Source organism: Janthinobacterium sp. SUN026, from assembly GCF_030397625.1.
Classification (GTDB): domain Bacteria; phylum Pseudomonadota; class Gammaproteobacteria; order Burkholderiales; family Burkholderiaceae_D; genus Janthinobacterium; species Janthinobacterium kumbetense.
The window spans coordinates 57,672-113,896 of the sequence record NZ_JAPQNU010000010.1 but is presented as its reverse complement, the minus strand read 5'-3'; the positions used below and the strand labels follow the sequence as shown (position 1 = coordinate 113,896).

General features: G+C 63.0%; 54 protein-coding genes, 4 tRNA genes, 1 other RNA gene and 1 riboswitch (2 of these 60 cut by a window edge). Of the genes, 26 read left to right on the top strand and 33 right to left on the bottom strand.

Annotated features, from left to right (window positions below; genetic code table 11):
- Positions 1-1,287, bottom strand: the 5' portion of a protein-coding gene (locus OX459_RS27805; protein WP_289907470.1) for a cache domain-containing protein. The gene continues 84 nt to the left of window position 1, outside the view; only the first 1,287 of its 1,371 coding nucleotides appear in the window; it begins with the start codon at positions 1,285-1,287; the stop codon falls past the left edge of the window.
- Positions 1,288-1,528: 241 nt separating this feature from the next.
- Between OX459_RS27805 and OX459_RS27800 the strand changes: the two genes are divergently transcribed.
- The 4 genes from OX459_RS27800 (at position 1,529) to OX459_RS27785 (ending at position 9,124) form a co-directional block, all read left to right on the top strand.
- Complete coding sequence (locus tag OX459_RS27800) at positions 1,529-3,589, top strand: carbon starvation CstA family protein (RefSeq protein WP_251350882.1); 2,061 nt, start codon at positions 1,529-1,531, stop codon at positions 3,587-3,589.
- The gene (locus OX459_RS27795; RefSeq protein ID WP_010396213.1) at positions 3,589-3,789 is read left to right on the top strand and encodes a YbdD/YjiX family protein; all 201 of its coding nucleotides are present in this window, start codon (positions 3,589-3,591) and stop codon (positions 3,787-3,789) included. Before OX459_RS27800 ends, OX459_RS27795 begins: the two co-directional genes overlap by 1 nt.
- Before the next feature lie 315 nt (positions 3,790-4,104).
- Positions 4,105-6,963 carry a response regulator gene (locus OX459_RS27790; protein ID WP_289907469.1) on the top strand — a complete coding sequence of 953 codons (2,859 nt, stop codon included), beginning with the start codon at positions 4,105-4,107 and terminating at the stop codon, positions 6,961-6,963.
- A 1-nt stretch (position 6,964) separates the two neighbouring features.
- Positions 6,965-9,124: an EAL domain-containing protein gene (locus OX459_RS27785; RefSeq protein ID WP_099664956.1), complete on the top strand. Its 2,160-nt coding sequence runs from the start codon at positions 6,965-6,967 to the stop codon at positions 9,122-9,124.
- On the opposite strand, the gene OX459_RS27780 is transcribed toward OX459_RS27785, so the two are convergent.
- The 5 genes from OX459_RS27780 to dnaX are packed head-to-tail and all read right to left on the bottom strand — an operon-like array spanning position 9,093 to position 14,818.
- Positions 9,093-10,235, bottom strand: a complete 1,143-nt coding sequence (locus tag OX459_RS27780; RefSeq protein ID WP_289907468.1) for an esterase-like activity of phytase family protein — start codon at positions 10,233-10,235, stop codon at positions 9,093-9,095. The genes OX459_RS27785 and OX459_RS27780 overlap by 32 nt on opposite strands.
- 33 nt (positions 10,236-10,268) lie before the next feature.
- Entirely contained in the window at positions 10,269-11,489 is a 1,221-nt protein-coding gene (locus tag OX459_RS27775; RefSeq protein ID WP_289907467.1) for a CaiB/BaiF CoA-transferase family protein, read from the bottom strand.
- 7 nt (positions 11,490-11,496) lie between these two features.
- Positions 11,497-12,087 carry a recombination mediator RecR gene (gene recR, locus OX459_RS27770; RefSeq protein ID WP_034786598.1) on the bottom strand — a complete coding sequence of 197 codons (591 nt, stop codon included), beginning with the start codon at positions 12,085-12,087 and terminating at the stop codon, positions 11,497-11,499.
- Positions 12,088-12,134: 47 nt separating this feature from the next.
- A complete protein-coding gene (locus tag OX459_RS27765; protein WP_034759121.1) occupies positions 12,135-12,461 on the bottom strand; it encodes a YbaB/EbfC family nucleoid-associated protein in 327 nt (108 codons plus the stop codon).
- Between the two features lie 41 nt (positions 12,462-12,502).
- Positions 12,503-14,818, bottom strand: coding sequence for a DNA polymerase III subunit gamma/tau (gene dnaX, locus OX459_RS27760; RefSeq protein ID WP_289907466.1), 2,316 nt, complete (start codon positions 14,816-14,818; stop codon positions 12,503-12,505).
- Positions 14,819-14,874: 56 nt separating this feature from the next.
- Between dnaX and OX459_RS27755 the strand changes: the two genes are divergently transcribed.
- Positions 14,875-15,027, top strand: coding sequence for a hypothetical protein (locus OX459_RS27755; RefSeq protein ID WP_161789605.1), 153 nt, complete (start codon positions 14,875-14,877; stop codon positions 15,025-15,027).
- Between the two features lie 28 nt (positions 15,028-15,055).
- On the opposite strand, the gene ffs is transcribed toward OX459_RS27755, so the two are convergent.
- Positions 15,056-15,154, bottom strand: an RNA gene (gene ffs, locus OX459_RS27750) — signal recognition particle sRNA small type.
- Between the two features lie 82 nt (positions 15,155-15,236).
- On the bottom strand, positions 15,237-16,721 hold the full coding sequence (gene ubiD, locus OX459_RS27745; protein WP_071650179.1) for a 4-hydroxy-3-polyprenylbenzoate decarboxylase: 1,485 nt from the start codon (positions 16,719-16,721) through the stop codon (positions 15,237-15,239).
- A gap of 587 nt (positions 16,722-17,308) precedes the next feature.
- Between ubiD and OX459_RS27740 the strand changes: the two genes are divergently transcribed.
- Complete coding sequence (locus tag OX459_RS27740; protein ID WP_289907465.1) at positions 17,309-18,118, top strand: lytic transglycosylase domain-containing protein; 810 nt, start codon at positions 17,309-17,311, stop codon at positions 18,116-18,118.
- A gap of 121 nt (positions 18,119-18,239) precedes the next feature.
- Here OX459_RS27740 and nusB read toward each other — a convergent pair whose 3' ends face one another.
- The 3 genes from nusB to ribBA form a co-directional block, all read right to left on the bottom strand.
- Positions 18,240-18,710, bottom strand: a complete 471-nt coding sequence (nusB, locus tag OX459_RS27735) for a transcription antitermination factor NusB (protein WP_034759129.1) — start codon at positions 18,708-18,710, stop codon at positions 18,240-18,242.
- A 188-nt stretch (positions 18,711-18,898) separates the two neighbouring features.
- The gene (gene ribH, locus OX459_RS27730; RefSeq protein ID WP_034759563.1) at positions 18,899-19,381 is read right to left on the bottom strand and encodes a 6,7-dimethyl-8-ribityllumazine synthase; all 483 of its coding nucleotides are present in this window, start codon (positions 19,379-19,381) and stop codon (positions 18,899-18,901) included.
- 176 nt (positions 19,382-19,557) lie between these two features.
- Positions 19,558-20,676, bottom strand: a complete 1,119-nt coding sequence (gene ribBA, locus OX459_RS27725) for a bifunctional 3,4-dihydroxy-2-butanone-4-phosphate synthase/GTP cyclohydrolase II (protein ID WP_289907464.1) — start codon at positions 20,674-20,676, stop codon at positions 19,558-19,560.
- 369 nt (positions 20,677-21,045) lie between these two features.
- On the opposite strand from ribBA, the gene OX459_RS27720 reads away from it, so the two are divergent.
- The gene (locus tag OX459_RS27720) at positions 21,046-21,471 is read left to right on the top strand and encodes an OsmC family protein (RefSeq protein WP_099664963.1); all 426 of its coding nucleotides are present in this window, start codon (positions 21,046-21,048) and stop codon (positions 21,469-21,471) included.
- Here OX459_RS27720 and OX459_RS27715 read toward each other — a convergent pair.
- The 12 genes from OX459_RS27715 to glyA form a co-directional block, all read right to left on the bottom strand.
- Positions 21,468-22,751, bottom strand: coding sequence for a hypothetical protein (locus OX459_RS27715; RefSeq protein WP_289907463.1), 1,284 nt, complete (start codon positions 22,749-22,751; stop codon positions 21,468-21,470). The two genes, OX459_RS27720 and OX459_RS27715, sit on opposite strands and share 4 nt — an antisense overlap.
- Before the next feature lie 133 nt (positions 22,752-22,884).
- Positions 22,885-23,229: a hypothetical protein gene (locus OX459_RS27710; protein WP_289907462.1), complete on the bottom strand. Its 345-nt coding sequence runs from the start codon at positions 23,227-23,229 to the stop codon at positions 22,885-22,887.
- Positions 23,230-23,284: 55 nt separating this feature from the next.
- A complete protein-coding gene (locus OX459_RS27705) occupies positions 23,285-23,920 on the bottom strand; it encodes a riboflavin synthase (protein ID WP_289907461.1) in 636 nt (211 codons plus the stop codon).
- A 30-nt stretch (positions 23,921-23,950) separates the two neighbouring features.
- Positions 23,951-25,051: a bifunctional diaminohydroxyphosphoribosylaminopyrimidine deaminase/5-amino-6-(5-phosphoribosylamino)uracil reductase RibD gene (gene ribD / locus OX459_RS27700; RefSeq protein ID WP_289907460.1), complete on the bottom strand. Its 1,101-nt coding sequence runs from the start codon at positions 25,049-25,051 to the stop codon at positions 23,951-23,953.
- Between the two features lie 35 nt (positions 25,052-25,086).
- Positions 25,087-25,683, bottom strand: coding sequence for a GspH/FimT family protein (locus OX459_RS27695; RefSeq protein WP_289907457.1), 597 nt, complete (start codon positions 25,681-25,683; stop codon positions 25,087-25,089).
- A 57-nt stretch (positions 25,684-25,740) separates the two neighbouring features.
- Entirely contained in the window at positions 25,741-26,244 is a 504-nt protein-coding gene (locus OX459_RS27690; protein ID WP_289907455.1) for a type IV pilin protein, read from the bottom strand.
- 58 nt (positions 26,245-26,302) lie between these two features.
- Positions 26,303-30,082, bottom strand: coding sequence for a PilC/PilY family type IV pilus protein (locus tag OX459_RS27685; protein WP_289907453.1), 3,780 nt, complete (start codon positions 30,080-30,082; stop codon positions 26,303-26,305).
- A 155-nt stretch (positions 30,083-30,237) separates the two neighbouring features.
- Complete coding sequence (locus tag OX459_RS27680) at positions 30,238-30,822, bottom strand: PilX N-terminal domain-containing pilus assembly protein (protein ID WP_289907452.1); 585 nt, start codon at positions 30,820-30,822, stop codon at positions 30,238-30,240.
- 84 nt (positions 30,823-30,906) lie between these two features.
- Positions 30,907-31,866: a PilW family protein gene (locus OX459_RS27675; protein WP_289907451.1), complete on the bottom strand. Its 960-nt coding sequence runs from the start codon at positions 31,864-31,866 to the stop codon at positions 30,907-30,909.
- Positions 31,863-32,453 (bottom strand): type IV pilus modification protein PilV, encoded by a 591-nt coding sequence (pilV, locus tag OX459_RS27670; RefSeq protein WP_289907450.1) that lies wholly within the window; start codon positions 32,451-32,453, stop codon positions 31,863-31,865. Before pilV ends, OX459_RS27675 begins: the two co-directional genes overlap by 4 nt.
- A gap of 221 nt (positions 32,454-32,674) precedes the next feature.
- A complete protein-coding gene (gene nrdR, locus OX459_RS27665) occupies positions 32,675-33,136 on the bottom strand; it encodes a transcriptional regulator NrdR (protein ID WP_077401309.1) in 462 nt (153 codons plus the stop codon).
- Positions 33,137-33,280: 144 nt separating this feature from the next.
- Positions 33,281-34,528, bottom strand: a complete 1,248-nt coding sequence (gene glyA, locus OX459_RS27660; RefSeq protein ID WP_034786580.1) for a serine hydroxymethyltransferase — start codon at positions 34,526-34,528, stop codon at positions 33,281-33,283.
- A 111-nt stretch (positions 34,529-34,639) separates the two neighbouring features.
- Positions 34,640-34,764: riboswitch (ZMP/ZTP riboswitch) on the bottom strand.
- 314 nt (positions 34,765-35,078) lie between these two features.
- On the opposite strand from glyA, the gene ybgC reads away from it, so the two are divergent.
- The 9 genes from ybgC to OX459_RS27615 all read left to right on the top strand — a co-directional run bounded on the left by ybgC (position 35,079) and on the right by OX459_RS27615 (position 40,772).
- The gene (ybgC, locus tag OX459_RS27655; protein ID WP_289907480.1) at positions 35,079-35,480 is read left to right on the top strand and encodes a tol-pal system-associated acyl-CoA thioesterase; all 402 of its coding nucleotides are present in this window, start codon (positions 35,079-35,081) and stop codon (positions 35,478-35,480) included.
- 47 nt (positions 35,481-35,527) lie between these two features.
- Entirely contained in the window at positions 35,528-36,217 is a 690-nt protein-coding gene (gene tolQ, locus OX459_RS27650; protein WP_034759183.1) for a protein TolQ, read from the top strand.
- A gap of 15 nt (positions 36,218-36,232) precedes the next feature.
- Positions 36,233-36,673 (top strand): ExbD/TolR family protein, encoded by a 441-nt coding sequence (locus OX459_RS27645; RefSeq protein WP_223278896.1) that lies wholly within the window; start codon positions 36,233-36,235, stop codon positions 36,671-36,673.
- Positions 36,674-36,721: 48 nt separating this feature from the next.
- On the top strand, positions 36,722-37,732 hold the full coding sequence (gene tolA / locus OX459_RS27640; protein WP_289907449.1) for a cell envelope integrity protein TolA: 1,011 nt from the start codon (positions 36,722-36,724) through the stop codon (positions 37,730-37,732).
- Entirely contained in the window at positions 37,729-39,006 is a 1,278-nt protein-coding gene (gene tolB, locus OX459_RS27635) for a Tol-Pal system beta propeller repeat protein TolB (protein ID WP_099664973.1), read from the top strand. Before tolA ends, tolB begins: the two co-directional genes overlap by 4 nt.
- A gap of 43 nt (positions 39,007-39,049) precedes the next feature.
- A complete protein-coding gene (pal, locus tag OX459_RS27630) occupies positions 39,050-39,571 on the top strand; it encodes a peptidoglycan-associated lipoprotein Pal (protein WP_034786578.1) in 522 nt (173 codons plus the stop codon).
- Between the two features lie 134 nt (positions 39,572-39,705).
- Positions 39,706-40,464, top strand: coding sequence for a tol-pal system protein YbgF (gene ybgF / locus OX459_RS27625; RefSeq protein ID WP_099664974.1), 759 nt, complete (start codon positions 39,706-39,708; stop codon positions 40,462-40,464).
- A 67-nt stretch (positions 40,465-40,531) separates the two neighbouring features.
- Positions 40,532-40,607, top strand: a tRNA-Lys gene (locus tag OX459_RS27620).
- An 89-nt stretch (positions 40,608-40,696) separates the two neighbouring features.
- Positions 40,697-40,772: transfer RNA gene (locus OX459_RS27615), tRNA-Lys, on the top strand.
- Between the two features lie 45 nt (positions 40,773-40,817).
- Here the strand turns inward: OX459_RS27615 and OX459_RS27610 are convergent.
- From OX459_RS27610 to OX459_RS27595, 4 genes are all read right to left on the bottom strand, one after another.
- Positions 40,818-41,117: a BrnA antitoxin family protein gene (locus tag OX459_RS27610; protein WP_289907448.1), complete on the bottom strand. Its 300-nt coding sequence runs from the start codon at positions 41,115-41,117 to the stop codon at positions 40,818-40,820.
- Positions 41,077-41,349: a BrnT family toxin gene (locus OX459_RS27605; RefSeq protein WP_289907447.1), complete on the bottom strand. Its 273-nt coding sequence runs from the start codon at positions 41,347-41,349 to the stop codon at positions 41,077-41,079. The genes OX459_RS27610 and OX459_RS27605 overlap by 41 nt, the downstream gene beginning before the upstream one ends.
- 80 nt (positions 41,350-41,429) lie before the next feature.
- Positions 41,430-42,560, bottom strand: a complete 1,131-nt coding sequence (locus tag OX459_RS27600; RefSeq protein WP_289907443.1) for an acyltransferase — start codon at positions 42,558-42,560, stop codon at positions 41,430-41,432.
- A gap of 122 nt (positions 42,561-42,682) precedes the next feature.
- Complete coding sequence (locus OX459_RS27595; protein WP_289907442.1) at positions 42,683-43,024, bottom strand: helix-turn-helix domain-containing protein; 342 nt, start codon at positions 43,022-43,024, stop codon at positions 42,683-42,685.
- A 106-nt stretch (positions 43,025-43,130) separates the two neighbouring features.
- Here OX459_RS27595 and OX459_RS27590 point away from each other — a divergent pair, with 106 nt between their 5' ends.
- Entirely contained in the window at positions 43,131-44,219 is a 1,089-nt protein-coding gene (locus tag OX459_RS27590; RefSeq protein WP_289907441.1) for an NADH:flavin oxidoreductase/NADH oxidase, read from the top strand.
- Here OX459_RS27590 and OX459_RS27585 read toward each other — a convergent pair.
- Both OX459_RS27585 and OX459_RS27580 read right to left on the bottom strand, forming a co-directional pair.
- Positions 44,213-45,700 (bottom strand): MDR family MFS transporter, encoded by a 1,488-nt coding sequence (locus OX459_RS27585; protein ID WP_289907440.1) that lies wholly within the window; start codon positions 45,698-45,700, stop codon positions 44,213-44,215. The genes OX459_RS27590 and OX459_RS27585 overlap by 7 nt on opposite strands.
- The gene (locus tag OX459_RS27580; protein WP_289907439.1) at positions 45,697-46,155 is read right to left on the bottom strand and encodes a MarR family transcriptional regulator; all 459 of its coding nucleotides are present in this window, start codon (positions 46,153-46,155) and stop codon (positions 45,697-45,699) included. Before OX459_RS27580 ends, OX459_RS27585 begins: the two co-directional genes overlap by 4 nt.
- 130 nt (positions 46,156-46,285) lie before the next feature.
- Between OX459_RS27580 and OX459_RS27575 the strand changes: the two genes are divergently transcribed.
- The 3 genes from OX459_RS27575 (at position 46,286) to OX459_RS27565 (ending at position 47,505) form a co-directional block, all read left to right on the top strand.
- Positions 46,286-46,361, top strand: a tRNA-Lys gene (locus OX459_RS27575).
- Positions 46,362-46,433: 72 nt separating this feature from the next.
- Positions 46,434-46,509 (top strand) — tRNA-Lys (locus OX459_RS27570).
- Between the two features lie 462 nt (positions 46,510-46,971).
- On the top strand, positions 46,972-47,505 hold the full coding sequence (locus tag OX459_RS27565; RefSeq protein WP_289907438.1) for a hypothetical protein: 534 nt from the start codon (positions 46,972-46,974) through the stop codon (positions 47,503-47,505).
- 240 nt (positions 47,506-47,745) lie between these two features.
- Here OX459_RS27565 and OX459_RS27560 read toward each other — a convergent pair whose 3' ends face one another.
- Positions 47,746-48,525 (bottom strand): helix-turn-helix transcriptional regulator, encoded by a 780-nt coding sequence (locus OX459_RS27560; RefSeq protein WP_289907435.1) that lies wholly within the window; start codon positions 48,523-48,525, stop codon positions 47,746-47,748.
- A 65-nt stretch (positions 48,526-48,590) separates the two neighbouring features.
- Here OX459_RS27560 and OX459_RS27555 point away from each other — a divergent pair, with 65 nt between their 5' ends.
- Both OX459_RS27555 and OX459_RS27550 read left to right on the top strand, forming a co-directional pair.
- Entirely contained in the window at positions 48,591-48,848 is a 258-nt protein-coding gene (locus tag OX459_RS27555) for a hypothetical protein (protein ID WP_289907434.1), read from the top strand.
- 67 nt (positions 48,849-48,915) lie between these two features.
- Positions 48,916-49,524, top strand: a complete 609-nt coding sequence (locus OX459_RS27550) for a YigZ family protein (RefSeq protein ID WP_289907432.1) — start codon at positions 48,916-48,918, stop codon at positions 49,522-49,524.
- A gap of 259 nt (positions 49,525-49,783) precedes the next feature.
- Here the strand turns inward: OX459_RS27550 and OX459_RS27545 are convergent, their stop codons facing one another.
- The 3 genes from OX459_RS27545 to OX459_RS27535 are packed head-to-tail and all read right to left on the bottom strand — an operon-like array spanning position 49,784 to position 51,203.
- Entirely contained in the window at positions 49,784-50,389 is a 606-nt protein-coding gene (locus OX459_RS27545) for a hypothetical protein (RefSeq protein WP_289907431.1), read from the bottom strand.
- A gap of 33 nt (positions 50,390-50,422) precedes the next feature.
- Positions 50,423-50,812 (bottom strand): hypothetical protein, encoded by a 390-nt coding sequence (locus OX459_RS27540; protein ID WP_289899322.1) that lies wholly within the window; start codon positions 50,810-50,812, stop codon positions 50,423-50,425.
- A gap of 13 nt (positions 50,813-50,825) precedes the next feature.
- Positions 50,826-51,203: a nuclear transport factor 2 family protein gene (locus OX459_RS27535; RefSeq protein ID WP_289907429.1), complete on the bottom strand. Its 378-nt coding sequence runs from the start codon at positions 51,201-51,203 to the stop codon at positions 50,826-50,828.
- A gap of 262 nt (positions 51,204-51,465) precedes the next feature.
- Between OX459_RS27535 and OX459_RS27530 the strand changes: the two genes are divergently transcribed.
- The 4 genes from OX459_RS27530 to OX459_RS27515 form a co-directional block, all read left to right on the top strand.
- Positions 51,466-52,866 (top strand): cation:dicarboxylase symporter family transporter, encoded by a 1,401-nt coding sequence (locus OX459_RS27530; RefSeq protein ID WP_289907428.1) that lies wholly within the window; start codon positions 51,466-51,468, stop codon positions 52,864-52,866.
- Between the two features lie 79 nt (positions 52,867-52,945).
- Positions 52,946-53,164 (top strand): histidine phosphatase family protein, encoded by a 219-nt coding sequence (locus tag OX459_RS27525; RefSeq protein WP_289907427.1) that lies wholly within the window; start codon positions 52,946-52,948, stop codon positions 53,162-53,164.
- Positions 53,165-53,484: 320 nt separating this feature from the next.
- Entirely contained in the window at positions 53,485-55,998 is a 2,514-nt protein-coding gene (locus tag OX459_RS27520; RefSeq protein WP_289907426.1) for a TonB-dependent receptor, read from the top strand.
- Positions 55,999-56,018: 20 nt separating this feature from the next.
- Positions 56,019-56,225: the 5' portion of an S-adenosyl-l-methionine hydroxide adenosyltransferase family protein gene (locus OX459_RS27515; protein WP_289907425.1), read on the top strand. 717 nt of this gene lie beyond the right edge of the window; only the first 207 of its 924 coding nucleotides appear in the window; the start codon lies at positions 56,019-56,021; its stop codon lies off the right edge, out of view.

Sequence of the window (56,225 nt, the reverse complement as noted above, 5' to 3'; positions counted from 1 at the left end):
TTCCATGCGCTCCGTCATGTTGCGCAGGCCGATGCCGCGCTGCGGATGCAGGGCGATGCCGTCGAAGTCGAAGCCGCCGCCATTATCCTGGATGCGCAATTCCACCGCCTTGCCCGCCTCGTGCAGGCTCACTTCCACGCCGCTGGCGTGCGCATGGCGCTCGCAATTGGTCAGCGCTTCCTGGGCGATGCGGAACAACACGGTATTGACCATGTCGGGCAAGCCCTCGCCCGCCGCCGCCGGACTGGCCGTGAAACTGGCTTGCGCGCTGCTGCTGTCGTTAAATTCATGCACCAGGTGGTCGAGCGCGGCGGCCAGGCCCAGGTCATCTAAAATGGCCGGGCGCAGGTTGTGCGAAATGCGCCGCACCTCGCCCAGCACCTTGTTCAGCTGCTCGGCGGCCCGCTCGAAGGTGGCGGGCGCCTTGTCTTTCTGTTCGGCATTGCCGGCCAGGCGCGCGATGCCTGCCTCGATCTGCAGTTTGATGGACACCAGCCACTGGCTGATGCCGTCATGCAAGTCACGCGACAGCCGTGCCCGCTCCTCTTCCTGCGACTCGACCACGCGCTGCGCCAGCACTTTCAGCTTGGCGTCGGCCACGCGCAATTCGCGCAAGTTCAGCACCAGGCCGCAGGCGGCCACCAGCAGGGAACCGAGGATGGCGATGGCGGCGATCAATTCCATGGTCGAGCGGATATTGCGCGACTGCTGGGCATCGACCTTGGCCAGCGCCTGGTCCACGTCATCCATATAGATGCCCGTGCCCATCATCCAGCCCCATTCCGGCATCAGGATCACATAGCCGAGCTTGGGCGCGGACTTGTTGCTCGACGGCTTGATCCAGTTGTAGCGCTCGAAACCGCCGCCGCCCTTCGCCCGCTGCATCAGGCGCTGGATGGTCAGATTACCCTCGGCGTCGCGCAACTGCCACAGATTCTGCCCCACCAGTTCGGGCTGGCGCGGATGCATCAGCGACTTGCCCTGCAAATCATAGATGAAGAAATAGCCATCGTCGCCATAGCTGAGGGCGGACAGGATGCGCTTGGCTTCCTCTTGCGTGGCGGCATCCTTGCGCCCCGACTGGTACAGGGAAGCGATGGAATGGCTGGCCAGGGTCACGTAATGCTTGAGTTCGGCTTCCTTGCTGGCCAGGTACGCCTGCTGGATGGTGGCGCGCTGCTGCTCGGCCAGGGTGATGGCCTGGTGCCGCACAGCAAATGCGATGGCGCACAGGGCGAGGATCAGCGGCGTGATGGCCAGGAAGATGACTTTCTGTCTGAGTTTCATGGCCTGGCGCTCCGGCGGCGTCGATGCTGGTGGGAATGCGTGATTTTACGTCGCGGCGGCGCGATCGGTCTGCGTAGTAATACTGAGCGTTACTGCGTAGTCGTGCGCTTGCGGCAATTATACGATTCCTGAATACTCGCCATAAGCTGCAGACACACCAATTCATACCAAACTGGCAACGACCAGGCTCGGCAGCACACATCATCGCACGGCACAGCGCCCGTCAATCTCTGGAGGAAGCATGAACCGCATTTTCAAACAGCTCGGCTGGGCAGCGCTTGCGCTGGCAGGCGCCGGGTCCCTGGGCGTCGTCGCCCTGCAACGCGGCGAACCGATCAGCGCGATCTGGATCGTCATCGCCGCCGTCTGCGTCTACCTGATCGCCTACCGTTTCTACAGCCTGTTCATCGCCGACAAGGTGCTGGGCCTCGATGCCCGCCGCATGACGCCCGCCTTCAAGCACAACGATGGCCTCGACCACGTGCCGACGAATAAATATGTGCTGTTCGGCCACCATTTCGCGGCGATCGCCGGCGCCGGCCCCCTGGTCGGCCCCGTGCTGGCCGCGCAGATGGGCTATCTTCCCGGCATGCTGTGGATCTTGGCCGGCGTCGTGTTTGCGGGCGCCGTGCAGGATTTCATCGTGCTGTTCATTTCCATGCGCCGCGACGGCCGCTCCCTGGGCGACCTGATCAAGGCTGAACTGGGTGAAATTCCCGGCATGATTGCGCTCCTGGGCTGCTTCATGATCATGGTCATCATCCTGGCCGTGCTGGCCTTGATCGTCGTCAAGGCGCTGACGGGCTCCCCATGGGGCAGCTTCACCGTGATGGCGACGATTCCCATCGCCCTGTTCATGGGCGTGTATTCGCGCTTCATCCGCGTGGGCCGCATCGGAGAGATTTCCATCATCGGCTTCGTGCTGCTGATGCTGGCCATCATCGGCGGCCAGTACGTACAGGAACACGCGGTGCTGGGCCCGATGTTCACGTTCACGGGCACGGAACTGACGTGGATGCTGATCGGCTACGGCTTCATCGCTTCCGTGCTACCCGTGTGGCTGCTGCTGGCGCCGCGCGACTACCTGTCGACTTTCCTGAAAATCGGCACGATTCTCGGCCTGGCCATCGGCATCATCGTCGTCGCGCCTTACCTGAAAATGCCGGCCATGACCAAGTTCATCGATGGCTCCGGCCCCGTCTGGTCGGGCAATCTGTTCCCCTTCCTGTTCATCACCATCGCCTGCGGCGCCGTCTCCGGCTTCCACGCCCTGATTTCCTCGGGCACCACGCCGAAGATGATTGAAAACGAAAGCCACGCCCGCTTCATCGGCTATGGCGCCATGCTGATGGAATCGTTCGTTGCCATCATGGCCCTGGTGGCCGCCTCGACCATCGAGCCGGGCATCTATTTCGCCATGAACAGCCCGGCCGCCCTGATCGGCACCACGGCAGAATCGGCCGCACAGGCGATCTCGCAGTGGGGCTTCTATGTCACGCCTGACATGCTGACGCAGACGGCCAAGGACGTTGGCGAGCACAGCATCATCTCGCGCGCCGGCGGCGCACCGACCCTGGCCGTCGGCATGGCGCAGATCCTGTCCGGCGCCATCGGCGGCAAGGCCATGATGGCCTTCTGGTACCACTTCGCCATCCTGTTCGAAGCGCTGTTCATCCTGACGGCCGTCGATGCGGGCACGCGTGCCGGCCGCTTCATGCTGCAAGACTTGCTGGGCAGCTTCGTGCCTAGCCTGAAAAAGACGGAAAACGTCATCGCCAACCTGCTGGCCACGGGCCTGTGCGTGGCGGCCTGGGGCTACTTCCTGTACCAGGGCGTGGTCGACCCATTGGGCGGCATCAACACCCTGTGGCCGCTGTTCGGCATCGCCAACCAGATGCTGGCGGCCATCGCGCTGATCCTCGGCACTTGCGTGCTGTTCAAGATGAAACGGGGACAGTATGCGTGGGTGACGATCACGCCGACCATCTGGCTGCTGCTGTGCACCCTGACGGCGGGCTGGCAAAAGATTTTCGACGCCAACCCGCGCGTCGGCTTCCTCGCGCACGCCAGGAAATACTCGGCGGCCCTGGACGAAGGCACCCTGCTGGCGCCGGCCAAGTCGGTGGCGCAGATGCAACAGATCATCTTCAACGATTACCTGGACGCCGGCCTGGCCGCCTTCTTCGTCATCGTCGTCGTCAGCGTGCTGTTCTTCGGCATCCGCACGATTCTGAAGGCGCGCGCCGACAGCCGCCCAAGCACCAAGGAAACGCCGTTCCAGGCCATGCCCACGGTGCAATGATGATCGACGAAATCATCAAGGCGGGTCGGTATCTGGGGCAAAGCATGCGGCTCATGTGCGGCTTGCCCGAGTACGACACCTACGTGGCGCACCGGGAAGTGACCCATCCCGGCGAGCCGATGATGACGTATGAAGAGTTTTTCCGCGAACGGCAGGAAGCGCGTTACGGCGGCGCCGGCAAGCGTGGCGGTTGCTGTTAGCGGACACCTGACCCAGCCTACTGCGCGTCGGCATAGGCGGCTTGCGATGCTCACCGCCTCGGCGGCCCCGTACAAAGTACGGTTGCGCTTCTCGGCCACCTCTCCCTTCCGCTCGCTACGGCTGAGTCAGGTGTTGTTGCTCAGCAATAATTTGAGGGCGGTCTTGTGAGACTGCCCTTTTCATTTCCTCTCTTATAAGTTCCCCTCCCCTTTCTTCCATTAGACCCACATCAATATCAGGGTGTGTCTTCGCGTCTATATTTTTCCAATAGGAATTAAATAACAGTCAACGGGCGACCGGGGAAGCAGCGACGCATGTTCAATTTCCAACGCTCCAGCATCAGCCAGAAGCTGACCATGATCTCGGTACTGTCGTCGGGCTGCGCGCTGCTGCTGGTGTTCGTGGCGTTTGCGCTGACGTCCGTGCTCAGCCACAAAAATGATGAAGGCAAGCAACTGCTGTCGCTGGCGGGCGTGATCGGCGCGGCCGGCGCCGTGCCTTTGCTGGCGGGAAAATCGGCGCAGGGGCAGGCGGAACAGGTGCTGGCGGCCTTGTCCGCGCGCAACGAGGTGGCCCAGGCGGCCCTGTTCGACAAGGGCGGGCGCCTGTTCGCCCTGTACCGCGCGCCGCAGCATGCGGACGGCCTGCCGGCGCCGGAAGACATGGACCCGGCCTTGCTGGCCGACATGGCCGTGCAGCCCGTCACGCAAGGCTCGGGCACGACCCTGGCGCCCGCCATGCGCCTGTACCGCCCCGTCTACCGGCCCGGCGAGCCGCAACAGATCATCGGCGCCGTGCTGATCGAGGCGGACCTGAACCACATGTGGCGCGACATCGGCCGCCACGTGAGCGCCATCGGCGGCGCCACCGTGCTGTCCTTCCTGGTCGCCGTGTTCCTCGCGCGGCGCTTCAAGAGCGTGATCGCCGAACCGATCACCAAGCTGATCGATACAGCGCAGAAAGTGTCGAGCAGCCAGACCTACAGCCACCGCATCGCGCACCAGCGCAGCGACGAGCTGGGCGTGCTGATCGACAGTTTCAACGACATGCTGGCGCAGATCGACAGCCGCGACAGCACCCTGGCCAATTACCGCGACCAGCTGGAGCGCCAGGTGGGCGTGCGCACGGCGCAGCTGGAAAAGGCCAAGGATGCGGCCGAGGCGGCCAGCCAGGCGAAGAGCGCCTTCCTCGCCACCATGAGCCATGAAATCCGCACGCCGATGAATGGCGTGCTGGGCATGACGGAACTGCTGCTGGCCAGCCCTTTGAGCCCGCAGCAGCGCCACTACACGAGCATGGTGCAGCGCTCGGGACAGAATTTGCTGGTGATCATCAACGACATCCTCGACTTTTCCAAGATCGAGGCGGGCAAGCTGAGCGTCGAATACATCCGCTTCAATTTCCGCGAATTGCTCGACGATATAGAACACGTGTTCGCGCCGCAGGCGGAAGCGAAAAACATCAGCCTGGAATTCGACATCGCCTACGACATCCCGATCGCCATCTGCGGCGACCCGAACCGTTTGCGCCAGATCATCGTCAACCTGCTGGGCAACGCCATCAAGTTCACGGAAACGGGCAAGGTCACCGTGAAAGTGACCGTGTGCAGCGAAGACGCACCCAGCGTGGGCTTGCGCTTCGAGGTGCACGACACGGGCATCGGCGTCTCGAACGAGGCGCAGACGCGCATCTTCGAATCGTTTTCGCAGGCGGACGGCTCGACCACGCGCAAGCACGGCGGCACGGGCCTGGGGCTGACGATCTCGAAACAGCTGGTGGAGCTGATGGGCGGCACTATCGGCGTTGATAATGCTTTAACGCAAGGCTCGATCTTCTGGTTCGAAGTAAATTTCGATAAGCGGCGGGTCGACAGCGACGACCCGTCCTTCAACCTGAAAACCACGCGAGGGTTACGCGCCTTGATCGTCGACCACACACCCGCCACGCGCGCCGTGCTGGAGCGGCAACTGGCCAGCTGGCACATCGTCAGCGACAGCGCCGGCACGGCCAGCGATTGCCTGGGCAAGCTGCGCGCGGCCGCCCAGGCGGGCACGCCGTATGCCGTGGCCCTGCTCGACATGGAATTGCCGCGCACCAGCGGCCTGGCCCTGGCCGCCAACATCAAGAGCGACCCGCTGCTGGCCGACCTCAAGCTTTTGCTGCTGAGCACGGAACAGGCGGCGGCCGACCCCGTGCAGCGGCGCGAAGCGGGCGTGGCCTACCAGCTGATCAAGCCGGCCCGCGAATGCGACCTGTTCGACTGCATCGTCACGCCGCCGCGCGCCAGCGACAGCCTGCGCATCCATCCGCCGCACACGGCGCGCCAGGTGGGCCGGCGCCAGCGCCGCCGCGTGCTGCTGGCCGAGGACAATCCCGTCAACGTGGAAGTGGCGCTGGCCATGCTCGACAGCCTGGGCCTCGATGTCGTCTGCGCGCGCAACGGCGAAGAAGCCTTGCAGGCGGCGCAAGCCGAGGATTTCGATCTGATCCTGATGGATTGCCAGATGCCCGTGATGGATGGCTTTGCCGCCACGGCGGAAATCCGCCGCCATGAACAGCACTGCGGCCACGCGCGCGTGCTGCCCATCGTCGCCATCACGGCCAATGCGCTGCAGGGCGACCGCGAAGCGTGCCTGGCGGCCGGCATGGACGATTACCTGAGTAAACCTTTTACGCAGCAAGACCTGGGCCACACGATTGCCCGCTGGATCACCCTGCCGCGCGCGGCCACCGTGCACCACAGCGAAGCGCCGCAGGAGGCGCCTGCCGAGCCGCCGCCCGTGGCGACGCCGCCGGCGCCTGCATCCCCGGCATCGGCCCCGCCGCTGAACCGGCAGGCGCTGGAAAATATCCGCGCGCTGTCCGGCACGGATGGCGATGCGCTGCTCGAACGGGTCATCCTCGCGTTTACCGGCGAGACGCCGCGCCAGCTGGGCGCCATGCGCGAAGCCATCGCGAAAGCGGATGCGGAAGCGCTGCGCAAGGTGGCGCACAGCCTCAAGTCGGGCAGCGCCAACGTGGGCGCCGACGGCCTGGCGCAGCTGTGCAAGGAAATGGAAAAACTGGGCCGCGCCGGCAGCACCGAGGGCGCGGCTCCCCTTCTGCAGCAGATGCAGCAAGCCTTCCTGGCCGTACGCGAATCGCTGAACGCCATCCTCGTGAAGGAACACTGACATGACAGCGCCCCTCTCCCCTCCCCGCGGCCTGGTGCTGGTGGCCGACGACGATCCCGTGATGCGCCTGCTGATGCGGCAAATGCTCACGCAGGTGGGCCTGGACGTGATCGAGGCCGAGGACGGCGTGCAGGCGCTGGCCAGCTACAAGCACAGCGGGCCGGACCTGGTCATGCTCGATGTCGACATGCCGGCCATGGACGGCTTTGCCGTGTGCCGCGAAATCCGCCACCAGGAAGTGGGCGGCACGGTGCCCATCATCATGGTCACGGGCGGCGACGAGCTGGAAGCCGTCACGCGCGCCTACGAGGTGGGCGCCACCGACTTCATTTCCAAGCCCATCAACTGGCCCATCCTCGGCCACCGCGTGCTGTACGTGCTGCGCGCCAGCGACGCCATCGCCCGCCTGCGCATCGCCGACGCCCACAACCGCGCCGTGCTGGCCGCCATCCCCGACACCTTCTTTCGCCTGAACCGCGAAGGCTTTTATCTCGACTACGAACAGGGCCACGACGCCAGCGCGGGATTTTCCCTCAGCGACTGCGTGGGCAGCCATATCCGCGACGTGCTGCCGCCCGAGATCGCCGCGCGCCTGCTCGACAAGGCGCACGCCGTGCTGGCCACGCAGCATATCGGCTCGGTCGACTACACGCTCACGCACGAAGACAGCACGCGCCATTTCGAGGCGCGCCTGGTGGCGACGGGGGCCGACGAGGTGCTGGGCCTGGTGCGCGACATCAGCGAACGCAAGCGCACGGAAGAACAGATCCGCCGCCTCGCGTATTGCGACAGCCTGACGGGCATCCCCAACCGGCAAGCGTTCCTGGAAACCCTGGAGCGCGAACTGCTGCGCTCGAAAGAGCACGACAAGAAATTCGCCGTGCTGTTCATGGACCTGGACGCCTTCAAGCGCATCAACGACACCCTGGGCCACGACGTGGGCGACCATTTGCTCAAGGTGGTGTCCGAGCGCCTGCGCGAAACCATCCGCCCCAGCGACCTGGTGCTGCGCGCCGAACACGAGTTTGAAACCACCTTTGGCGGCAGCAACCTGGCGCGCCTAGGCGGCGATGAATTCACGATCCTGATTCCCGACCTGGAACGGGTGGAAGACGCGCTGAACGTGGCGCACCGCGTCAAGGAAGCCATGCGCCGGCCCTTCATGATCGAAGGACACGAGATTTTCGTCACGGCCAGCATCGGCATTTCGCTGTATCCGGAAGATGGCGAGGATTGCAACTCGCTGCTCAAATATGCGGACACGGCCATGTACCACGCGAAGAACTGCGGCAAGAACAACGCCAAGCTGTACAGCTCTTCGCTGACGATGGAAATCATGAGCCACGTCAAGATGGAAGTAGGCTTGAGGAAAGCCTTGCAAAACAACGAGCTGTACCTGCTGTACCAGCCGCAGATCGACGTGCCCAGCACGCAGATCGTCGGCGTGGAAGCGCTGGTGCGCTGGCGCCATCCCGAACGGGGCATCATCTCGCCCACGGAATTCATCCCGCTGGCCGAAGAGACGGGGTTGATCGTGCCCATCGGCGAATGGGTGCTGCGCACGGCGTGCAACCAGGCCAAGGCGTGGCAAAGCGACGGCGGGCGCGCCATCCGCATGGCCGTCAACCTGTCGGCCAAGCAATTCAAGGATGAAAACCTGATGCAGATCGTGCTGTCGGTCCTGGCCGACACGGGCCTCGATGCGCGCCTGCTGGAGCTGGAATTGACGGAGGGAACGTTGATGGACGATGCACGCGCCACCATGGTGACCCTGGAGCAATTGCGCGGCATCGGTGTGTACCTGTCCATCGACGACTTCGGCACGGGCTATTCGTCGATGAATTACCTGAAACGCTTCGACGTGCGGGCCTTGAAAATCGACAAGAGTTTTATCGCCGGCTTGCCGCAGGATACGGAAAACGCGGCCATCACGCGCGCCATCATCGCCATGGCGCATGGCTTGAAAATGGTGGTGGTGGCCGAGGGCGTGGAAACGGACGAACAGCTGCTGATGCTGGAAGAATACGGCTGCGACATGGCGCAGGGATATTTTTTAGGCCACCCGTCGCCGCACGACACGATCACGGCCATGCTGGCCAGGCAGAGGGGCCAGCTGGCCAGCGTGGAAACTAGAGCACTTCGAAGGCAAGGATTTGCGTGACTTGCTGCGCGTTGAAATTATCGTCGGAAATCATCACCAGGCTGCGGCGGCCGTTTTCCAGGCGCGGGCCCCAGCTGATGCCTTCGATATTGTCGACCCGCGGCAAACCGATCTTTTCCAGGTCCAGCAGCAATCGCTTGCGCGCCGGCACATAGCTTGCGCCCGCCAGGGCCGGGATGGCCTGGATATCGGTGGCGCCCTGCGTATCCATTTCGTAGATGCGCACGTGATTCGTGTAGATGCCGTCGGCGTGTTCCACGCCGGCCCGCTCCACCACCAGCACCTGGTGATCGTTGACGGCGAGGATTTCCGACACGCCATTGTCCGCTTCCTTCCCCGGCGCGGGCCGCGACGCCACCGGCTCGATCGGATACGCGTACTGACCCAGCACGGTGCCCGCGCGGTCCAGGCGCGTGATGCGCACCACGGAGCCGTTATCGGGCGTGGCCAGCGGGCCATCCTGGTACAGCGCCGCTTCCATGCCCAGCCACAGGCTCTTGCCATCGCTGGCAAACGACAGCGCTTCAAAGCTCATGTTGTTGCGCGATCCCGTTTCATCCTTCGCCACCTTGAACATGGCGGGCGTGGGCAAGGTGGCCAGGTAGTGGCCGCCGCTATCGGCGTGGCGCACGAACGGGTGCAAACCCACCTTGCGGTTGCCTTCGCTGCCGTACCACAGGCTGCCATCCTGCGGATCGACGCGGATGGTTTCGATGTCGGCCACCTGGTCGCCCTGCTCCAGCCTTGCATGGGCCAGGTTCGGATAGCGGCTGCCGTCGGGCTGCGTGAAGAAATGCACGCTGTTGAAGGTCACGCCGGCAAATGCGCGGCTGTCGTAGTCGAGCGCGGCGCGGTAGAAGCGGGCCGGATTGATTTCCGAGCGGTCATCGCTTTCCATCACCCAGCTGTTATTGGCCGCATCGTAATCGATGCCGGACAGGCCACCCACCGTCGTGCCCTCAAACGGCTGCTTGAGCGCAATGCGCTGTTCGCCGATCAGGCGCAAGCCCGCGATCGGTGCGTCGTGGGAGAAGCTGGCGCAAGCGGAGAGAAGAACGGCGGCGGACGCCAGGGCAAGCGCGGTACGCGCGCTGCGGAGCAGTTGAGGCATGATCGGTATCAAAGGAGTCAGCGGGAGCGTGGCTTACACCACGCCATCGGTCTTGAGCCGCGCGATGGCGGCCGCATCATAGCCGAGCGACGCCAGCACCTCGTCGTTGTGCTGGCCCAGGGTGGGCCCCAGCCACTGCGTCTTGCCCGGCGTGGCGGACAGTTTCGGGCTGATGGCGGGCAATTTGACGGGCGTGCCGTCGGCGAAATGGTGTTGTTCGAACATGTCGCGGGCGAGGAATTGCGGGTCGCTCAGCATGTCGCGCACGGAGTAAATCTTCCCGGCGGGCACGTCGGCTGCCTTCAACACGTCCAGCGCGCTGTCTATCGTGTGCGTGGCGCACCAGGCGCCGATGGCGTCGTCGATTTCCTGCGTGCGCGCCACCCGGCCGTCGTTGCGCGCCAGTTGCGGGTCGCCCGCCATGTCGATGCGGCCCATGGCCAGCATCAGCCGCTTGAAGATGGCGTCGCCGTTGCCCGCGATGACGATGTTTTCGCCATCGCCCGTCGTATAGGTATTCGAGGGCACGATGCCGGGCAAGGAACCGCCCGTGCGCTCGCGCACCACGCCCGCCTGGTCGTATTCGGGCACCAGCGACTCCATCAGGTTGAACACGGATTCGTACAGGGCCACGTCGACCATCTGCCCTTCGCCGCCATCCCGGCCACCCGTCACGTCGCGGTGGCGCAGCGCCATCATGGCGCCGATCACGCCGTGCAGGGCCGCCACGGAGTCGCCGATGGACACGCCCACGCGCACGGGCGGGCGGTCGGCAAAGCCGGATACATAGCGCAAGCCGCCCATCGATTCGCCGATGGCGCCGAAACCGGGCAAGTCCTTCATCGGCCCCGTCTGGCCAAAGCCGGACAGGCGCACCATGATGAGGGACGGTTTCTCTTTCTTGAGCTGCTCGTAGCCGAGATCCCACTTTTCCAGCACGCCGGGGCGGTAGTTCTCGATGATGATGTCCGCTTCCAGGGCCAGCTGGCGCGCGATGGCGCGGCCCTCGGGCGTTTTCAGGTTCAGCGTTAAACTTTTCTTGTTGCGCGCCTGCACCGACCACCACAGCGAGGTGCCGTCTTTCAGCACTCTCCAGGTACGGATGGGGTCGCCGCCATCGGGGGACTCGATCTTGATCACGTCGGCGCCGAATTCGGCCAGCATGCGGGCGCAGAACGGCCCCGCGATCAGGGTGCCCAGTTCCAGGACTTTGATGCCCTGGAGGGGGCCGGAAGATGCGGAAGCGTCTGTCATGTTGTACTCAGGTTGCCCTGCGGTCGAGCATCGCGCGGGCAATCGTGCCCGCGTCGACGTATTCCAGTTCGCCGCCCACGGGCACGCCGCGGGCCAGACGGCTCACGCGCAAGCCCCGCGCCTTCAGCATTTCGCTGATGTAGTGGGCCGTCGCTTCGCCTTCATTCGTGAAATTGGTGGCCAGCACCACTTCGCCGACCACGCCATCGTTGGCGCGGTTCAGCAATTTTTCCAGGTGGATGTCTTTCGGGCCGATGCCGTCCAGCGGAGACAATCTCCCCATGAGGACGAAATACAGGCCCTTGTAGGTGAGCGTTTGCTCGATCATCAGCTGGTCGGCGGGCGTTTCCACCACGCACAGCAAGCGCTTGTCGCGCTCTTCATCGAGACAGGTCTCGCACACTTCGTGTTCGGTAAAGGTGTTGCACAGGCCGCAGTGATGCACGGCATCGACGGCCTGGAACAGGGCGCGCGACAGCATGGCCGCGCCTTCCCTATCGTGCTGCAACAAATGAAATGCCATCCGCTGCGCCGACTTGGGGCCGACGCCGGGCAGGCGCCGCAGCGCCTCGGTCAAGAATTCAAGCGACTTGGACATGGATCAACCTTGCCCCGTGCCATGGATCGAGCGCATGCGGCAGTGCATCAGAATGGCATTTTGAAGCCGGCTGGCAAGTTCATGCCGCCAGTCAAGCCTGCCATTTTTTCCGCGGATGTCGCTTCCGCCTTGCGCACGGCGTCGTTGAAGGCGGCGGCCACCAGGTCTTCCAGCATGTCCTTGTCGTCGGCCAGCAGCGACGGGTCGATGGACACGCGCTTGACGTCGTTCTTGCACGTCATGACGATTTTCACGAGGCCGGCGCCGGACTGGCCTTCCACTTCCACCAGCGCCAGTTGTTCCTGGGCCTTTTTCATGTTGTCTTGCATTGCTTGCGCCTGCTTCATCAGGCCAGCCAGTTGATTTTTCATCATGAGAATGCTCCGTTCAATTCAGTTTGTGAGTGTGTTAATCATCAATGCAGGGTCGGCGCGGCGGAGCCGGCCGGTGCAGGGGTAATTGTTCCCGGCACAACAAAAGCGTCGAATACACGCTTCATGTCGAGCACGAAGGGATCGCTGGCGATGGTCGCTTCCGCTTGCAGCTGGCACGCCTCGCGGTAGGCCTGCGCTTCCGCGCTGGCCGTGTACCAGACGGCGCCCAGTTCCGTGTCGACCGCGACCTTGCGGCCGAAGCGTTCGGTGAGCGCGGCCGCCAGTTTTTCCACGTTGGCGGGACTGCGCCACGTGTCGATGGGCACGCGCAGGCGGAACGTGGTGCTGTGGCCGTCGTGCAGGCACTCGATCAGCTCGGCCTGCACGGCCAGCTGCTGGGCCACGCCGCGCAGGGGCAGCACGGCGGCCACGGCCGGCCAGTTGCCGTCCCAGTCCAGGCCCGGCACGGGCGTGATCACATACGGCCCGCTGGGCGCGGCTTGCTTGGCGGCACGCTGCGGCATGACGACGGCCGGCTGCTCGCTGCTCGGCGCGGCGGGCGCCGACACGGCGGCGGACGCGCTGTCGTCGGAAAATTCGGTGACCCACGGCGGCAAGTCGTCATCCGGCTGCGCTGGCGGCGGCGCGGCAGGACGCGCCTGCTGCACGGGCGCCGCAGCGGCCGCCGGTGCTTCCATCACGGCAACTGGAGGCGTATCGTCCCACGGCGCAGGCGCTTTCGCGGCGGCGGGCGGTGGCGGTAGCGCGGCCTGGACGGGTGCGGCCGGGGCTGGCGCCGCGGCGACCGGCTCCGGTGCGGATGCTGGTGCAGCCGGCTTGGGCGCCGACGATGGCGCCGACGGCGCGCTGCCGGGACGGCCTTTCGAGGCGGCGCGGGCCGCTTCCAGCGCCGCATTGATGGCGGCGCGGGCGGAGCTGATCGGGGCGCCCGATGCGGCCGGGGCAGCCGCAGCTGGAGCAGCCGCCGGCGGCGCCGCTGGTGGCGGCGCCGGGGCGGCGACAGGCGCCGGTGCCGGAGCAGCCGCGCGCGGCGGCGGCGCTTCGCTGCGCGCCATGCTGGCGGCAGCGGCGGCCACGACGGCGGGCGGGGTCACGGCGGCATGGCTGGCCACGCTGTTCGTGGCGGCGCGGGCTGCCGGGGCGGATGCGCCAGCGGCGGCGCGCGCGGCGGCCACGGCGGCGGGACGGTTGCCCGTGGCCGCGGCAGGAGCCGCCGGCACGCCATCGGCGCCGCCTATGCCGGGCCGAAAGGCCAGCATTCGTAGCAGGGTCATGGTAAAGCCCGCATATTCATCGGGCGCCAGGCCCAGTTCATTGCGGCCATGCACGGCGATCTGGTAAAACAGCTGCACTTCTTCCGCGTCAAACGCGCCAGCCAGACGCACGATATCCGCGTATTCAGGCAGATCCTGCGGCAAGGCGGCCGGCACGGTTTGCGCCAGCGCAATGCGGTGCAATAAAGTGCCCAAATCCTGCAGGGCGCCGTTGTAGGACAGGCTGCGCGAGGCCATCTCGTCGGCCACGGCCAGCAAATCGGCGCCATCCTGCTGCGCCAGCGCGTCGAGCAGGCGCACCAGGTACGACTGGTCGAGCGCGCCCAGCATGCCTTGCACGGCATCTAACGTGACTTCGCCGGCCGCATAGGCGATGGCCTGGTCCGTCAGCGACAGCGCGTCGCGCATGGAACCGTGGGCGCCCTGGGCCAGCAGGCGCAAGGCCGGCTGTTCGAAGGCAATGCCTTCCTGTCCCAGGATATTGTCCAGGTGGCTGATGATATGGCCCGGCGGCATCTGCTTGAGGTTGAACTGCAGGCAGCGCGACAGCACGGTGACGGGTATCTTTTGCGGGTCCGTCGTGGCCAGGATGAACTTGACGTGCTCGGGCGGCTCTTCCAGCGTCTTCAGCATGGAATTGAACGCGTGGTTCGTCAGCATGTGCACCTCATCGATCATATAGACCTTGAAGCGGGCATTGCTTGGCGCATACACGGCTTGTTCCAGCAGCTGCGCCATTTCATCGACGCCGCGGTTCGACGCCGCATCCATCTCTATATAGTCGACAAAGCGTCCCGCGTCGATCGCCGTGCACGCTTCGCACACGCCGCACGGCTGGGCCGTGATGCCGCCCGTGCCATCGGGGCCGATGCAATTGAGCGACTTGGCCAGGATGCGCGACAGGGTCGTCTTGCCGACGCCGCGCGTGCCCGTGAACAGGTAGGCGTGATGCAATCGGCCGCTGTGCAAGGCATGCGTGAGCGCGCGCACGACGTGCTCCTGGCCGACGAGCGTCTCGAAATTCTTGGGGCGGTATTTACGGGCGAGGACTTGATAGGACATGCTGAGATTTTACCATGCGATTTTGCGGGTGATCCTGCGCGGCGGGCGCAAGCCTCATGGCCGGGCCATTCAAAATGGCAAACGCGGCAAAGCAGCAATTGTATAACATGGCCAGCTGGAAATATGGAAAACACGGCAAGCCCGGCAATGCTGCGGGTCGGCAAGAAAATGGCGCCGTAAAAGCAAAAAAGCTGCCCATGGCAGCTTGATTGTCGATCCTGATAAAACATTCCCGAAGGAGGCGAGCCTGATCTGCGGCACTCATGGTTAATAGCCGTGGCTGCTTCGTTCCCGACCTGACCAGGTTAGCCATGCCACGATGCGCAGGGGCCCGCCGGGGACAATTATAACCGGTCTGCGGGGAATGGGGAAGTTGAGGCACAAACCGCCCTTCCCCGCAAGCAAGCGGCTGAGCGTATTACAAGCCCAGCTCTTGCCAGATGCCATCCACCTTCGCCTTCACTTCCGGCGTCATGGCGATCGTCGTGCCCCATTCGCGCGTCGTTTCGCCCGGCCATTTATTCGTCGCATCGATGCCCATCTTGCTGCCCAGGCCGCTGACAGGCGAGGCAAAGTCCAGGTAATCGATGGGCGTGTTGTCGACCAGGGTGGTGTCGCGGATGGGGTCGACCCGCGTCGTGATAGCCCAGATGACCTCTTTCCAGTCGCGGATATTCACGTCTTCATCGACCACGACGATGAACTTGGTATACATGAACTGGCGCAGGAAGCTCCACACGCCGAACATCACGCGCTTGGCGTGGCCCGCGTACTGTTTCTTGATCTGCACCACGGCCATGCGGTAGCTGCAGCCTTCGGGCGGCAGATAGAAGTCGGTGATTTCGCTGAACTGCTTTTGCAGCAGGGGCACGAACACTTCATTCAGGGCCAGACCCAGCACGGCCGGCTCGTCCGGCGGTTTGCCTGTATACGTGGAGTGGTAGATAGGATCGCGGCGCATGGTGATGCGGTCGATGGTAAACACGGGGAAACTGTCCTGCTCATTATAGTAGCCCGTGTGGTCGCCATACGGCCCTTCCAGCGCGTGCTCGTAGCCGCTCGGATGGTTTTCATCCGGGTAGATATGGCCTTCGAGCACGATTTCGGCGGACGCGGGCACGCGCAGCTCGCTGCCGATGGCTTTCACCAGCTCCGTGCGGCTGCCGCGCAGCAAGCCGGCGAACTGGTATTCGGACAGGCTGTCCGGCACCGGCGTGACGGCCCCTAATATAGTAGCGGGATCGGCGCCCAGCGCGACGGCGATCGGATACGGCTTGCCCTTGCTCTGGATCGCGTGCTCGCGGAAGTCCAGCGCCCCGCCCCGGTGCGCCAGCCAGCGCATGATGACTTTATTACGCCCCAGCACTTGCTGGCGATAAATGCCCAGGTTTTGCCGCTTCTTGTTCGGGCCCTTGGTGATCACCAGGCCCCACGTGATCAGGGGAGCGACGTCGCCGGGCCAGCAATGCTGGATGGGCAGGCGCGCCAGGTCGACATCGTTACCTTCCCAGACGATTTCCTGGCACTTCGCGCCGCGCAACTCCTTCGGCGACATGTCCCACACGGATTTCACCAGGGAACCGAGGCCCAGCAAGTCCTTGAAATCCTTCGGCGGCTCCGGCTCCTTCAGCCGCGCCAGCACATGGCCGATCTTGCGCAACTCGCTGACGTCTTCCGCGCCCATACCCAGCGCCACGCGACGCGTGGTGCCGAACAGATTGCCCAGCACCGGCATGTCGTATCCCGTCGGGTTATTGAACAGCAAGGCCGGTCCGCCTGCGCGCAAGGTGCGGTCGCAAACTTCCGTCATCTCCAAAATCGGTGAAATGGGGGTCGAAATGGGCTTAAGTTCACCCATTTGTTGCAGTTGAGAAATAAAATCTCGCAAATCTGAATATTTCATGTGTTTTTAATTTTTTTTGACGTCGGACGCCGTTGCTGAAGGATCTATGCCAAGTAATTGATTTTATTGGCTTTTGGCACAATGCAAGTCAAAAAGTAAGACATAAAAGTAATAAAGAAACGATTCGTTAGTATTGACTTGATATAAAACGGCTTCTACAATTCGCCCAACTTGAAAGAGCACGCCGGCCCAGAGCTTGATTTTAGCGTTTCTCTTTCATTCACGGAGTCGGGGCTCCACATGACATTTTAAGGAGTGTTTTCAAAAGGCGTCTGCCTTACCCCCGGTAAAAGTTGTATTGCGACTGATCCAATACCAAAAACGGGACCGATCAGCTCAAGCAAGCAATGACGGCGTTTCTCGCACGCATCCATACGCGGCGGAAACGATGATATTTCTGATGCACGGCATTGGCAGTACCCACAACACCGCGAGACCGCGGAGGGACTGCCTGTTGACGCGACATTTCGGGGAACTCTATGACTCATCGTAGCACTGAAGCAGCATTGCCTGCTTCAACCGTGGCTGGCCAGCCAGCGTTGGCGCGCTTGCGCGCCCGCGCACAGGCCATTTCGGCACGTGGCGTTTTGACCACGGCACAACACACACTGACAGTCTTCGGCATTTCCGCCCTGGCACTGATCGCCCTGCTGATGTTCCGCCCTGACCTGGGCAAGCAACTGACGCACAGCCTGTTCCCGCTGCCGATGGCAGAGGCGCAAGCCGTTGAAGCACCGGCCCTGTCCGCACTGATGGAAGCACCTGCTTCCGTGCAAACGGCCGCCGCCAGCGATACCCCGCTGAGCAAGGAAGAAAAAGCCTTGCTGGGCACGCAAAAGCAGCAGCAATGGGTTACCAACTGGCTCTCCAAGCGCTACCGCGTGGCCAACGACGCGACCAATATGCTCGTCTCGACGGCGTACCTGACGGCCCGTGAAATCAAGCTGGACCCGCTGCTGATCCTTGCCGTGATGGCCATCGAATCGGGCTTGAACCCGTTCGCGGAAAGCCCCGTCGGTGCGCAAGGCTTGATGCAAGTCATGTCGAAAGTACACCACGAGCGCTTCCAGGAAATGGGCGGCGTGCAAGCAGCGCTGAACCCGGTCGCCAACATCCGCGTCGGCTCGCTGATCCTGAAGGATTACGTCACGCGTGGCGGTTCCGTCGAAGCGGGCCTCAAAACCTACGTGGGCGCCGCCAACTTCGCCACCGACTCGGGCTACGGCTCGCGCGTGCTGGCCGAATACCGCCGCCTGAAACAAGTGTCGGCCGGCCAGCGCGTGCCGACGACGACGCCGGTGATGGCATCGAACACGCCAGCGCCAGCCAAGGCGCCGGCAGCGGAAAGCGGCATCACCATCAAAGTACTGCCCCACAACGAGATCGCCGGCCTGTGACCCTTTAAAAGCCCTCACAGGGGCATCCAAAAAGCAGCACCCAGTAAAAAAGCCACCGCACGCAAGTGCCGGTGGCTTTTTTATTGCCCTGCGGCACTGGCCGCAGGAACTGCTCTCTCTATTACTTGCGCTTGTTGGCGTTGACTTCTTCCTCGCGGAATTTCACTGCCAATTTATCCAGCACGCCGTTCACATACTTGTGGCCATCGATACCGCCAAACGACTTGGCCAGCTCGACCGCTTCGTTGATGACGACGCGGTACGGGATTTCCATGTTGTTCTTCAGCTCGAAAGCGCCGATCAGCAGGATGCCGTGTTCGATGGGCGACAGTTCCGCGATATTGCGGTCGATCAAGGGTGCCATGCTTTCGCGCAACGCCAGCGAATCCTTGATGGCGCCGTACAGCAACACCGTGAAATGATCGCCATCGGCCTTGTCGAAACCATGCGCGGCGCGAATATTGTTCACGACGGTAGTCGCGTCTTCATTGTTCAGTAGCCACTGGTACAAGCCCTGCAGCGCAAACTCGCGCGCGCGGTGACGCGGCGTGCGGTTTTTGCTGGGATTGGCGAGCAAATTTTTCTCAGTCATGATTGTTACCTGTTCTTAAGTACGTGTTCACTACAAATTCCGGCGAGACACCGCAGTGCGCTTTTAGGCAGCGCAGCCGCGGCTCAAGCGTGCGTGAGAAGGATGTCAGGGCAAGGCGCAAGGCCGAAGACAGTACGAAAGTACGGTGAGGCCTTGCAACGCAGCCATGGTATTCTTATCACACGCGCTTAGTCTTCGTCGGTGTCCTGCAACTCTTCCAGCGCTTGCGCCAGATTGGCCATTTCCACTGCCACGCGTGCCGCTTCTGCTCCCTTGACCAGCATGCGTACTTCCGCTTGCTCGTCGTTTTCCGTCGTCAACACTGCGTTGGCGATGGGGATGCCGTAATCGAGACCGACGCGCGTGATGCCCGCGCCCGATTCGTTCGATACCAGCTCGAAGTGGTAGGTTTCACCGCGAATCACGGCGCCCAGTGCGATCAGGGCGTCGAATTGCTCGGTTTCCGCCATTTTTTGCAGAATCAGTGGGATTTCCAGGGCGCCCGGCACGGTCACGTGCAGGATATCTTCATCGGCCACGCCCAGCTTGCTCAACTCTTCCAGGCATGCCGACAGCAAGCCACCACCGACGATTTCATTGAATCGTGCCTGGACGATACCGACGCGCAAACCTTCGCCGGCAAAATTAGTTTCGTATGCTCCTACGGTCATCATATGCCTCTTTAATCTGGTGGTTCAGGGCGACATGCACATGTCGCCATCGTTTACTCTACATCGACGCCTGACAAAATCGTAGCGAGCGGCAGCGAGTTGTGGTCGAGAAGCGCAACTGTACGAAGGTACAGTGAGCATCACAGGCCGCAAATCGCGACGCGCAGTAGATTTAGTCAGGTGTCCTGGCCTGGGTGGCACTGAAAACCTGTTACTTCCAGGTCGAAACCGACCATCGACGGCATCTTGCGTGGGCTGGCCAGCAATTGCATCTTGCTCACGCCCAGGTCGCGCAGGATTTGCGCGCCGATGCCGTAGCTGCGCAAGTCCATGCTGGCGGCGCGGCCTTTCGGCTTGGCTTGCGGCGTATCGAGCGCGGCGAACTGGGCAAACAGCTCGCCCGACGTCTCGCCGCAATTCAGCAAGACCATCACGCCCCGCTCGGCCTGCTTGATGGCGGCCATCGAGGCGGCCACCGTCCACGAGTGGGTAGTCGCTTCGCTTTCCAGCACGTCCAGCAGGGAAACGGGCTGGTGCACGCGCACCAGCGCTTCCAGGCCGGGCGCCAGGTCGCCATGCACGAGGGCCAAATGGGCCGATGCGCTCGGTTTGTCGCGGAAGGCGATCAAACGGAATTCGCCGTGCGCCGTATGCAGGGTACGCTCGGCAACGCGCTCGACCAGGGACTCCGTCTGGCTGCGGTAATGGATCAGGTCGGCAATCGTGCCGATCTTCAGGCCATGCTGCTCGGCAAACACCAGCAAGTCCGGCAGGCGCGCCATGGTGCCGTCTTCCTTCATGATTTCGCAAATCACGGACGCGGGCGTCAAGCCGGCCATGGCCGTCAGGTCGCAACCGGCTTCCGTATGCCCTGCGCGCATCAGCACGCCGCCTTTTTGCGCTTTCAGCGGGAAGATATGGCCAGGCTGGACGATATCGCTAGGCTGCGTGCCCTTGGCAACCGCCACCTGGATGGTCTTGGCGCGGTCGGCGGCGGAAATGCCCGTCGTCACGCCTTCGGCCGCTTCGATGGACACGGTAAAATTGGTGCCGTAGGCGGTGCCGTTGCGCGATGTCATCATCGACAGGTTCAGCTCATCGCAACGCTCTTCCGTCAGGGTCAGGCAGACCAGGCCACGCGCATGCGTGATCATGAAATTGATGGCTTCAGGCGTCACGAAATCGGCGGCAAGCACCAGATCGCCTTCATTTTCCCGGTCTTCTTCATCGACCAGTATCACCATGCGGCCGGCGCGCAATTCAGCGACGATCTCTTCGGTGCTGGATATAGACATTGTTCATCCTCGTATGACGCCTGGCAAAACCTGCTGCGCGTCGGTTTTGCCAGGCGTTGTTAGTGAAACTAAAAACGAAACTAAAAACTGAAACCGAACTGAAACATCGAGTGCGAATCTTCCGCGAATTTCCGGGAATTTTCTTATAACCTGCTATTTTAAAGGATTTAGCGCTTGCAGACCTGAAATAAGACAGCTTTGCGGCACGGATGCCACCGCCTGCCCCGCAAAGCGCCAATTCCCTGATCCAGCGCACACGGCGGCGGCAAGACGCGCGCCGCCGGCCTTGCAAAGAGCATAAGATCAACCCGTCACCGCCACGGCGCTGACGCCCCATTCGCAGCGACACCCCCACACAGGAGCGGCACTATGAAAACCAACGGATCGGCCATCTGGTCAGGCGGCATCAAGGATGGCAAGGGCGCCATCAGCACGCGCAGCGGCGCCTTGCAGGAATACCCCTATGGCTTTGCCAGCCGCTTCGAAGGCAAGCCGGGCACGAATCCCGAGGAACTGATCGGCGCCGCCCACGCGGGTTGCTTCACCATGGCCCTGTCGCTGATCCTCGGCGAAGCGGGCCTGACGGCGGAAAAGATGGAAACGACGGCCGAAGTGACCCTCGACAAGGTGGACGACGGTTTTGCCATCACGGCCGTCCATTTGATCCTGAAAGCGAAAATCCCCGGCGCCAGCCAGGCTCAATTCGAGGAATTGACGGCCAAGGCCAAGGCCGGCTGCCCCGTGTCGAAGCTGCTCAAAGCCAATATCACGCTGGACGCCACCTTGCTGCCCTAGATTTTCGTCACGGGCTTGACGGGCTCCACGGCAGCGACGGGCGCCACCAGCGGCAGGCGCGAGTCGCTGGCCGGCAATGGCCGGTTCATCAAGCCGGGATTCAAGGCTGCATTGTTCAGGTTATACGCGGCGATAGCCGCCGCCACGGACGGGTCTTGCGACGACGGCGGCGGCACGGCCATGCCCGCATTTTGCGCGGCCAGCTCTTGCGCCTGCACATTTTGCTGGGCCAGCTGGGCTTGCTCCATCGCCAGGCCCGCATCGGCTTGGGCCTGCTGCTGCAAGCCCTGCTGCCGTACCTGCCCCTGGCGCAGTTCGTCCACGCGCGCAGCATCCTGTTGCTGCGCCTGCTGATCTGTATTCATGCGTTCGGCATCCAGGCGCTGGGCATCGACGCGCAGGTTGTCCGTGCGCTGCGTCTGCAGCAAGTCCGCGGCATTGTCGGCCTGTTGCGCTGGCGGCTGGGGCCGCAGTTCCTGCAAGTCCAGGTTCAGTTCTTCCGCTTCCAGTTGCTGCTGCAGTTCCAGTTGCCGCTGCGCAATGGCGGCTGTCTGCGGCAGTGCCGCGTCGACGGGCTGCTGCGCGGCCTGCGACGCCTGTACGGCGCCGGACGGCAGTGTTTCTCCCGTCAAATCCGCTTCGACACCGGCCGCCAGCGGCGCGCCCTGCTGCCGGGCCAGCACGGCGCCTACCTGCGCCAGCACCTCCGTTCCCTGTTGCAAGGCGTCCAGGGTGGCATTGCTGTCGGCCGCATACGCGGCTTGCAACGTTGCCGCATCGACATCTTCATTGCGCAAGTCGATGCCGATGCGGGCCAGTTGTGCTTGCGTAAGCAAGCTGCCGTCCTGCGCCAGCGCCGTGGCCGCATCCGTCGTGCCGTCGCCCGACAATAAATCGTAGCGCTGCGCCAGGCTGCCCGGCGTGTCGCCAGCCGTCGCCAGCTGGCTGGCGTCGATGCCGCTCGTTTGCAGCTGGGCAAACGATTCCGTCAGTTGCCGCGCCAGCGCCAGCAAGTCGTCATTGACATTCACGGGGGTATTGGCCGCCCTGGCCTCTTCCGTGGCGCCCTGCAAGGCCAGCAATTGCCGGCGCGACAAGGCCACGCCGGATAGGAACTGGCCCAGCGGGGAGATGTCTACTTGCGTCGAGGAAAGTATTGCAAGGGCAGCCGCCGCGCCGGATGCCGGCACGGGCTGCGCCGGCGCCAGAGCTGCCGTTGCGCCCACGCGGGACGTGGCCGGGATGGTGTTGGGCACGGTTGCGCGCGAAATCGGGTCCATGGCTTTTCCTTTGCTTCGGAAAACATCAGTATGCATCAAGACGTTGTAGCACGTATATTTGCGGCCGTCCCCTCCAACATTCAAATAACAAATATGTCAGTTGATTGCTGTCATGCTGCCTCATGACCAGCAATCATTCGCTCTTATTCATGAATGCAAAGGCACGTTCAGTAGCAGCACTGGTTTGATCAGATTTAATCTGGAGCAAATGTTCCGCTACCAGAACGGCGCCATTGTTGCTATCAAAAAAAAGCATTAACATTTTCTCCATTGATCGCCGAGATAACTTTAGTCGATTAAAGTCACCAAGAAGATGTCTAGTAAAGTAGATCTCACTGTCAGCCACAGGATCGCCAAACTCGTCGAGATGAGCCTTTGCTGCCTTTGTATCTTGCCATTGATAAGGTGCAAAAAAAACATTAAACAACTTGAAGTGCTTCCAAAACTCGTCGTCAGTGTAATAACTATGCTCGATCATCAAAAGCCCTTAAAGGTAACATCTCGAATATTTTGCCCACACATAGACATCTCGTTTACGACATAACCTTGTCCAGCGACAACATGCGCTCGACATAGCGGGCGATCAGGTCGATTTCCAGGTTGACCTTGCCATCGACCGTCAAGTGTTTCAGGGTTGTCATGGCGATCGTGTGCGGGATCAGGTTGATCGAGAAGCGGCAGCCGTTGACGGCGCCCGCGCCCAGGTCTTCCACGCGGTTGACGGTCAGCGACACGCCATTGACGACGACGGAACCCTTGAAGGCCAGGTATTTCGCCAGTTCGTGCGGCGCTTCGATCACCAGCTCCCACGATTCGCCCACGGCTTCGAACTTGCGCACGATGCCCAGGCCGTCGACGTGACCGGACACCAGGTGGCCGCCCAGGCGCTCGGCCAGGGTCAGGGCTTTTTCCAGGTTCACTTCCGTGGTGGTATCGAGGCCCACGGTGCAATTGAGGCTTTCACGCGAGACATCGACGGCAAAACCCGTGTCCGACTTTTCCACCACCGTCATGCAGGCGCCATTGATGGCGATCGAATCGCCCAGGGCCACATCGGCCAGCGGCAAGCCGCCCGCGTGAATATTCAGGCGCACGCCTGCATCGAGGCCGCCGTCGAGCGGTTGCACGGTTTCAATTTTGCCGATGGCGGCAACAATTCCTGTAAACATGGAGCTAACCTTATAAAAAGTGTAAATCTATTAAGTACGCTGGGCGAATCTTGCAAGGATACGCACATCTTCGCCCACTTGCTGAACCTGGTGAAATTGCAAAGTGCGCTGCTGCTTGATATCCGTCAAGGCGGGCAAGGCAAACATGCCTTGCGCATCGCCCAGCAAGGTGGGCGCCAGGTAGACCAGCAGCTCGTCGACGCAGCCTTCGCGGATCAGCGAACCGTTCAGTTTGGCGCCTGCCTCGACGTGGACTTCATTGATTTGCCGGCGTCCCAGTTCCAGCATCAGCGCGGCCAGGTCGACCTTGCCGGCCGCGTTCGGCAACAGGATGACTTCGGCACCCAGCGCCTGCAGTTGCGCCTGTTTCTCCGGGTTGGCGACGGCCGCCACGATCCACGTGCCGCCGCCCTGCAGGATGCGTGCGTCGAGGCTGATGTCGAGCCGGCTGTCGACGACGATGCGGCGCGGCTGGCGCGGCGTCTCGACGGCGCGCACGTTCAGTTGCGGGTCGTCCGCCTTGACCGTGCCGATGCCCGTCAGGATGGCGCAGGCGCGCGCGCGCCAAGCGTGGCCGTCGGCGCGCGCTGCCGGCCCCGTGATCCACTGGCTCTGGCCATTGTGCAAGGCCGTCATGCCGTCCAGGCTGGCCGCCGTTTTCAGGCGCACCCACGGCTTGCCGCGCTGCATGCGCGAAAAGAAGCCGATATTCATTTCATGCGCCTCGTCGGCCAGCACATCCGTCGTGACGGCGATGCCGGCCGCTTCCAGCTTGGCCAGCCCCTGCCCCGCCACCAGCGGATTCGGATCCGTCATGGCGGCCACGACGCGGCCCAGCCCCGCGCGCACGAGCGCATCGGAGCATGGCGGCGTGCGGCCATGGTGGTTGCACGGTTCCAGGGTGACATAGGCCGTGGCGCCGCGCACGTCGTTGCCACGCGCCGCCGCATTGGCCAAGGCTTGCACCTCGGCATGATCCTGCCCGGCCGCCTGCGTCACGCCGGCGCCGATCACCTGGCCATCCTTGACGATCACGCAGCCGATGCGGGGATTGGGCGAGGTCGTGTACAAACCGCGCGCCGCCCATTCCAGCGCCAGGCGCATGCCATCGATATCGTTGAGTATTTCCACGGGCTCCTTTGATAGTGAGTGATAGGTGAGTCGGATTACGAACTGTCGGCCACGCCGCTGCAATTGGCCGCTTGCTGCTGCGGGTCGCACACGCGCACCCTGCCCAGCATATTGATTTTAATATGGCGCACCTGCTTTCCCAAAGCCAGGGACAGGGTACCCCAGCGCGCCGCCAGACTATTGGTCGCGCTGCAACTGCGGCCTGCGCCATTGTAGGCGATATAAAACGGCGCCGTGGCCGACGAAAACACGAACTGGGCCGTGATGCCCTCCGGCAGCGGCCCCTGGCGGAACAGCAATTCGTCATCGCCATCGAACGCCAGGTTGGCATTGCGGTCGATGAATGCCAGCCAGCCCATGCGCCAATCCATGCCACCGGGTCCGGCCGGCATCAGCAGCACGCGCTGCCCCCGCGCCATCGCCTGCGCCCGCGTCAATTCGATGGCCGAGAACAAGTCCGTGGCCGCCGCCCGTACCTGCTGGCGCGCCAGCACCTGCTGCAGACTGGGCATGGCGGCGGCCGCCAGCAGCGCGGCAATCGCCAGCACGGCCAGCAATTCGAGCATGGTATGCCCCGCCCGACGTGGCTGCGTGTGCGAACGGGCAAACCAGGACCGGCAGCAGGAAGGCAAAAGGCGGCATGACAGTGAATCCCCCCTGCCTCGTGCCCGCGCCAGCGCAATCATGGCCTAGGGCCAGCAATGACTGGCGGGGCCGCTGCTGCCGCGCAGGCCCGTGCTGTTCAAGGACAGGATGCCGCAATCGGCATCCTGGAATTGCGCATCGACCTTGGCCGTGCCCGGCATGGCCCGCAACAGCACGCATTGCCCGATAGTCGCGCCGGGGCAGGCCAGCGCCTCGATTTCATACGCGCTGCCGGTAGCCGGTCCTTCGCCGGACCACCAGGGAAACTGCTGCGCCTGCGGCGCGGGCGACGCCGAGGAAAAGGCCAGATAGTGATTGTTTTGCGAATAATAACGCTCCTGCTGCTGCATCAGGCGCAGCAGGGCCGCCTGCCCCTGCACCCGCTTGGCGCGCACGACATGGCCATGGTAAGCGGGCGCGGCCAGCGCCAGCAACAGGCTCACGATCGCCAGTACGGCCAGCAGTTCGATCAGGCTGAAGCCCGGCGGGTTGGCAGCAAAAGCGCCTCCGTTTGCAGTGCACCAGTTCCGCCTTGCCAACGTCCCCATGCGATTTCCCCCTTTCCAAAAAGCGCCAGCCGATACGCTGCGCCGGCCTTGCCCATGCCTATTTTTTCTTGGCCGCCTCGTGCAATTCACGCCAGTTCGCCACTTCGCGCCAGCTGAGGCGCCGGGCCGGCAGCGGTGCGCTGACGACCTTGAGCGCCGCCCCGCTGGCTGCGCCGGGCAAGCCCGGTTGCAGCACGGCCAGCTCCTTGCGCCCCTCGGCCCGCCCTGCCGCCGTCGGGGCGCCCACCGTGCTGTTCAGTTCGAGCGCCAGCGGCGGCGCGCGCGCCAGGCCATCGAACAAGCGCCCCGTCTGCTCGCCCGCCTGCACGACACCGGCGCCATCGGCGGCAAAGCCGCTCAGCACATCGATCACGTACAGGCGCGTGGCCGGCTTGGCGCAAGGGTCGCGCCCCGGCAAGACGGTGTTGAAGATCACCTTGCCGGCGGCCAATACGGGACTGCTGACGCTGCGTTCGCCCGTCTGCGCGGTCTGCATAAAATCGAGGTACCAGCCGCGCATGGCGTCGCTGCCCGTGTAGCGCAGCTCGGCGCCGTCGACGCGCACGCCGCCCGCCGCCTCGCCCAAGCTGCGCGGCTCCAGGTCGGCCCGGCTGCGCGTGGAAGATGACTCACGCACATCGTCGTGCACGGCATAAAACGACTGCGACAGGAAGGCGGAAGGCCAGGTATCGGCCGCTTCGACCAGCTTTCCCGTGCCGAACAGCAGCACATAGCCGCCTCCGGGCGCGTAAGCCACGCTCAGTTGCTGCGTCACGGGCTGACGCCGGCCTTGCGCATCGCGCGCGACAAAGACGAGCTTGCGTCCCTGCCCCTCCTTCCACGGCGGCCCGCCAGCCATGTCGAGGCGCCAGATATTGCCCTGCAAATCGCCCGCATACATGTACGCCAGCGCGCCGTCGCTGCCCGGCACCACGGCGGGCGGACCCAGCGCCTGGGGCATGGCATCCACATCCGCGTTCGCGCCCGCATCAGCGTCGTGGCCGCCGCCGCTGGCCACGGGCACCTTGAGGCGGAAGTAATTACTTCCCAACACCCATGGCGTGCCGGGCGCCTTGTCCAAGGCCAGCAGGAAGATGGCGGCGGCCGATGCGGGCGCCGTCGTGTCCTTGCCATCGTTCACATGGTTGTTGTAGCCGCTGGCGACGATGGCAAAGTCGCGGTAGGCCGGCGCGCCCTCCTTGCCGCCCATATTGATGCGGGCGAAGGCGGGCGGCGCGCGCACATTGCCCATCAGCCTGTCGTCGCGGTCCGTAAATTCCCACAGCGCCCCGTCTTGCGCGAAGCGGGCCGGGTCGGTGATATCGAGCGCAAACACGCCCTGCGCCCCGCCGCCCATGCCCGACACCAGCACCGTCTTCCAATGTCCCAGCGCCAGCACTTCCGCCGTGGCCGCCGCGCCGTCGAGCAGCGGGCCGGAGCTGTAGTGAGTGCTTGCAGCGGCTGGCGCAAGGTGCAGCAGCGCTTGCGGCAGATAGGCAAACAATTCGCTGCCCGTGCGCGCATCGAAGGCATGCAGCAAACCATCGCTGGCGCCCAGGTACAGCATTCTGCGCCGCTGCAGCAGCGCCTGGCGGTGCAAGCCATAGCCGGTACCCGGCATGCCCAGCCCGGGCGCACCCACGTACACGAGATTGCCATAGGGTGCTGCGCCCAGGCTGCCTGACCTGCGCCGCAGGAAACCGCCTGGCTGGCCCACCTCGTGCGTGCGCTGGCCCAGCAGGTACGCCAGGCGCGCCTCGCCCCGGCCATCGCCACTGTCGAATGCGCCGCGCTGCACTGCGTCGAGGCGGTTCCAGGCCAGCGGCATCAGGCTGCCCTGGGCGTCGAGCGTGTAGACGGGACGCAAGAACGCGGGCGCGCCATCCGGCACGGGCTTGTCCTGTCCGCCGGCAGTCCACCATGGCTTGCCGGGAAGCAATGCGCCATCGCCCCCCACGGCAAACGCGGTGCGAGACAAGGTCATGCCGCCATCGGCCAGACGCAGCTGCGTCTGGAACCAGTATGCCTCTTCCGTGCCGCTGGCCAGCGCCATCAGGGCCGGTCCTGCGAGCGCCGCCGGCAAGGTGCCCTTATCGGCTGCTGCGAAGGCTGCGCGCAGTCCCGCGATCAGGGCGGCAGGATCGCTGCCGGGCAAGTAATGACCGGGCCAGCGGCCATCCAGGCTCCATTCATCCAGCGCGCCGCCCGTCGCGCTCTTGAAGGGGTTGGCGTCGCCATTCGCATCGAGAAAGCCGCCATACTTGGACGCCAGCAGCAAGGGTGTAGAGGCGGGAGTGGCGGCCGGGTCGCCCTGGCGCAAGTCGCCCGCATAGTGCTCGACCTTTGCGCCGCCGTCGTTCTTGCCGCCGGGACGCAGGGCCTGCACGTGCGACCAGTAGGCCAGGCCCGCCGCATGGTAGCTGGCGCCGCCCGCCCCATCGGCCAGCAATTCCAGCGCCGCCAGTTCCGGCCGAGGCGCGGGATTGCCGGGCGTACCGCCGCTTTCCAGGCTGCCCACCGCATGCGTCCAGGCCATCGCATCGAACGGCGGCGGCGCAAAACTGTCCGGCGCGCGGGCGCGGTCGCCGGATGCGGCAGGAGGGACCGGGACATTGCCGGGCACGTAACGATCGCCCGCCATGCCCGCATCGCCGAGGCTGACGACGATGTGCCGCTGGCAACTGGCCGTTTGCGGGTCGCTCCATTGGGTCACGACCGGCAAGCCGTCGTCGATGGCAGGCGGGGCCGTCGCAGGCGGCACCGGGGCGCTCGCTTGCCGTCCCTGCAGGTAGCGCAGCGATTCATACAGCAATTCGGCCAGCGGCGCCGCCCTGGCGTACGCGCCAGGATGCCCTGCATTGCCGCGGCCCAGGCCATTGATGTAAGCGGTCACCCCGCCGCCAAGGCCCGCGCCCTGGGCCGCAGCTTCGGCCACATACACGCCGGTGGCGGGATTCCACTCGGCGCCGGCATTGTCTTGCGGCAAATAGTCGGGCGCCGTCCAGCGCTGCCTGCCCACATGGGCCAGCGGCGCGCGCAGCACGCCGCCATACACGGGGCCGGCGCTGGCGGGCACGCCGTTCAAATGGCCAAACACGCCCACGCGCACCCTGCCGCCATGGCGCTGCACGGCGCCCACCGGCTTGTAGTTCTTGCCATACGCCAGGCACAAGTCGTCGCGCAGCGGCCCCTCATCAGCGTCGCACACGCGCACGCGCGCGAGGAACACCCCGTGCGTGGCAGCAAGGCCAGGCGCATCGCAAGTGCCGCCCGCAGACTGGCCAAGGCTGGCGTCGCCGAACAGCAGGCGGTTGCGGCAAGAAACGATGGCCAGTTGCGCCAGCGCAAATGGCGTCGCCGCCGCCACGCCAGCCTGCAGTACCTTGCGCGGGAAAAAGACGGGGTGGGCAAAAAAGTCGATGGGGCTGCCGGCATCAGGCAGGTAGGCGCGCTGCAGCACCGTCTTGCGCACTTCGTCGATGACGCGGTCGCCGCCCGTCAGCGCGTAGCGGACGAGGTCGAGCATGCTGGTGCTGGCCCAGTTGAGAAAGTTGCCGCTGAAACTGTCGCCGCCGCAACCGTGCAGCGCATCGGCCGGTTTCAGCACGGAGAAGTAAGCGGTCGCTACGCGCAAGTCCGGCAGCATGACGCCATCCTTGCTGCGATACGGATAGCTGTAGCACATGCGCGCGTGAAAATACCCTGCGTACTCGCGCTGCGGCGCATACTCGCCGCCATACGCGGCAGCGGCTGCCGCATGCGTGAAGGACAGGTTGAGCAACAGATTCGGCGGCACCCTGGCGCCGTGCAAGCCCGCGTCGGCCCGTGCCAGCGTCACCGGCGGGACGGCGGCGGCAAGGGCGCCGCCGCAACAGAGGCTTGCCAGGCAGGCCAGCAGCAACAGCCAGACGCAGCCGGCATGCCGCCGGGCAGACCGCAAAGCAGGCCACAAAGTGGACGGCAAAGTGGGCGGCAAGATGAACCACGACGCCTTCATGGTCCCGCCCCAGCCGCCTGCTTGCGGTAATAGCTTTGCAGCACGACTTGCGTGCTTTCCTGCGCGCCAAAACCGATGGCCGTGATGCGGTACACATAGCTTTCCGTGGCAAGGCCGCCAGCTACTGCCGTGGCCTGTGCGCCGGGCGGGTGAAACGGCAGCAGTTCGATAAGGTAGCGGGGCCGGCGCGACGGCAGGAATCCCTGCCCCGTCTGCATGACGGCGCCCGTAAACTGGCCATACGGCACGGCGCGGCTGCTGCCTTCGGCGCCATCGAGGTCCATGCTCAACCAGAGGGCCGGCGCCTCCGGGGCCGCGGGCAGGCACAGACCCAGTGCGCCTCCCTCGCCGCAGCCGTCCGCGAACCCGGCCGCACTGCCTGGTGCGAATAGGCTGCTGCGTCCCGGCGCGCCGGGCAAGCCTTCGATATCGTTCTGCGCATCCACCAGAGCCTCCTCCGCCGCCTGAAACGCGATCTGCCGGTCGCGCTCGCCGCGCGCCGCCTTTTCTCCCTGCAAGGCCATCTGCGCCGCCGAAATGCCCAGCAACAAGATGATCACCAGCAGGCACAGCACATACACGAGGGTGGCGCCGCCGCATCGCGCACGAGGTGGGCACCAAGGCACGCAACAGCGGACGCCCGCGCCAGCCATCGCGCCGCCCGCCTAGGCCGGCCCGTTGCGCAGCATGATGCTCGTCTGCACCAGTTGCCGCAGCCGCGAACGCGTCGCGGCAGGCAAGGATGCGCGCGCGATGCGCACGCCCGTGTCGCCGGCGCCATGCGCCTCGGCATACGCCTTGCCGAACAGGTCGAACTGCGCCGGCCCCAGTTCCGCCATCTTGTCAGCCGGTCCCGCCTCGCCATGCAGCAACAGCGCCACGCGCACGCTGGCCACGCGTTTCCAGTGCGTGCGCCGTTGAAAATCGCGCTGGCGCGCAGCCGCGTCCGCCCCTTCCAGCAGCAGCGCCGCATCGTAGGCGTCGAGCGCGCTGGCGTTGACATAGCGATTCGCCACGCCGTCAGGCGGCGTTTCCGTGTCGAGGCCATACAGCACCTGGAAAGCATCGACGCCACGGATGACGGCGTCCGCGCCCCAGCCGTTCGCGCCCTGGTATTTGCAACGCAGCTCGCCTTCGCCATCGGCGCCCTGCGCCACATAGAAAATGCTCCAGCCCCGCTGCGCCTCCGTTTGCGCCGCGCCCACGCCAAAGCCGGCACAATTGAGGACGGAACCGTCCCCGCCCTCCTCCTTGCCGGCGCCGTAATAGCGCAGGGCCAGCACGTCGCTGCCATGCAGGGCGCCGGGCAGCGCGCCGCTGATGCCGTCGCTGTTCTTGCCCAGGCTGCGCGCGTCGAGCCCGGCGATATTCGCGCTGTCGTAATCCGCATGGGCAACGGGCGTGGCGCCGCTGTCCCAATTCACATACGCCGTCTGGCGCACGGCGCGGGCGATGGCATCGAGCGCATAGCGGGCGTTGTCATCCAGGCGTGCGCTGGCGGACTGGTCGCCATAGCTGCCGCTGGCCGCCAGCAGCACGCTACTGGCGGCCAGCATCAACAGCGCACCGAGCGACAGGGCCACCAGCAATTCGACCAGGCTCATGCCACGATGCCCGCCGTTCATGCGCCGCCCCCGCCCAGCTGGAAAGCCAGCCTGGGCAGCGACTCGCCTGCCGCATTCACGGCGGGCGAGCCATCGGGCAGGCGGCCGCGCCAGCCCAGCTTGATGACGATGGGCGCCCCCTTGCCGCCGCTGCACGCCCACTGCAAGCCCTGGGCGGCGGCATCCCACGCGGCAAGGTCGCGGCAGATGCGCAGGCGCGCGCCGGGCAAGGCCGCATGCAGCCCCTGCTTCCATTCGGCGATGTCGAATTGCGCCAGCTCGGCCGCGCTGCAGGCGGCAACGCCAAGACAGTCCGGCGCGCCGCCGCCAGCTTCGGCGCCGTCCGCCGCCGCATATGCCACGTTCAGGTAGGGATTGCCCGCATCGGGGCCATTCATGAGCACGTTGTTCGCGCGCATGCGCTCGGCCATGCCGGCGGCCAGTTGCACGCCCGCCGACAGCAGCGCCGACTCGTGGCGCGCGCGCAGGGCGTTCAATTGCAGGATGCTGGCGCCCAGCAGGCCCAGCGCCAACAGCAGCAGCGACACCAGCACTTCGACGAGGCTGCTGCCACCCGCAGGAAACATAGTGCGACCGCCCTTGCGCATGCGCTACTCCCTTCCGCAGAAAGAGCCGCAGGAACAGGCGGCCCAGCTACAAGATAGGCGCGCGCAAAAACCTGCGTCTGCGCTAGCGCAAACAGGACGATGATAAGTCGAGAAGAACGGCGGTGGGATTGATCAGACCGCTTGCCAGGCAAGCGCCGGCATGGTGAACACGGGGCGCAGGAGCGGCCCCTTTGCCGGCAAAGTGAACGTCCGGGTGAGCGTCAGGGCTTGCGCGCCTGGCCCACTTCGGCAATCGCGTCCTGGAACTCGGCCAGGTCTTCGAAATTCTTGTAGACGGAGGCAAAGCGGATGTAGGCGATCTTGTCCAGGCGCTTGAGTTCCTGCATGACGAGTTCGCCGATATAGCCGGATTCGACTTCGCGCAAGCCGCTGGTGAGCAGCTTTTCCTGGATGGACGCGATGGCCGTATCCACAGAGGCGGCCGCGACGGGACGCTTACGCAAGGCCAGCATCAAACTGCCGCGCAACTTATCCGCAGCGAACTCCGTCCGGCTGCCATTCTTTTTGACGACGGCCGGCATGATAAGTTCAATGCGTTCGTAAGTGGTAAAACGCTTGTCGCATTTGCCGCAGCGGCGGCGGCGCCGAATGGCATCCCCTTCCTCCGATACGCGCGTATCGAGAACCTGGGTGTCGCCGTGCTGGCAAAATGGACATTTCATGGGCTGGCTACAACTTTATAGTAATAATTACGGGAAATCGCCGCCCTTGTACAAAGGGCGCCCGAATCACTCCGGGCGCCCTTGGGCACGACTGGAATGTGTCATACAGAATCTTACTCCGTATGACACATTCTGGACAAATAATTATGCTGCGTACACAGGGTGCGCGTCGGCCAGTACTTTCACGGCCGCTTTCACGCGCTCGATGGTGGCGGCGTCATGCGGATTGTCCAGCACGTCGGCGATCAGGTTGCCCACTTCTTCCGCTTGCGCTTCCTTGAAACCGCGCGTCGTCATCGCCGGGCTGCCCAGGCGGATGCCCGAGGTGACGAAAGGTTTTTGCGGGTCGTTCGGGATGCCGTTCTTGTTGCAGGTGATGTGCGCGGAACCGAGGATGGCTTCGGCTTCCTTGCCCGTCAGGTTCTTGGCGCGCAGGTCAACCAGCATGACGTGCGATTCGGTGCCGCCGGACACGATGCGCAGGCCGCGCTTGATCAGGGTTTTCGCCAGCACGTCGGCGTTCTTGATCACTTGCTTCTGGTATTCGACGAATTCAGGGCTCAGCGCTTCCTTGAAGGCGACGGCCTTGCCGGCGATCACGTGCATCAGCGGGCCGCCCTGGATGCCAGGGAAGATGGCCGAGTTGATGGCTTTTTCGTGTTCGGCCTTCATCAGGATGATGCCGCCGCGCGGGCCGCGCAACGATTTGTGCGTGGTCGAGGTGACGAAGTCGGCGAACGGCACCGGGTTCGGGTACAGGCCGGCGGCGATCAAGCCGGCGTAGTGGGCCATGTCGACCATGAAGTAGGCGCCCACTTCCTTGGCGATCTTGCTGAAGCGTTCGAAGTCGATCTTTTTCGAGAATGCCGACGCGCCGGCGATGATCAGCTTGGGCTTGCGTTCGCGGGCCAGGCGTTCCATTGCCTCGTAGTCGATGTCTTCTTCCGCCGTCAAGCCGTAGGAAACGACGTCAAACCATTTGCCGGACATGTTCAGCGGCATGCCGTGGGTCAGGTGACCGCCTTCGGCCAACGACATACCCATGATCAGGTCGCCTGGTTTCAACATGGCGAAGAACACGCCCTGGTTCGCCTGCGAGCCGGAATTCGGCTGCACGTTTGCGCATTCGGCGCCAAACAACTGTTTCACGCGGTCGATGGCCAGTTGCTCGGCCACGTCGACGTATTCGCAGCCGCCGTAGTAGCGCTTGCCTGGATAGCCTTCGGCGTACTTGTTCGTCAGCTGCGAGCCTTGCGCTTCCATTACGGCTGGCGACGTGTAGTTTTCCGACGCGATCAGTTCGATGTGGTCGTGCTGGCGCGTGTTCTCTTTTTGAATGACGGCGAACAATTCAGGATCGACGTTGGCGAGGTTGTGATCTTTTGCAAACATGTAAAAACTCCAAGTATGAGGGTGCTTGTACTGGCAGGTTGGATCGAATGAGGGGAGCCGGCGTTAAGTGAATAACAACATTGGACAGGCAGCCTCTTCGTGCTTTTCCATAGTGGCTACCCAGGCGAACGGCTGATGAAAAATCTCACGTTTCCCGGTGGGTGCCCACCTTTCGCCGGTTTGCCGACCGCCATTCATGGAGATCGCCCGACTTTTCGCCAGTCACGTGAGACGTAATGGAAGTCAAATTGTAAGTTAAGTACCCAAATTGAGCAAGGAATGCAACCGTGCGGCTATAATCGCCGCGCGCTATCGCAGCCCGGGCGCGGCCACAGGCCGCCCCGGGGATGGCCGCGGCTTTTAAGCTGGGCTTAAACCTGGCCATGGCATGTAAGCGTATGTTACGAAGCTTGCCATTGCACACGCCGGATTTACAATGCTGCGGTGCAACTTATATGCAGCTTTTGCATGGCTTTCCAGCAAGCGCCCACAGTCACAAGAAGAAAAATCGCGTAAAATGTTGCTCAATCTCACTACTGGCGCAATAAACATGCCTTCAGTCTTTACCTGGAACGTACGTGTCTACTATGAAGACACCGACGCCGGCGGCATCGTCTATTACGCTAACTACCTGAAATTCTTCGAGCGCGCGCGCACCGAATGGCTGCGTGCCATCGACGTGGGCCAGCAGGCATTGCTGGAACAGCATGACGCGATGTTCGTTGTCAAAAGCGTCAACGCCGACTATCATGCGCCAGCCAGGCTCGATGACACGGTAAGATTAACCTTAAGCATAGAAAAAATGGGGCGTGCCTCCATCGTTTTCCTGCAACAAGCCTGGTGCGGCGACCGCCTGCTCAACATGGCCCGCGTCAAGATCGGCTGCGTCGATTCGGCACTGCGCCCGCGCGCCGTGCCTGATGCAGTCGCGGCCCGCATGCGCGCCGCCTGAGCCCTACCCGCCACCTCCGGACAATTCACCCAACAGACTGCCAGCCAATGAACGTTACACAAGATCTTTCTTTCCTCGCGCTCATCTCCAATGCCCATTTGATCGTGCAACTGATCATGGCCCTGCTGCTGCTGATTTCCCTGACCAGCTGGACCTACATTTTCCGCAAGATGTTTGCCGTGCGCCAGGCGCGCAAGCAAACCATCGAATTCGAACGCAGCTTCTGGGCCGGCGGCAACCTGCATGCGCTGCACCAGAACGCCAGCGGCAACCGCGACCAGAGCGGCGCGCTGGCCCGCATCTTCGACGCCGGCATGGGCGAATTCATCAAGGGCAAGGCTTCCTACGGTTCGCGTGAAGCGCTGGACGTCGGCGCCGTGCTCGACGGCGCACGCCGCGCCATGCGCGCCGCCTTCCAGCGTGAAATGGACGTGCTCGAATCGCACCTGGCCTTCCTCGCGTCCGTCGGCTCCGTCTCGCCGTACATCGGCCTGCTCGGTACCGTGTGGGGCATCATGAACGCCTTCCGCGGCCTGGCCAACGTGCAGCAAGCTACCCTGGCCGCCGTCGCGCCCGGCATTGCCGAAGCGCTGATCGCCACCGCCATCGGCCTGTTCGCGGCCATTCCCGCCGTCGTCGCCTACAACCGTTTTTCGCATGACATCGACCGCCTGGCGATCCGCTTCGAGAGCTTCGTCGAGGAATTCTCCAACATCTTGCAGCGCCAGTCGCGCTAAGAGGGGGCAAGGTCCATGGGTTCCTCCTTTAATAGTGGCGGCATGCGCGGTGGCCGTGGCCGCAAATTCAAGTCCGAGATCAACGTTGTGCCGTATATCGACGTGATGCTGGTGCTGCTGATCATTTTCATGGTGATGCCGTCGTCGAACAATCCCAGCGTGGTGAACTTGCCCAACGCGGAAAAGTCGGCCAAACCGCCCGATGACTATATTCAGATCGTACTGAAACCGAATGGTTCGCTGTCGATCGGCGTCATCGGCAAGGAACAGCTGTCGCCGGAAACGGAACCGAACCGCGACGCCCTGCTGCGCAAGCTGCGCGGTTTGCACGAAAGCAATCCCGACTATCCCGTGATGATCGCGGGCGACAAGGAAAGCAAGTACGACGATGTGATCCAGCTCATTTCGGAAGCGAAAAAGATGGGCATTACCCGCGTCGGCCTGGCCACCAAGTAAGCGCAGCACCCTGTTTCCAGACTTGACCGTTTTTAGATAGACTAGACTTTGCAGACCAAACAAATCGACCATGTACTCGGCAAGCCCTACAGCGTGCCGCGCGAACGCAGCCGCTGGCCCTCGCTGGGCCTGGCGCTGGCGATGCACCTTGGCCTGCTGTTTTTCCTGTGGGTGGGCGTACACTGGCAAAATACGGAACCTGTCGCCGTCGAAGCGGAAGTGTGGGACCTGAAAGTGCAGACGGCCGCGCCGCCGCCCGAAGTGGCGACGGAACCGGAGCCGACACCGGCGCCGCCGCCGGAACCGCAAGTGGAACAGCCGGCCCCGCCGCCACCGCCCGTGGCCGCGCCCGAGCCGAAGGTCGACCTGCGCGAGGCGGAAATCGCCCTCGAACGCAAGAAGGCCAAGCTGAAAGAAGAGAAAGCGGCAGCGGAAGAACGCCGCAAGCAGGAATTGAAGGAACGCGAGGAAGAAAAGCGCGAACTGGAAAAACAGAAGCAGAAAGAAAAAGACAAGGCTGAAAAGCTGGAAAAAGAAAAGGCCGACAAGCTGGAGAAAGCCAAGCAAGCCAAAGAGAAAGAAAAAGCGGCGGAAGAAAAAGCCGAAAAAGAACTGTCCGATAAAAAAGCGGCGGCCGAAAAAGCGGCCAAGGCGAAAAAAGCGGCGGCTGAAAAAGCGGCAGCCGACAAATTGCGTGCCGATGACATGAAGCGGTTGATGGCGCAGGCAGGCAATGGCACAACAGGTACGGCCGCGAAAGCGACCGCGCCACGCAAGGACAGCGGCTATGTCGCTGCCCTGACGAGCAAGATCAAGAGCAATATCGCGTACAGCGGTAGCACGGACGTGCCGGGCAACCCGCGCGCCGTGTTCAAGATCGAGCAACTGCCAACTGGGGAAATTATTTCGGTCCGAAAGATTAAAAGTAGCGGCCTGCCGGCGTATGACAGCTCGGTGGAAAACGCCATTAATAAATCGTCGCCACTGCCGAAGAAAAAAGACGGCACCGTGGAACGCGAGATTGAACTCATATTCGAGATGAAGGATTTGCCTAAATGATGACCATGAAAAAAATGAGCTATGTCGTGCTCTGCGCCGGCCTGATGCTGGGAGCCTCCGGCGCCCAGGCGCAGCTGCGCGTGGAGATTACGGGGATCGGCAGCAACCAGATCCCGGTGGCTGTCGCCAGCTTCGTCAATGAATCGGCGGCGCCGCAGTCGCTGTCGGGCATTATCAAGGCCGACCTGGCGCGCAGCGGCGTGTTCAAGCTGATCGACGCCGATGCGCCCGTGTCGGAAACGGCGCCCGTCAGCTACGAGCAGTGGAAATCGCGCGGCGCCGACGCGCTGGCGGCCGGCACCGTGCAAAGCATGGCCGATGGCCGCCTGGACGTGCGCTACAAGCTGTTCGACACCATCAAGGGCGCCCAGATCTCCAGCATGAACAATGCGGCCGCGCCGCAATTCAACCGCTTGCTGGCGCACAAGATCGCCGACGACATCTATGAAAAGTTGACGGGCGTCAAAGGCGCGTTCGCCACGCGCATCGCCTACGTCACGCAATCGGGCCGCGAATACCGCCTGGAAGTGGCCGACGCCGATGGCGAAGGCATCCAGGTCGCCCTGCGCTCGAACGAGCCTATCATTTCGCCGTCGTGGTCGCCGGACGGCACCAAGGTCGCGTATGTGTCGTTCGAAAAGAAAAAGCCCATCGTCTACGTGCAAAACCTGGTGACGCGCCAGCGCACCATCGTGTCGAATGAAAAAGGCAGCAACTCGGCGCCGAGCTGGAGCCCGGACGGCTCGCGCCTGGCCGTGGCCCTGTCGCGCGACGGCCATACCCAGGTCTACACCGTCAATGCCGACGGCAGCGGCTTGCGCCGCGTCAGCACCAGCAGCGGCATCGATACGGAACCCCAATTCTCGGCCGATGGCCAAAGCATTTATTTCACCAGCGATCGCAGCGGCGGACCACAAATCTACCGCATGTCGACCAGCGGTGGCGAAGCCAAGCGCGTGACGTTTGGCGGCTCCTACAACATCAGCCCGCGGATTTCGTCCGACGGGAAGACACTCGCTTATATTTCCCGTCGCGACGGCAATTTCCAGCTCTACGCGCTCGACCTGGCTAGTGGCCAGGAACTGCGCCTGTCGGACACCGCCAACGACGAATCACCGAGCTTTTCGCCCAACGGGAAATATATCATGTACGCGACCGAATCCGGACGACGCAAGTCGCTGGCAGTGGTATCGGTGGATGGCCGCGTCAAACAGCGTTTGACTACGCAAGCTGGCAATATCAAGGAGCCCACCTGGGGTCCTTTTATGAAGTAAATGCTGTACAGTTTCACCTTTAACCATGACCCGGAGAATAAAAATGAGTAACTTTAAAAGTTTGGCTTTCATCGCCGCTACCGCAGCCCTGCTGTCCGCCTGCAGCACCCCAGTCAAAGTAGCAGAGACCCCAGTGGTTGAGCGCGCTCCTGAAAAAGTCGTCGCTCCAGTTGACACCCGTCAAGTTCAGCCAGTAACGACCGCATCGGTCGATCCACTGGACGATCCAAAAGGCGTGCTGGCTAACCGCAGCATCTACTTCGACTTCGACAAATACGTCGTGCGCGAAGCGGACACCCCAGTTGTGCAAAACCACGCTGGCTATCTGGTGAAAACGCCTAGCCGCAAGATCCTGATCCAAGGTAACACCGATGAACGCGGTGGCGCTGAGTACAACCTGGCCCTGGGCCAGAAACGTGCTGAAGCCGTGCGCAAGTCGATGGCAGCCCTGGGCGTGCCAGAAGGCCAAATGGAAGCCGTGTCGCTGGGCAAAGAAAAGCCTAAAGCTCAAGGCAGCAACGAAGCAGCATGGGCAGAAAACCGCCGCGCTGACATCGTTTATTGATGTTCAGGGGTGAGCGCGGCAGCATTGACGCTTACCTAACTGGCCAGTCATAGGCATAATAATGGGGCGCAGCGCGGTGATTCACCGCCCGGCGCCCCGTTTGCATGTTTGCGTAACTTTTGAAAGCCCGACTCATGATGACATTCTCGAAAGCCGGCGTCGCCGCCGCCTTGATGGCCGCGTTTGCCTACCTGCCCCTGCACGCCAACGCCGCCCTGTTCGATGACGACGAAGCACGCAAGGCCATCCTCGAGCTGCGCGCCAAGGTCGACGCCATGGCGCGCGACCTGAACAGCCGCATCGACGCCAAGGCGGACAAGACCAGCACCTTGAGCCTGCTCAACCAGCACGACCAGACCATGCAAGAGATCGCCCGCCTGCGCGGCCAGATCGAAGTACTGGGCAACGACCTGGCAAACACGCAAAAGCGCCAGAAGGATTTCTACACCGATATCGACGCGCGCCTGCGCAAGCTCGAACCGCGCCAGGTCACCATCGACGGCCAGGAAGCGGCCGTGGGCGTGTCCGAGCAAAGCGCATACGAATCCGCGTTCGGCCTGTTCAAGTCGGGCGACTACAAAGGCGCCGTGACGGCCCTGGACGGCTTCGTGAAACGCTATCCGGAATCGGCCTACGCGGCCAACGCGCAATACTGGCTGGGCAACGCCTATTACGCCCAGCGCGACTGCAAGAGCGCCATCACGGCCCAGCAGGCCGTGCTGAAACACTACCCGGACAGCCCGAAAGCGCCCGATGCCATGCTCAACATCGCCAGCTGCTACACGGAGCTGAAAGACAAGCCGAACGCGACCAAGACGCTGAACGCCCTGATCTCGCGCTACCCGGACTCCAGCGCGGCCCAGGCGGCCAAGGAACGGGGCGGCAAAAAGTAAAAGCGGGGAAAAAGTTGCCCGTTAGGTTTGACAGAATCCCGGGCACCCCCTATAATCTTTCTTCTTCGGGTCGTTAGCTCAGCTGGTAGAGCAGCGGACTTTTAATCCGTTGGTCGCAGGTTCGAATCCCGCACGGCCTACCACGAATACGCAGTACTGATCTGCTTGCGAGTTGTTATAGCAAGCATTTTTTTACGGCACAGTGTTACCGAAGTTGTTGTAAAAAGTTTTTGGGTCGTTAGCTCAGCTGGTAGAGCAGCGGACTTTTAATCCGTTGGTCGCAGGTTCGAATCCCGCACGGCCTACCAAATACTATGAAGAAGCCAACCGTTCGCGGTTGGCTTTTTTGTTTTCTAGGCTTGCCTGGATCGCAGCCACTCCTTCAACGCATCATTCATGCGTGTTTGCCACCCATCGCCGGTGGCCTTGAAGGCTTCGAGGATGTCGGCATCGAAGCGTATGGTCGTGCTGATCTTGCCACCAGTGCCAGCGGGTCTGCCGCGGCGGCGTACCGCTTCCTGCTGCGCCTCGGGACGGGAAACGGGCTTATCGCCCACTTGCCAGACACCCTGCTCGAAAAAACCGTCCGTCAATTCAGGCGCATCGTCGGGATCAGCCCAGGCTTTGCTTGCATTTGTCGATTTCGCGTTCATTTGCCTTCCTCATGCTGATGATTCTGCGCGCCCGGCCACGCGGCGTCCAGACCAGTACAACCAGACGCTCGTCGAGCCAACCTGCAGTGATGAAGCGGGGTTCGCCGTAGTCCTGGCGCTGGTCCGGCAGCGTAATGGTGAGGCCGCCAAACACTACACGCGCACGCGCAAAGTCGAGACCACGCTCCCTGAGCGTCTTTTCACGCTTGACAGCATCAAAAGTGATTCTCATTATTTATTGTAGTAACAAATAATAGAAACAGCCAGCCCTGTTTCGCGAACAAGGGCGCCATCAGGACGACTACATCACCCTTAACGCGACACCAGCGCCGGCCTCCCGGCCAGATGCGCCACCACGCTGCCCATCGCCCGCCCCAGCGGCACCTCCACCCAGCGGTAAAACGCGGCGCCGGCCGCCATGCTGGCGCCCCAGGCCGTCAGCATGCCCAGCGCCTGCCACTCCGGCTCAAGCGGGACATAGCTGATAAACAGCGCATTGACCAGCAGGCTGACGGGAAAGTGGACGAGAAACACGGCATACGAAATGCGTCCGAGGGCGTTGATGACATTCCAGGCGCCGCCCTGGGACGGCGTGCGGGCGCGGCCGAACAGGAACAGGGCGCAGGCGACGATCAGGGCCAGGGCGATGCGGCTGCGGTAGTCGACGGCCAGGGCCAGCAGGACGGGCACGGCGGCCATGGCCATGAGCACGGTCATGGCGGAGGGTTTGCGGGCCGGATCGCTGGCCCACCAGGCCAGCATGCCCAGGCCGTAGCTGCCGAAGAAATACGGCGCCCAATTGTCCCAGCCCGCGTCGAGATTGAAATACAGCAGGGAAAAGGTGATGCCCGCGGTGACGGCCAGCGGCATCAGCCAATGCCCGCGCCGCTGGCCCGCCAGGCGGCCGCCCAGCCACAGCAGCGCTACCGTCAGCAAGTACAGCTGAAAATCGATGGCCACGTACCAGGCGCCGGCCGACAGCGACTCGTAGCCGAGCACGCCGTGCAGCAGCAAGGCATGGGCGCTCAGCTGGCCCAGGGTGACAGCGGCCGACATGGAATCGTGCAGCATCCAGATGCCGGCCACGGGCGTGACGATGGCCGCGAGCAAGGTGGCGGCCAGGAAAGGCGGCGCCAGCTTGGCGTAGCGGCGCCAGATCGCCTGCAGCGGCGCGGCAATGCCGGGGCGGCCGGCGGGCGACAGGGATTTGGCGACGAGAAAGCCGCCGATGACGAGAAACACTTGCACGGCGATGCGCGCGCTGCCGCCCAGCCAGCCTAGCAGTTCGGGCAACAGGGGTTGCACGTAGTCGGACATGGGGCCGTAAAACGCCAGGTGATGCAACACGATCAACTGCGCCGCGCCCGCCTTCAAACCATTGATCCAGCCAAACTGCGGACGATGTGCCAGGTCCGCCTGTGATACCACTGCTGCTGCCGTCATTCCCATCCCTTGCCATGCCAGGCAGTCTCGCCAGCCCATCGCGCAACAGGCGCGCGGCTGAGGATTTACCGAAAGGCCGATATGATAGCCGAGCCTGAAAAATGGCGGGGCACGGCAGGCGGCTAAACTGTCGGCTTTTCCGCCTGCGGCGGCTCGGGCACCAGGGGCTGCTGCGCCAGGATCGCGTCCAGCAAGCCGGGGAAGCGGCTCTCGATGTCGGCGCGGCGCAGGGTGTTCATGTGCGTCGTGCCCGCGTTTTCCGTGTAGACGAGGCCCGCTTCGCGCAAGACCTTGAAATGGTGGGAAACGGTCGATTTCGGCCGTCCGCCGTCGAGATCACCGCAAGCGGCCGCATCGACTCTGGCCAGGTGGCGCACGATGTCGAGGCGGATGGAATCGCTCAAGGCGTACAGCACGCGCTCGAGGACGAATTCGCTGGCGGGAGGATGTTTGTGTGGGCGCATGAGCAGAATCATACAGCATGCGCTATACTAATTCCATTATTCGAATATTTACGAACTACCGAATCAGCATTCCATGACATTTCCACCAACAAACACAAAGGCCACCATGTCCGCCCTCTTCCAGCCCTACACCCTCAAAGGCATCACCCTGCGCAACCGCATCGCCGTGCCACCCATGTGCCAGTACATGGCCGTCGATGGCCAGGCCAACGACTGGCATCTGTCGCACTACGCAGGCATGGCGCGCGGCGGCGCGGGCCTGGTGATCGTCGAAGCGACGGCCGTGGCGCCCGAAGGCCGCATCACGCCAGGCTGCACGGGCATCTGGAACGATGATTTGGCGCAAGCCTTCGTGCCGGTGGTAAAGGCCATCAAGGCGGCCGGCTCCGTTCCCGGCATCCAGATCGCCCACGCGGGCCGCAAGGCCAGCGCCAACCGCCCATGGGAAGGCGACAACCATATCGCGCAAGGCGACGCGCGCGGCTGGCAAACCATCGCCCCGTCCGCCATCGCCTTTGGCGGCGGCCTGCCGAAAGTGCCGCGCGCCATGGACCTCGACGATATTGCCCGAGTGAAACAGAACTTCGTCGACGCGGCCGTGCGCGCCCGCGAAGTGGGCTTCGAATGGCTGGAGCTGCACTTCGCCCACGGCTACCTGGCGCAAAGCTTCTTTTCCGCCCACTCGAACCGGCGCGACGATATCTATGGCGGCAGCCTGGAAAACCGCAGCCGCTTCCTGCTGGAAACATTGAAAGCCGTGCGTGAAGTGTGGCCCGAGCACCTGCCGCTGACCATCCGCTTCGGCGTGCTGGAATTCGACGGCCGCGACGAGCAAACCCTGCTCGAATCGATAGCCCTCGTGCGCCAGTTCAAGGATGCCGGCATGGATATGATCAGTGTCAGCATGGGCTTCACGATTCCCGACGTGTCGATTCCGTGGGGTCCGGCCTTCATGGGCCCGATCGCCGAGCGCGTGCGCCGCGAAGCGGGCGTGCCCGTCTCGTCCGCCTGGGGCTTCGGCACGCCGGCCATCGCCGAGCGTGTCGTCAAGGAAGGGCAGCTGGACGTGGTGATGGTCGGCAAGGCGCACCTGGCCAACCCGCACTGGGCATATTTTGCCGCCAAGGAACTTGGCGTGGAACGCGCCTCGTGGACCCTGCCGGCGCCCTACGCGCACTGGCTGGAACGCTACTGATCGTCCCTGACCGTCGCCGGATGCCCCTCCAGGGGCAGTTCCGGCAGGAACAGCAGGAAGACCAGCCCCACCAGCAGCAGCACGGCGCCGGCGCCGAACACGCTGGCGATCGCATGGCGGTACACCTCCACCGTCTGCACGGCCGCCTGCGCGCCCAGCGCCGAAACGGCTTCCACGCCATGCTGGTGCAGCTGGCGCGCAAGGATGGCGCCGGACGCCGTCACGCCCAGCAAGCCGCCCAGCGAGCGGAAAAAGGCCAGCATGGCCGTGCCCACGCCGCGGCGCGCCAGCGGCAAGGCATTTTGCACGGCGATCGTCATGTTCGGCATCACCAGTCCCAGCCCCGTGCCGAGGAAGAAGATGGCCGGCTCGATGATCCAGTAACCGCGCGACGTTTCCATGGCCCAGGCCAGCACGGCAAACGCCACGACCGCCACGGCCAGCCCCGCTACCTGCACCATCTTGTACTTGCCCGAACGCGACAGCACCCGGCCGTTGAACATCGACGACGCCACCAGCCCCACCATCATCGCCACCGTCATGACGCCCGATTCGGCGGGACTGGTGCCCATCACCAGCTGAAAAAACAGGGGAAAGAAGACGCTGGCGCCCATCAGGCCCATGAACGTCATGGCCATCACCAGGCTGGCGATATTGAAGGTGCGGTTCTCGAACAGGTCGGGCGGCAGCACGGGTTCATCCACCCGCCCCACGTGGAAGGCCAGCCAGATCCCCAGCAGCACGGCAACGCCGCCGCACACCTTGATCGCCAGCGCATCCCACGGCCACTCGGTGCCGCCCAATGCCAGCACCAGCAGCGCCGCCGTGACGGCGCCCGTCAGCAAGGCGGAGCCAAGATAGTCGATCCGGTGCGCATGCGCGGGCGCGGGTTTGCGCATGGCGCGCGCGATGATGACAAAGGCAGCCGCGCCGACGGGCAGGTTGACAAAGAAAATCCAGTGCCACGACAGGGCATCCGTGATCACGCCGCCCAGCACGGGCCCCAGCACGCTGGTGACGGCAAACACGATGGGCACCATGCCTTGCCGCTTGCCCCGCTCGGCGGGCGGCACGATGTCGCCGATGATGATCTGCGCCAGCGGCATGAAACCGCCCGCGCCCAGGCCCTGGATGGCGCGGAAGATGATCAGTTCCGTCATGTTCTGCGCCAGTCCGCACAGCACGGAACCGAGCAAAAAGGTCAGCAAGGCCGTGAAGATCATGGGGCGGCGGCCGTACTGGTCGGCCAGCTTGCCGTACAGGGGCATGGTGGCCGTCGAGGCCAGCACGTACGCCGTCACCACCCACGACAGGTGCGCCATGCCGCCCAGGTCATCGACGATGCGCGGCAAGGCCGTCGCGACGATGCTCTGGTCCAGCGCGCCCAGGCCCAGCACGGCCATCAGGCCCAGGTAGGTGGCGCGCACTTCGCGCTCCGTCAATGGCGCCTCTGCGCCTGCGGGTATGCCAAGGCCGCTCATGCCTGGCCAATCTCAAGAAGAGGCTGCATGGCGGCGGCCAGCGCATCGACCTGCTGCGGCGTCAGGCGGGCGATACGCCGCGCCAGCGCATCGCGGCGCCGCGCGCGCAGGGTCTCGAGGATGGCCAGGCCATGCGCGGATACGTGCAGACCCGAACGGCGCCGGTCCTGCGGATCGGGCGCGCTGCGCTCGACGAGACCCGCCTCTTCGAGCGACTTGACCTGCGCGCTGACGGTCGGCCCGCGCACGTTCTGCAGGCGCGCCAGCGCGGCCACGCCGATGCCGGGCTGCTCGTGGATCAGCGCCAGCAGCATGTACTGCATCATCGACACGCCGCCTTCCAGCTCGCCCCCTTCGCGCTGCATCGAGCGCAGCAGGCGCTTGAACGCCGTGCGCAATTCATCGGACAGCGCCAGCGCGCGTTCGGGGATGGGAAGTTCTTCGGTAGTGGACATGGAAATATATAAGTAGGTAGGCTATCTACCTATATTAGACCGTGCATGAGGGCCATGCAAGGCTTTTTTCCGCCCACACGCCACCCAGCCCTTCCCAAAACCGCCGTTGGCCGTCATAATAGCCGCCCTTGGGTCGTTAGCTCAGCTGGTAGAGCAGCGGACTTTTAATCCGTTGGTCGCAGGTTCGAATCCCGCACGGCCTACCAAGATTCAGCCGTCAGCATGGCAAGCATGTTGATACGGCACAGCGTTACCGTAGTTCAGTAGTCAAAGTTTTTGGGTCGTTAGCTCAGCTGGTAGAGCAGCGGACTTTTAATCCGTTGGTCGCAGGTTCGAATCCCGCACGGCCTACCAAATACGTCAGAGAAGCCAACCGTTCGCGGTTGGCTTTTTTGTTTTGCGCGCCAGAGCCATTTTGAGCATATTCCAGCACGGTATATTCTTGTCTAGAACTGTTTTACCCACTACCAGTACCCTCAGATTCCATTCCCCTTGCAATATTAAGCACTCTCTTTTCCTTCTTTTATCAGTGGAGTCTGACCAGCCCGCGTCCTTTTATCCTCAGCGTTACAATGTATGTAGATTGAGCGAACTCTAAGGAGTATTCTCTTTAAAATCATCAATTCGACACAGCATCTCCTCTATCAATTTCATTTAAAAATCATTCATCAAACCGTAAACATCTCCACCGTTATCAATAGTATGATTCAAGTGGAAGTTTTATTCAGAATGATTTTTTTGGGAATTCTCATATATGATGAATTGGTGATTCGAATTTTTAGTAAACAGAGACTACGTAAAAATTGGAGAAAAATAATGCCGCTCGAACATTACCACTTGGACGTACGGACACGTACGTTTATGACGTCAGAGATTAATAGTGACCTGCAAGCCGAAACGCTATACTTTAGCCACAATCTTACTGAAGAAGGTTGCGCAAACTATCCAACACTTCTTCTCGACGCAGCCAGAAACGGAGATGATTCCACGCTTGCTGAATCACTATTAGCGTGCCTAAAATCCCATGAGAAGCCACGTAAACTTGCATCTGGCGGCTACTCAAAACCGCCGATCATGCGAAGTAACGCCCACGAAATGTTGGCGGAAGGTGAGTTTAATCGTTTTTATATGCGAGCTCTTTGTCTTCGGGCAATGGAAGAGAAAATCCCCGAGCTCGTCGTGTGCAGGGCGAAGGAAGTGAACAATGCTCGTTCCGCGTCCGAGGGAATGATCGGTCAGCACATGTCAGCAGAAACCCTCTTGAATGACCTTCGCACTAACGTCGGCGTTGACACGGCATTAGGACTGCCTCCGGGACCGAACTCTGGTCTATGCGTAAAATTGCCATAAGACTCTATTCCTTCACGATTCTCGAATTACTTAAGATGATTGGCTCTTCGCAAGAACCAATATAAAAATGTGAAATACCTCTTCGGTGAAGGTTACTTTTTATACGGCTACATCCCGGTTTTGGTGCAAGAATTCAATCCTTTCGTCACAGACTCGAACCCCGCTCTGCCTACTAATAATAGTATTCGGTAGCAAAAAACGCCAACCTTCACCGGTTGGCGTTTTTATTTTCCGCACCAGCTATGTCATCCCGTCCCCATACCTCCCCGGCGTCACCCCCATCACCCGCTTGAACATGGCAATGAAGGCGCTGACGGTGTCATAGCCCAGGTCCAGCGCAATCGTCGTGACGGGCTGGCCGGCGGCCAGCAGTTCCAGGGCGCGCAGGATGCGGGCGCGCTGGCGCCAGGCGGACGGAGTAAAACCGGTCTCGATCGTGAAACGGCGCGCCAGGGTGCGCGGCGAGACGCCGGCCCAGGCGGCCAGCACTTCCACGCCCCGCTCGTCGGCCAGGTCATCGAGCACGGCCCGCGCCACGCGCAGCAGGCGCGGGTCCGTGGGTAGCGACAAACCGAACGGCTCGTGCGGCACGGCGGCGATCTCGTCGAGGATCACGCCCGCCACCCGGGCCTGCCGCGCATCGAGTACGCCATCGCCCCAGCTGCTGGCGCGATCCACCGCTTCGCGCAGCAAGCCCGAGACGCGCATCACGCAAGGCGCGGCGGGCAAATCGCCGCAACTGGCCTCGTCCACATACACGCTCCAGCCCGAAAACGGACCATGCGAACGCAGCGCATGGACGTGATGGGGCGGCATCCACACGCAATGGCTGGCGGGCACCACCCACTGCCCGCGGTCGGCAGCCACTGAGAGCAGGCCCCGCTCGGCGCCGAACAGCTGGCCGCTGGCATGGCGGTGGGGCGCCGTCACCCGTTCCTGCGGCTGGGACATGCGCATGGCGCGCAGCGGCGCCAGCAGCGTCGGCGGCAAGATTGGCGGATTTGACGTATCGATAGTCATAAACAACGCAGGCAAGACAATTCCGCCATCATACAGTGGAGTCTTTCGATATTCAGGAGTGCAGCATGCGAGCAGAAGACGTATTACCCGATCAACAAAACCAGGGCCAGTTCAATGGCGTCACCGTGCGCAAGGGAACGGTGGGCGCCTTCCTGGCGAATGCCCGGCTATGGCTGGACGACACGAGCAACAGCGCCGAAAAAGCCATCGCCGAACGCGACATCCTCGACGCGCTGCCCGCCCTGCACGCGCTGGGGCTGTTCGACATCGTGCAAGTGCGCGATGCTGCGCTGCGCGAACTGGTATCGCCATCGGCCGCGTAGGCGGCACTGGCTCGTCGCGGGCGCGCATTTCCTCTATCATGCTGCTTTGCCCGCCTTCGCACCCGCCATGCCGTTTACCATTGCCGCCCCCGTCCACAGCGAACTGATCATCAAGAAAAGCCGTTTCATCGGTTGCGTGCAGCCGATGACGGACCGCGCCAGCGCGCAGCAGGTGGTCAACGATTTAAAAGCGCAGCATCCGGGCGCCTGCCATGTGTGCTGGGCGCTGCTGGCGGGCGGGCAATCGGCGGCCGTCGACGATGGCGAGCCGAGCGGCACGGCCGGGCGGCCCATGCTCGACGTGCTGCGCCACCAGGACCTGGAAGGCGTGCTGGCGACCGTCGTGCGCTACTTTGGCGGGATCAAGCTGGGTGCAGGCGGCCTCGTGCGCGCCTACACGGACAGCGTGGCGCAAGCGTTGTTGCAGGCGGAAAAGACGGCCATCGTGCGTCAAAGGTCCCTGCGCTGCACGGTGCCGTATGCGATGGAAGGCATGCTGCGCCGCGAGCTCGATGGCGCCGGCGCCACCCTGCTGAACGTGGAACACGGCGCAGACGTACTGTTCGACTTCAGCCTGCCTGAAACGGCCGCCACCGCCCTGCTCGCCCACCTGCTGGAGGCGGGGAATGGACGGATACAGTGGCTGGACGCGCAGGATGGCGAGGGCCAGCCATAATCAACTGGTGCAGCCTGGCGGACATGATGGACGGCGACAAGCGCCCCATGGAAAACATATCCGCTTGTGCAGGAATACGCTGATCCACCACCACGGCGAAATCGCCTTCATTCCCGGGCATATAATTTCCGCAGTCGGACAGAGGCCCGCAGCGGCATGCCCGCTCGCCCACGCTTCATTGGCGTCCACCACATCTGTCCCACCATAATACAGATGCCACATGTGTTTTTTCATGGCCTTGCCTTAAAAACCACCATCGTCATGGATAGCGCTGCTCCTGATATCCATTCGCAAACACGTGAAGAATATTCTCCAGCTGTCCGTCCACATAGCCGAACAGAATCTGATATCCGGTATGGTTTTCCTGGCCATGCTCTCTCTGCCGGACCACGATGGAATGGAGGCGATCATCCTCATACAGATAATCGTAAGTCCCTTCGCCAAATTTTCCGAAATTAATGTCCTGCGCGATGCGTGCCCCGTCAAGAAAACTGAGCATGACATTCCTCAAGCTCCCTCCCGCATTGAAATGCACGCTTTTCAGTTCACCGCGCTCATGAAAATAGAAGCTCCTGTTGATGATGGCAGCAGATCCGCCATAGCTTTCCACCAGGATGACCCTGCCTTCCCCATCGAAATGGTAGACATGAGTATCTTTCAGCGTCGCGGGCAGCGACTTCAGCTCTTTTCCCGGCTTGAAGCCGGCCCTTTGGGCATCGAATGGCCTGACGTTACATAACGGCCCTTTGCTGATCTGCGTTCGCGCCACGCGCAGTTTGACGGCATCCAAATACGTCGCCATGAAAGAGTCGGATTTCGACGCTATCGCGTGGAATTGCTCGCCCAGTTTTTGGATTTCACTCATGCTATATCGCTCCCGCTACGACACTTCCAGCAATCAAGCCTTGCGCGGACGCTTGATCTGCAACAAGATGAAATGCGTCCACGCCAGCGCCGGCAGCACCATCAACAACAACATCAATCCGGCCGGCATATCCGGCACGAAACGCACGAAGCAGGCGAGAAAACTGGCGATGGCCAGCCAGAAGCGCCAGTTGAACGCGTATGCCTTGCGCGCCACCGTCGCCAGCGCGATGCGCCAGAATTCCAGCAAGGCCCACAGGCCGCCCGTCAGCAGCAGCGCGGCCAGCGCATTGGCGCCGGGGGCGTCGGACCAGGTGCGCACCAGGTTGTACAGCAACACGGGATAGCCGGCCGTGATGGCCAGGGTGGCCGGGCCGGCGGCGATGACAGCTTCCAGCAGCTGTCCTTTGGAACGATGATCCACTAAATCTTGCTCCTCAAGCCACGACGCCGGAATGGGCGGCGATCACTTGCAGCGAGCCGGCCGCATTGTGCGCCCAGACGCGCGTAAAACGGAAGTCGCCATGCGTTTCCACGTCGTGATAGCTGCCCGTCAGTTGCATGCGCACGGAAACCACGGCCACGTGGCCGTTGACGCGCACGTGACGCTCGGACGCGCGCAAGTCCGTGATGGTCAGCAAGCGCTGCTCGTGCGCGGCCAGGTCCGCATGCTTGCTCAGCAAATGCCCCAGGTGATTGGTGAACAACAAGTCATCGGCCAGCAAATCTTTCAGTACAGCCACGTCGGAGGCCATCATGGCCAGGCGCAAGCGTTCTTCCGCATCGAGTACCTGCACTTCCGTTAAAGCATTCATCTTTTTCCTTGAAATAAGTTGCACGATATTAATAAATAGGCAAAACATGCTGGCATGAAATCGTGTTTTTCACAATCCGCCGGAAGACTTATGCCTGTGGAGCATATTCATATAGCGTAATATTCGCAGCGGTATTGCGCAAAACGCCACCATAGTACTGTACAGTGCTTGCCCTTTCGCCCGGGGCAAGAGCGAAAGTTACTGGTAGCAAAGTTCCACGTGCTCTCCGCAGTCTCGAATAAAACCAAGATAAGGCCCACTTATGGCAATTAACATCATTCTGAACCTGCTCGTTGCGCTGATCGTCTTCGCCTTCATGTTCCACCAGCAACGCAAACACGCGACGTTTACCGTGCGCGTCTTCACGGGCCTGGGCCTGGGCGTACTGCTCGGTGCGACCGTGCAGTGGCTGTACGGCGCCGGCTCGCCCATCATCGCCGGCACCAATGAATACATCGACATCGTCGGCAGCGGCTATGTGAAATTGCTGCAAATGATCATCATGCCGTTGATCATGGTGTCCATCATCTCCGCCATATTGAAACTCAAGGACGCGAGTTCCCTGGGCAAGATCAGCGCGCTGACCATCGGCACCCTGCTCATCACCACCACGGTCGCCGCCGCGCTGGGCATTTTGATGGCCAAGCTGTTCGGCCTGACGGCTGTCGGCCTGACGTCGAGCGCCGCCGAAGTGGCGCGCGGCGTGCAGCTGCAAGGCTCGCTGGAAACGGCGAAGGCCCTGTCCCTGCCGAAACTGCTGGTCAGCTTTGTGCCGACCAACCCCTTCCTCGACATGACGGGCGCGCGCAAGACATCGACCATCGCCGTGGTCGTGTTTTCCATCTTCATCGGCATCTCGGCCACGGGCATCGCCGCCAAGAAGCCGGAAATTTTCGCATCCTTCGAAAGCTTCATGAAAGTGGCCCACGCCATCGTCATGCGCATGGTCACCCTGGTGTTGCGCCTGACGCCGTACGGCGTGTTCGCGCTGATGTTTGAAGTGGTGGCCTCGTCGAGCTACACGGACATCTTGAAATTGATCAACTTCGTCGTCGCCTCGTACAGCGCGCTGATATTGATGTTCCTCGTGCACCTGGCCATCATCGCCGGCGTGGGCCTGAACCCGCTGCGCTTCGTGAAAAAAGTCTTCCCCGTGCTGGCCTTCGCGTTCACCTCGCGCACCAGCGCCGGTTCGATCCCGATGAGCGTGCAGACGCAAACCCAGCGCCTGGGCACACCGGAAGGCATCGCCAATTTCGCCGCTTCGTTCGGTTCGACCATCGGCCAGAACGGCTGCGCCGGCATCTATCCCGCCATGCTGGCCGTCATGATCGCCCCCACCGTCGGCGTCGATCCGTTTACGATCAGCTTCCTGCTGCCATTGCTGGCCATCATCACCATCGGTTCCGTCGGCGTGGCCGGCGTGGGCGGCGGCGCCACGTTTGCCGCCCTGATCGTGCTGTCGGCGATGGACTTGCCCGTCGCGCTGGCCGGCTTGCTGATCTCCGTCGAACCGCTGATCGACATGGGCCGCACGGCCCTGAACGTGAGCGGTTCGATCACGGCCGGCACCGTCACCAGCCGGGTCATGGGACAAACCGACCTGGCCGTCTACAACAGCGACGACGCGCCCGACCTGGACGAAGCGGAACACGCCGCCTAGAACGTATCCTGCGGCGCGCCGCGCCTTGCCGCTTCCCTCCGTATTGATTGACAATAAACATGGAGGAAGGCGCAAGGCGATGAAACAGAAATGGCCGCAGCACATCTGGATCGTGCGTCACGGCCAAAGTGCCGGTGACGTGGCGCGCGATGCCGCTGAAGCGGAAAAACAGCTACTGATCGCCATCGCCGAGCGCGATGCCGACGTCCCCCTCGCCAAACTGGGCGCGCGCCAGGCGCAAGCCCTGGGCGACTGGCTCGCCCCCTTCCCCCTGAACAACAAGCAACCGTCGTGCTGAATTCGCCCTACGTGCGAGTCCGGTGGACAGCACAAGCCGTGCTGGCGCGCATCAGTGCGGACAGCCTCCCCTGCGTGGTAGCCGACGAGCGCCTGCGTGAAAAGAGTTCGGCATCCTCGACCGCTGGAGGCGGCCGGCACACCCGTCACGACCCAGCCCGACATGCCGGCCGCGCCGAAATCCTGAGCGGAGGGTAATAACTGCATAAAAACAACAGCATAAGCATATCCAGAAAGAATCGTTAGCGCGGGCGGGCGCCTCCCTTAAGCTCATGGCAACTGTTTCCACACCGACACTAATCGAGCCCAAAGGACACCGCCTTGCATCCGCGCCATTCATCCGCCCCCGCCTCCCTTCCCGCCACGCCGCTGCGCGCCATCGTGCTGGCCTGCGCCATGCTGGGCGCACCGTCCGCCTGGGCCCAGGACGCGCAAGCCACCGCCGGCACAGGCGCTGCCGCTGAAACGGCCGACGCCGGCATCGACCAGGTCACCGTCGTCGGCTCGCGCGCGCGCAACCGCACGGTGTTCGACAGCAGCGTGCCCATCGACCGTTTCGGCGCGCGCGAAGTGAGCAATGCGCTGGCGACGGGCGACGTGGGCGCGGCCCTGCAAAACCTGTCGCCCTCGATCAACTTCCCCCGCATCGAGTCGAGCGGCGCGTCGGACTCCGTGCGCGGCATCCAGTTGCGGGGACTGGCGCCCGACCAGGTGCTGGTGCTGATCAACGGCAAGCGCCGCCACACGAGCGCCGTGCTCGACACGGAAAGCAGCTTTGCCGGCACCGTGCCGGTGGACATCAACGCCATTCCGCCGAACGCCATCGACCATATCGAAATCCTGCGCGACGGCGCCGGCGCCCAGTACGGCAGCGATGCCGTGGCGGGCGTGATCAACATCGTGCTGAAGAAGGCCCGTACGGGCGGCGCCGCGTCCATCAGCTATGGCGCCAACCACACGCATTTCGACCCGACCGATCAAACCCTGACGGATGGCCAGACCGTCATCGTCAACGCCGACTATGGCGTACCGCTGGGCGAGGCGGGATTCTTCCGCTTCGGCGCGGAAACGCGGCGCCGCTCGCCCACGGAACGGGCCGGCCCCAGCGACGCGGGCTGGACTTCCTACAACTTCACGCCTGCCGACCAGGCGCTCGACGGCAAGGTGGTGTTCAAGTCGGGCGACTCGCGCCAGCGCAACCACTATCTGTTCTACAACACCCAGCTCACCCTGGATAACGGCCTGGACCTGTACTCGTTTGCCACCCTCAACGAGCGCACATCGGACGGCAGCGCCTACTTCCGCTATCCGGGCGACCCGTCGAATGTGCCGGCCCTGTATCCGAACGGCTACCGTCCCGTCACCAACGGTGACAAGCGCGACCTCAGCATCGTGGCCGGCGTGCGCGGCAGCTGGGGCGAGTGGAACTGGGACGCCAGCGCGCGCCACGGCAGCGACCGCTTTGACTACGGCGTGAGCCACTCCGTCAACGCCTCGCTGGGCGCGGCCAGCCCCACGCATTTTAATTTGGCCGGCTTCGACTTCCGCCAGAACGCCTTGAATCTCGATGCCACGCGCAGCATCGACATCGGCTTGCCCGCCCCCTTGAACCTGGCGGTGGGCGCCGAATGGATGCGCGAAACCTACACCAGCTCGGCTGGCGACCCTGCCTCGTATGCGGCCGGCAGCTTTACGGATGCGCCGCCGGGAGCGCAGGCAGGACCAGGCTTGCGCCCATCGGACGCCTACGACGGCAGCCGGCAAATCCGCTCCGTGTATGCGGACGTGGAAAGCGACCTCACGCCGCGCCTGCTGGTAGGCGCCGCCGCCCGCTATTCCGATTACAGCGACTTCGGCAGCGCCAGCACGGGCAAGCTGTCGACGCGCTATAAAGTGACGGACAACTTCCTCCTGCGCGGTTCGCTGTCGAACAGTTTCCGCGCGCCGGCCCTCGTGCAGACGGGTTTCCGCTTCGCCACCCTGAACTTCAATGCCGATGGCACAGCCCTGCAAACGGCGGCCCTGCTGCCGGCCAGCGACCCGCTGGCACGCAGCTTCGGCGCGCAACAGCTGAAACCTGAAAAATCGACCAACGTCTCGCTGGGCCTGGCCTGGAAACCGGCCACCGCCACCAGCGTGACGGTGGACGCCTACGTGATCCGCATCCGCGACCGCATTACGCGCTCGAGCGACTTGCAAAGCGACGCCGTCACGGCCTACCTGGTCGCGAATGACCGCAGCGACATCCAGTCGGTTGCCTACCTGGCCAACCTGCTCGACACCCGGACCAAGGGCCTGGACGTGGTGCTGAACCACGACCTGACGTTCACCTCAGGCAAGCTGAACCTGAATGCGGCGCTGAACCTGAACAAGACCAGCCTCGACAAGGTACGCCAGAGTTCCGTTGCGCTGGCCAACATCGATCCCAGTCTGACCCTGCTGACGGAGACGAGTTTGTTCCGCATCAAACATGCGTCACCGTCCAGCAAATTAATCCTCGGCGCCGACTGGCAGGCGGCCGGCTGGGGCGTGCAAGCGCGCGCCACGCGCTTTGGCGAGCTGAAAGATTTTTCGTACGACAGCGATGCCCCCTTGATCGACGGCATCCCCGCCCAGCGCTTCGGCGCCGTCTGGTCGCTGGATCTGGAAGGTCAATTGAAACTGAGCAAGCAACTGACCTTGAGCGTGGGCGGCAACAACATCCTCGACCGCTATCCGCAACGCGTGCGGGAAACGAATAACGCCACGTATGGCGGCGCCCTGCCCTACAATTTCATCAACCCCATCGGCGTCAATGGCGCGTACTTTTACGCTAAATTAAGCTACACATTCTGACACTGGATACAAAGGAAATCATGATCATCAAACGCCTCTCCCACATCGTCGCCGGCACCTGCCTGAGCGCCCTCCTGCTGTCGTCCGCCCAGGCCGGCGCGCCGCTGGTGCTGATGACGGACTTCGGCACGGCCGATGGCGCCGTGTCGGCCATGCATGGCGTGGCCTATGGCGTCGATCCGCAGCTGACCATTTCGGACCTGACGCACCAGATTCCCGACTACGAC

Coding starts and splice junctions, on each gene's coding strand:
- nusB (WP_034759129.1), bottom strand. CDS start 18,710: ATGACTGAGAAAAATTTGCTCGCCAATCCCAGCAAAAACCGCACGCCG.
- OX459_RS27580 (WP_289907439.1), bottom strand. CDS start 46,155: ATGTCCACTACCGAAGAACTTCCCATCCCCGAACGCGCGCTGGCGCTG.
- OX459_RS27780 (WP_289907468.1), bottom strand. CDS start 10,235: ATGCCTCAACTGCTCCGCAGCGCGCGTACCGCGCTTGCCCTGGCGTCC.
- OX459_RS27705 (WP_289907461.1), bottom strand. CDS start 23,920: ATGTTTACAGGAATTGTTGCCGCCATCGGCAAAATTGAAACCGTGCAA.
- ybgC (WP_289907480.1), top strand. CDS start 35,079: ATGCCTTCAGTCTTTACCTGGAACGTACGTGTCTACTATGAAGACACC.
- dnaX (WP_289907466.1), bottom strand. CDS start 14,818: ATGTCCTATCAAGTCCTCGCCCGTAAATACCGCCCCAAGAATTTCGAG.
- OX459_RS27720 (WP_099664963.1), top strand. CDS start 21,046: ATGAAAACCAACGGATCGGCCATCTGGTCAGGCGGCATCAAGGATGGC.
- OX459_RS27775 (WP_289907467.1), bottom strand. CDS start 11,489: ATGACAGACGCTTCCGCATCTTCCGGCCCCCTCCAGGGCATCAAAGTC.
- tolB (WP_099664973.1), top strand. CDS start 37,729: ATGATGACCATGAAAAAAATGAGCTATGTCGTGCTCTGCGCCGGCCTG.
- OX459_RS27690 (WP_289907455.1), bottom strand. CDS start 26,244: ATGGGGACGTTGGCAAGGCGGAACTGGTGCACTGCAAACGGAGGCGCT.
- OX459_RS27555 (WP_289907434.1), top strand. CDS start 48,591: ATGCGAGCAGAAGACGTATTACCCGATCAACAAAACCAGGGCCAGTTC.
- OX459_RS27800 (WP_251350882.1), top strand. CDS start 1,529: ATGAACCGCATTTTCAAACAGCTCGGCTGGGCAGCGCTTGCGCTGGCA.
- OX459_RS27600 (WP_289907443.1), bottom strand. CDS start 42,560: ATGACGGCAGCAGCAGTGGTATCACAGGCGGACCTGGCACATCGTCCG.
- ribBA (WP_289907464.1), bottom strand. CDS start 20,676: ATGTCTATATCCAGCACCGAAGAGATCGTCGCTGAATTGCGCGCCGGC.
- OX459_RS27560 (WP_289907435.1), bottom strand. CDS start 48,525: ATGACTATCGATACGTCAAATCCGCCAATCTTGCCGCCGACGCTGCTG.
- OX459_RS27605 (WP_289907447.1), bottom strand. CDS start 41,349: ATGAGAATCACTTTTGATGCTGTCAAGCGTGAAAAGACGCTCAGGGAG.
- pal (WP_034786578.1), top strand. CDS start 39,050: ATGAGTAACTTTAAAAGTTTGGCTTTCATCGCCGCTACCGCAGCCCTG.
- OX459_RS27715 (WP_289907463.1), bottom strand. CDS start 22,751: ATGGACCCGATTTCGCGCGCAACCGTGCCCAACACCATCCCGGCCACG.
- recR (WP_034786598.1), bottom strand. CDS start 12,087: ATGTCCAAGTCGCTTGAATTCTTGACCGAGGCGCTGCGGCGCCTGCCC.
- OX459_RS27585 (WP_289907440.1), bottom strand. CDS start 45,700: ATGAGCGGCCTTGGCATACCCGCAGGCGCAGAGGCGCCATTGACGGAG.
- OX459_RS27710 (WP_289907462.1), bottom strand. CDS start 23,229: ATGATCGAGCATAGTTATTACACTGACGACGAGTTTTGGAAGCACTTC.
- OX459_RS27530 (WP_289907428.1), top strand. CDS start 51,466: ATGGCAATTAACATCATTCTGAACCTGCTCGTTGCGCTGATCGTCTTC.
- OX459_RS27535 (WP_289907429.1), bottom strand. CDS start 51,203: ATGAATGCTTTAACGGAAGTGCAGGTACTCGATGCGGAAGAACGCTTG.
- ubiD (WP_071650179.1), bottom strand. CDS start 16,721: ATGAAATATTCAGATTTGCGAGATTTTATTTCTCAACTGCAACAAATG.
- OX459_RS27790 (WP_289907469.1), top strand. CDS start 4,105: ATGTTCAATTTCCAACGCTCCAGCATCAGCCAGAAGCTGACCATGATC.
- OX459_RS27795 (WP_010396213.1), top strand. CDS start 3,589: ATGATCGACGAAATCATCAAGGCGGGTCGGTATCTGGGGCAAAGCATG.
- OX459_RS27565 (WP_289907438.1), top strand. CDS start 46,972: ATGCCGCTCGAACATTACCACTTGGACGTACGGACACGTACGTTTATG.
- OX459_RS27545 (WP_289907431.1), bottom strand. CDS start 50,389: ATGAGTGAAATCCAAAAACTGGGCGAGCAATTCCACGCGATAGCGTCG.
- OX459_RS27550 (WP_289907432.1), top strand. CDS start 48,916: ATGCCGTTTACCATTGCCGCCCCCGTCCACAGCGAACTGATCATCAAG.
- OX459_RS27525 (WP_289907427.1), top strand. CDS start 52,946: ATGAAACAGAAATGGCCGCAGCACATCTGGATCGTGCGTCACGGCCAA.
- OX459_RS27610 (WP_289907448.1), bottom strand. CDS start 41,117: ATGAACGCGAAATCGACAAATGCAAGCAAAGCCTGGGCTGATCCCGAC.
- OX459_RS27590 (WP_289907441.1), top strand. CDS start 43,131: ATGTCCGCCCTCTTCCAGCCCTACACCCTCAAAGGCATCACCCTGCGC.
- OX459_RS27785 (WP_099664956.1), top strand. CDS start 6,965: ATGACAGCGCCCCTCTCCCCTCCCCGCGGCCTGGTGCTGGTGGCCGAC.
- pilV (WP_289907450.1), bottom strand. CDS start 32,453: ATGCGCAAGGGCGGTCGCACTATGTTTCCTGCGGGTGGCAGCAGCCTC.
- OX459_RS27645 (WP_223278896.1), top strand. CDS start 36,233: ATGGGTTCCTCCTTTAATAGTGGCGGCATGCGCGGTGGCCGTGGCCGC.
- ribH (WP_034759563.1), bottom strand. CDS start 19,381: ATGACCGTAGGAGCATACGAAACTAATTTTGCCGGCGAAGGTTTGCGC.
- ybgF (WP_099664974.1), top strand. CDS start 39,706: ATGATGACATTCTCGAAAGCCGGCGTCGCCGCCGCCTTGATGGCCGCG.
- OX459_RS27755 (WP_161789605.1), top strand. CDS start 14,875: ATGGCCGGGCCATTCAAAATGGCAAACGCGGCAAAGCAGCAATTGTAT.
- glyA (WP_034786580.1), bottom strand. CDS start 34,528: ATGTTTGCAAAAGATCACAACCTCGCCAACGTCGATCCTGAATTGTTC.
- OX459_RS27675 (WP_289907451.1), bottom strand. CDS start 31,866: ATGAACGGCGGGCATCGTGGCATGAGCCTGGTCGAATTGCTGGTGGCC.
- OX459_RS27595 (WP_289907442.1), bottom strand. CDS start 43,024: ATGCGCCCACACAAACATCCTCCCGCCAGCGAATTCGTCCTCGAGCGC.
- OX459_RS27765 (WP_034759121.1), bottom strand. CDS start 12,461: ATGATGAAAAATCAACTGGCTGGCCTGATGAAGCAGGCGCAAGCAATG.
- nrdR (WP_077401309.1), bottom strand. CDS start 33,136: ATGAAATGTCCATTTTGCCAGCACGGCGACACCCAGGTTCTCGATACG.
- tolQ (WP_034759183.1), top strand. CDS start 35,528: ATGAACGTTACACAAGATCTTTCTTTCCTCGCGCTCATCTCCAATGCC.